We start from the raw sequence: 57,671 nt of genomic DNA, 5'->3' as shown, positions 1-57,671 counted from the left end.
GTTGCCGTTGATGATATGCAGTGCGCTGAGGCGGCCAATATCGTAATGCGGCAGCTGCACGGTGGAAAGCGGCGGTAAAAACAGATCGCCGATGCCGACCATGTTGTCGTAGCCCAGTACCGCCACATCCTGAGGAATGCGTATGCCGTGGCCGAGCAGGGTTTGGTAGACCATAAAAGCCATTCGGTCGTTGCCGCAGATCACCGAATCAAACTGCGGTTTACCCTGGCGGATATTCGCCAGCACCATCGCCGGAATGTCGCGATAGTGTTCGTCGCCGCTGGCCATATAAAGATGGGTAAAGGCGTTCGGGTCGATATTCTGCTCGCGGCAGGCCCGTTCCAGTCCGCTGCGCCGGCGGTGGCTGGCCACGCGCTGTTCGGGCAGATGCAGGCACAGCGGCTGGCGATAGCCGGCCTCCAGCAGCGCCCGGGTGCCGGCGTACTGGCCCAGTTCATCGTCGGGAATATAGCTGGCCAGCGGGGCATTGCTGCTTTCGCAGTTGGCCAGCACGCAGGGCAGGGTAAGCAGCTTTTTCGGCACCTGCACGTGGCGCAGGCCCATGGTGGTGTAGATCACCCCCGCCGGGCGGTGCGACAGCAGCAGGTTCATAATGTCATCGACATTGTCGTGCTCGAACATGTTGATCACGAAGCTGTGCCAGCCGTGGGCGCGGGCCGTTTCCTCTATCGCCAGCGCGATATCAACGGAGAAGGGCGTGGTGACCGTATCCAGCGCCAGCACGCCGATCGCATTGGGCGTGGCGCGGGCGCCGCGGACCTTTTTCGCCGACAGATCGGGCACGTAGTTGAGCTGCTTAATCGCTGCCTGAACGTGTTCCAGCGTGTCTGGCCGAAGTCGCTCGGGCGTGTTGATGGCGCGCGACACGGTCATCAGGGAGACGTTCGCCAGTTTTGCCACGTCCTTTAGTGAAGACATTGTTTTATCCCTGCGATAATCGAATTAACTCGTTGATGTTTAAAATACTACGCTATTCCCGCCGCATGCGTACCGGCTTCAGGCGGATCTGAACATAAATTTGATCCAGCTCTCATAACTGCAATGTTAACGTTAACTCGTGTGATTAACATCATATAGTGAAAGCAATCCGCATGAATAGTTCGTTTGGTTAACGTTACCATTTGCGGCATACCTTCCCTGGAGTTTGCCGTTATGAAACAACAACACTCTCATAATTATTTGATTCTTAGCGCACTTTTGTTTTTTTTCTTTGTGACATGGTCTTCATCCAGCTCGCTGCTTTCGATCTGGCTGCATCAGGAAGTCGGCCTGAAGGCGGCGGATACCGGGATTATCTTTTCGGTACTGTCGGTTTCTGCGCTGTTTGCCCAGGTCTGTTATGGCTTTATTCAGGACAAACTGGGGCTGAGAAAAAACCTGCTGTGGGTGATCACCCTGATGCTGATCCTCTCCGGCCCGGCCTATATGTTGTTTGGCTATCTGCTGAAAATTAACATTCTGCTCGGCAGTATTTTCGGCGGCTTCTTTATCGGCCTCACTTTTAACGGCGGGATTGGCGTGCTGGAAAGCTACACCGAACGCGCCGCACGCCGCGACGGCTTTGAGTTTGGCCGCGCCAGAATGTGGGGCTCGCTGGGCTGGGCGGTGGCGACTTTCTTCGCCGGTCTGCTGTTTAACCTCAATCCGCATCTGAACTTTATGGCCGCTTCCGTTTCCGGTCTGGTGTTCTTCTGGCTGCTGACCCGCCTGAAGGTTTCCCTCCCGGCGGGTACGGTAGAGCAGGGCGTTCCGGCCAGCAGGATCTCCCTCGACGATGCGCTGCGCCTGCTGACGCTGCCGCGCTTCTGGGCGCTGGTGTTCTTCGTTATCGGCACCTGTATTTACGGCGTTTACGACCAGCAGTTCCCGGTCTACTTCGCCTCGCAGTTTCCAACGCTGCGCGAAGGCAACGCCATGTTTGGCTACCTGAACTCGTTCCAGGTGTTTCTTGAAGCGGCGGGCATGTTCTGCGCCCCGTGGCTGGTTAACCGCATCGGCGCCAAGAACGGCCTGATTTTCGCCGGGATGGTGATGGCGCTGCGCATGGTCGCTTCCGGGCTGGTGGAAGGGCCGCTGCTGATCTCCATCACCAAACTGCTGCACGCGGTTGAACTGCCGATCCTGCTGGTGGCCATCTTCAAATACAACAGCCTGAATTTTGATAAGCGTTTGTCTTCCACCCTCTATCTGGTGGGCTTTGCCTGCACCAGCTCGGTGATCGGCACCGTGCTGTCGCCGCTGGCCGGATTCAGCTACGAGAAGTTCGGCTTCGCGCAGTCGTATCTGATCATGGGCATCATGGTGTTCTGCACCACCTTTATCTCCATCTTCCTTTTACGCTCGAATGGCACGCCGACCGAGCACTCTTTTCCACAGCCCAATGCGGTTTAATTCAGCAAGAGTAAACATTATGACGTCAATGTTAGAACAAGCGGAACAGACACTCGAAAAAGCCCAGGCCGAGGTGAACACGCGCTGGTATCCGCGCTATCACCTGGCGCCGCGCGCCGGGTGGATAAACGATCCTAATGGTCTGGTGTGGTTTGACGGCTGGTATCACGCGTTTTATCAGCACCATCCCTACTCCACGCAGTGGGGGCCGATGCACTGGGGGCACGCGCGCAGTAAAGACCTGGTTCACTGGGAACACCTGCCGGTGGCGCTGGCCCCTGAAGGGCCGGACGATAAAGACGGCTGCTTCTCCGGCTCTGCGGTGGTTAACGGCGATACGCTGGCGCTGATTTATACCGGGCATCGCTTTATCGGTGATGCGGGCAGCGACGACAATCTCTACCAGGTGCAGTGCCTGGCCACCAGCCGCGACGGCATTCACTTTGAGCGCCACGGCATGGTGATCGATACCCCGCCGGGTCTGCATCACTTCCGCGATCCGAAGGTGTGGCGCGAGGGGGATGACTGGTTCATGATCGTCGGCGCTCGGGTAGGCGACATCGGCCAGGTGCGGCTGTATCGCTCCGCCGATCTGCTCCAGTGGCAGGACGAAGGGATCTTCGACGAAGCGGAAGCGGGCATGGGTTATATGTGGGAGTGCCCGGACGTCTTCACCCTTAACGGCAAGCGCGTGCTGATGTTTTCACCGCAGGGCATCGCCGCCGACGGTTATCACAACCGTAACCTGTTCCAGAGCGGCTACCTGCTGGGCGACTGGCAGCCGGGGCAGCCGTTTGTTCGCGACGGTGGCTTTGTGGAAATGGACCACGGCCACGATTTTTATGCGCCGCAGAGCTTCCTCACCCCGGATGGCCGCCGGATTGTGATTGCCTGGCTGTCGATGTGGGAATCGGCGATGCCGGAGCAGCAGGACGGCTGGTCCGGGATGCTCTCCCTGCCGCGGGAGGTCAGCCTCAGCGACGATAACCGTCTGCTGATGAAGCCTGCGGCGGAAGTCACCGCCCTGCGCGGCAGCCACTATCCGATCCCGGTACAGCACCTGAAAAACCAGAAATTGCCGGTACTGGCCAGTGCCGACGCGGTGGAAGTGGAGCTTCAGTGGGAGCAGCATCCGGCAGCGGCGGAAGAGTACGGCATTGCGCTCGGTGACGGGCTGCGCGTTTACGTGGATAACCAGGCGCAGCGTCTGGTGCTGGATCGCCGCTACCCGGAATCCGGCGTTGAGGGCAGCCGCAGTATCGCGCTGCCTGCCGGCGGCATTCTCTCCCTGCGCCTGTTTATCGACCGCTCCTCCGTAGAGGTGTTCGTCAACGACGGCGAAGCCTGCCTGAGCAGCCGCATTTATCCGCGGGCTGACCAGCGCGATCTGGTGCTGTTCGCTAATAACGGCAGCGCGGTGCTAAAAGAGGGGGGATACTGGTCGCTGGATAACTAATCTCGCCTTAGCCGCAATACATTCCGTATTGCGGCCACCCTTTACTGAATTAATGCCTTTCTCAGGTAGGCATCGTTGTGCTCTGAATAACGAGGATAATAAAATGAAAGCAATAACCTTTCCTCTCCACCGTTATCGTGTAATAAAGCCGGGTAGAATGATTAACGGCAGAAACAGCATGCTATTTATGGCGACGCTGTTAAGCCTTCCGGCTATGTCTGATGAAATAAAAGATAATAGCGATAATTATATTGGCGGCTATCAAAGTTATTTTCATGATGATGTCGATACGCCAAAATCCGCGCGTGCTGCGGACGGTAAACCGGCGTCGTCGGCACCCGGTAACGCGCCGTCAGTAACAACCGCATCTAACGGTGCAACGGCATCTGCAGGAGTCTCTTCAACACCCGCCGCAGCGCCAGGCTCCGTTCCCGATAAAGGCGGCGTATTACTCAGCAACGCCAACGAGGTCAGCGTGCTGCGCCTTCGCCAGGATGAGCCGCCGGTACACTGGAACAGCGTGGGCCGTAATATGGAAGCCGGTGGCCTGCACGGCAATATCGGCACGCAGATTGAAATTGACGATGCGCGCCGCAGCAATAATGAACACAACGGCGGGAAATTTAAATACGCCACGCTACAGGCCTTTTTACGTCATGACGAAATGCCGAACTGGTATTTTGGTTTCTATAACGCCCGCGAAGACAGTTATAAAGGCCAGTTCAGCAATCAGCACTACGGCGGCACCAATACGATTAACGAAGTCTTTGTCGGGCATATTTTTGAAACCTGGCGCGGCAATATCGGTGCGGAAGTGATGGGTGGCTCGGAGTCGGCCGGCAAGCGCTGGAAAAGCCGCTTCAAGCTGTGGCAGGACCTGCGCCTCTCCGATCGCTGGAGCATTGCGGGCTACGCCTTCGGCGAGTTCCAGCCGCAGGGCACGGAGCCGGGCAACGGCGATCTGGAGAAACTGATTTTCGAAACCGAACCGGCGCTTCAGTACCGCGTGAATCCGGATCTCGGCCTGTATCTGCGGCCGTTCTATTCCTACAACCGCCAGGAGCGCGAGCAGTGGGGCGATATTATCGAACGTGAATGGAAGGTGTCCGCCGGACTGTGGAAAAACTGGTACCCGTTGTTAACCTCGCTGTACGTCGGCGTCGGCCAGAAGAAAACCACCAACGCCAGCGACAGCTACGAGCTGTTCTACGATGGCCGCTATCAGTACGTTGGTGGCACCCTCAGCTACCCGATTGTGGATGAGCTTCGCCTGTACGGCGAATTTAAAGCGAAATTCACCAAAGAGGCCGGTGCCTGGACCACGGGAGGCTACTCCTGGACGCCGTTCACCGTGGTGGGCGCGGTTTATAATTTCTGACGAGCAACGTAATCATGAAAAAATTAACCTCTGCGGCGCTGGCCGCACTGCTGCTGCTGGCGGGCGGCAATATTCCCGCTTATGCACAAATGGGTAAGGAAACGCTGGAAAATAAAAAAATTACCCACGTTGAAGACTTCTTCCCGAAAATTAAAGGTTCATTCGTAGGCGACCCGATGCCGGCTTACGATAACGGTGAATTTAATATTTTTTATCTGAATGATATTCGCGGCGGCGGCGATTTAGGCGTGCACGCCATTCATTTACTTTCCAGTGCGGATTTATATCACTATCAGAATCACTCCGAGGTTATTCCCTATGTAAATGATGTCGACAGTCCGGAACTGTTATTAGGCACCGGCTCAATGATTAAGGTCGGCGATACCTGGCACGCCTGGTATACCGCGCACAACGCGAATGTTTTCCCGGTGGAATCGATCATGCACGCCACCAGTCAGGACCGCATTCACTGGGTTAAGCACCCGCAGGACACGATGTTACCGGGCGCGAACTATCGCGGTAACGACTTCCGCGATCCGCACGTGGTGTGGGTGGAGGAGAAACAGGAGTACTGGATGCTGATCACCACCCGCAGCAACGGGCGTGGGATCATTGCCCGCTACAGTTCAAAAGATTTAAAAACCTGGCAGGATCGCGGGGTCTTCTTCGATAACGACACCATTGCCCCGGACTCCAATCTGGAGTGCCCGACGCTGGTTTATTTCAACGGGCGCTGGTACCTGAGCTTCAGCGATCAGTGGCCGCTGCGCCTGACGCAGTACCGCGTGGCGGATAACCCCGAAGGACCTTGGCACAAGCCGGATCATTACGTATTCGACGGCGCGGGGCTGTACGCCGGTAAGCTGGTGATGAAAGACGACCGGCTGTTTGTCTTCGGCTGGATCCCTACCAAAGGCGGTGAAAGCGACGCGGGCAATATCGACTGGGCGGGGAATCTGGTCGGGCATGAGCTGACCGCCGGTGCCAACGGCCAGCTGAACAGCGTGATCCCGCAGGAGCTGCAGGCGGCAATCGACGCCAACGGCGGCAGAACCCGGACGCTGGAAAGCACCGCGCAGGTTGACACCACCACGCAGTTTGGCCCGCTGCGCTCGGCGGTTTATCCGGCCTTACCGAAACGCGGTGTGCTGACCGCCAGCGTGGAGATACCCAGCGCCGGAATGGCAATGAGCTTTGGCGTGAATAATAACAACGTCGGCGAAGCTCGGCTCAACGTGGTGTTTAATAAAAGCAAAGGGAAGGTCTATTTCTTTAATTCACCGCTGGCCTCGGTTAATCAGGCTAATGCTGAGTCCTGGGTTGATATTCCAATGGGTGAAAAAGTCGAACTCAAGGTGCTGATCCAGAATTCGATGGCGGTGTTCTATATCAATAATCAAGCCGCATTCAGCACGCGAATGTATGCCATGGAAGACAAACCCTGGAGCATCAGCCTGCCGCAAAAAGATGGCATTCACGCCGAATTAAAATTTAAAGAAATGCTTTAACGGGATCTTATTATGAAAAATTATCATGCCCTGGCGGTTGTTATTGCACTGATATTACCCGGCGTCACCCATGCCAGTATGAGCCTGGCAAAAGACCGGGCGGGAAACGTGATTGCGGTCGATCCCTGGTCCTATCTTGACGAGGCCGTGATGTGGACCTCGGCGCGATCTTCAAATCCGGCCGGGGGAAAAATCCACGGCCAGCTGAAAGTGAAGTACGCCATCGAGGATAATAACTGGCGCCACAACAGCTTTCATAACGGCAGCGAATCGGCCACCTTTGTGCAGGGCGTAATGCGCCACGATGCCCTGCCGGGCTGGTATCTGGCGTTCTCCGACGGGCGCACCACCAACTATAACGGCGCCTGGGATAATCAAACCTACCTTAGCCAGGATCAGTGGACGCAGGTGATTGTCGGCCATGAATACTTCTATCAGCGGCTGCGCGTTGGCTGGGATGTGATGGGCGGCAGCGCCTCGCAGGAGGACCGCTGGCAGGCGCGTGCCAAGTTCTTTGCCGACCTGCGGGCCACGGATCGGCTGTCGTTCTTTGGCTATCTTTATCAGCAGATCGACCATCGCCGCAGCGGCGCATCGCAAAACGACCGCGATGTGCGTTCGTTCCAGATCGAGCCGGGCGTACAGTACATTATCAACAACACCACCGGCGTCTGGTTCCGCCAGGCGTTCTCCTCCGGCATTCTTGAGCGGGCGCAGTGGGGCAATATCGACAGCAAGCGCTGGACGACTTCCGCCGGCGTCTGGCACAACTGGGGCCGGCTCTCCACCACTTTTAGCGGCGGCTACGGTCACTTTAAAAAGGACAACGCGCTGCAGGATAACAGCGAGGTCTTCCAGGATACGCGCTATCGCTTTATCAAGCTGTCAGCCAACTATCCGATCACCACACGCTTCACCGTGTCGGGGGAAGTGACCGGCTCTGATATTGCGCAGAGTGGAAACTGGGTAACCAACGGTGATGCCATTACCACCGAATATAAGCTGATGCTGGATTATAATTTTTAACCCGGCGCAACCTGCCGACCGCGATTGGCAGGCCTGGCGTTTGCAAAGCCTGCGATGTGCCCGAATTTGGCGTTTCGGGCACATCAGCAGATCTCTCGCAGGCCTGGGTGTGGCGGCTTATCCGTTGCTTTCCTTCTGTTCCCCTGACGATAATATCGTACCTATACACTTCCTGGCCTGTTGGATTAATATTGGTTGTTTCGATAAATAATAGTATGTATTTTTTATTGATAGATTTTTAAGTTTATTAAAATATTTATTCGGGTGAGTGTACGTTGGGTTTAGGGTCTTCTTTTATGTTTTTCTGCGGTTATTTAAGAGTAAGTCTCAGTGGGTTCTTTTTGTTTCCCCTGGGGTATTTTATTTCCATCCGAACTGAATAATTTTCTGAAAATCAGATCCAGCTCAAACTTTCAAACTAAATGCATCGGCAGCAGGGGATGTGTATGCCGTTTGACAGTCATCGGTTTTGGTCGTTGTTAGAGTATACCCACATTAACATTGCCAGGTAAAAACTGATGTCTAACACACTGAAAATAAAGAAACTCACCCCGTTTATTATGCATGTTCCTGTCACAAAAAATATTATCGGTGACTCCACCCACAGCATTACCCACTGGGGCATGCCGGGTGTGATGATTGAAACCGAATGCGGGCTGGTGGGCTATGGCCATACCGGTACTCATGCGGATATCACTACCGACCGGCTAATCACCACTATTATCACCGACGTTTTTGGCCCGATGCTGATTGGAGAAGACCCGACCGAAGTGCGCCACCTGCACCGCAAGTTATCCCGCAGCTCAACCAATATATGGGTAGGACGCGGCGGACTGATGCAAATGGCGCTGTCGGCGATTGATATTGCACTGTGGGATCTGAAGGCCAAACACGCCGGGCAGCCGCTGTGGCAGCTGTTTGGCGGATCGAAGCAGGCGAAAGTCGCCGCCTATAACACCGACTGCGGATGGCTGGTGCGTGAAACCGCCGAACTGGTCGATGACTGTAAAAAAATGATCTTCGAAGAGGGCTTCAACGCCATCAAGATGAAGATCGGCAAGCCGGACCCGAAAGAGGATATCCGCCGGATCGAAGCCGTAAGAAACGCCATCGGTGACGATGCTCAACTGATGGTTGATGCCAATGCCAAATGGGATATCAGCACGGCCAAGCAATACGGTCCACGGCTGGCCGACTATGACATTACCTGGTTCGAAGAGCCGATGTGGCATGATGATGTCTCCAGCCACAAAGAGCTGGCAAAACATATGACCACGCCGATTGCACTGGGCGAACTGCTGTATCAGTTTGATTCCTTTAAGGAGTTCGTGCTGGCCGGTGCCGTTGACTACCTGCAGCCCGATGCCACCCGCTGCGGCGGCCTGACGGCGGTATGGGAAATTGCCGACATGGGCATGGCGTTCAACCTGCCGGTTACCCCGCATCATGGCGATATGATGCAGGCTCAGCTGCATCTGGTGATGGCACACCCGGCCTGTTCGCTGCTGGAGTATATTCCGTGGACGCTGGACTGCTTCGTTAACCCGGTGGTGGTGAAGGACGGCGTGTATCAAACGCCAGTTGAGCCGGGCGCGGGCACCACGTTACGTCCGGAAGCTTTAGAGCGATTCAGCGTCAGATAATCCGGTTTTACTATTTCAGGACTGTACCCTTTATTTCATCACTGTATCGATAATTAAAATAACATCAGCAGAGGAATGTCATGGATAAAACGTCTCCCGATCATTTGTCCGTCGCCATCAGTAAAGCGATAAAAAGAATTATCCCGATGGTGACGCTTATGTTTATTCTGGCCTATCTGGACCGGGCGAATATTGGCTTCGCTAAACAGCAGTTTCAATATGACACCGGGCTGAGCGATGCCGCCTATGCGTTTGGCGCGGGAATATTCTTTATCGGCTACGCGCTGTTTGAAGTGCCCAGTAATATTCTGCTTTATAAAGTGGGTGCCAGAATATGGCTTGGCAGGATTATGATTACATGGGGCCTGGTTTCCGCCTCAATGATGTTTGCCCATACCGAGAACGTATTTATCTTCCTGCGTTTTTTACTCGGCGTGAGCGAGGCCGGTTTCTTCCCGGGGGTAATTCTGTATCTGACGTTCTGGTTCCCGCTGCATATCCGTGCCAGGGTGACCGGTTATTTCCTGTTCGGCGCGCCGCTGGCGTTTATTATCGGTGGGCCGCTGTCGGGTGGGCTGCTGACGCTGGACGGCACGCCGTTTGCCTTTGGCCTGCACGGCTGGCAGATGATGTTCCTCGTTGAGGGGCTGCTGGCATCTATCGTCGGGGTGTGGGTGATTTTTTACCTGGACGATCGCCCGGAAAAAGCCAAATGGCTGAACGCCAGCGAGAAGAAAGCGCTGTCCGATAAGCTGGCAGCGGAGGACGAACAAAAAATTGCCCATGGGCCAAAGGGCGCACTGGCGGCGCTGTTGGATATCAAGGTGCTGTATCTGTGCCTGATCTGGTTTACCGTGCAGGTCTGCGGCTACGGAATTTACTTCTTCCTGCCGACGCAGATTGCCACGCTGATGGGCACCAAAGTGGGTCTGCTGGTGGGCTTTGTTACCGCCATTCCGCCTTTGTGCGCGGCGATTGCGGTCTATTACGTGCCGCGCCTTTCCGAGAAGCTGGGCGAGCGGCGGATCGTGGCGGCGGTGACCTTTATGCTCGGCGCGGCGGGTATTGCCATCTCCGGCTTTGCTGACAGCGTCCCGGTTATCGCCATTACCGCGCTGTGCGTGGCCGCGGCCGGGCATCTGGCGATGCAGCCATTGTACTGGACGTTCCCTTCGTCCTATCTGGGCGGCACGGCGGCGGCTTCCGGTATTGCGCTGATTAACTCGATGGGCAACCTGGGCGGTTTTGTTGCGCCGAACATCCGGGTCTGGGCGGAGCAGACGTTCCACTCCGCGCGGGCAGGGCTGTATTTCCTCGCGCTGGTGACCTTTATCGGCGGCGTGATGATCCTGCTGCTGCGCCGCATGGGGATGGATAACAAGGTAGCGGTTCCTCACTCCACGGAACCTTCGGCCGCGCTGAAATGAAAGGAGATGAAGCTGGCTGCATTTACGAAACGGGATATTCAATCGGGCAACGCGAAAGCTAAGCAGCGGACAGGGTTCGCCCCCGGTTGAAGCATCTGCAGCGCAGAATGAAAAGACGAAGTTGGCTGAATTTACGAAACGGGATATTTAATCGGGCAACGCGAAAGCTCAGCAGCAGACGGGTTTGCCCCCGGATGGAGCATCCGCAGCGCTGAACGGAGGAAGGAAGCCCGGATTCGCCAGCAGGGAAGCTGGCGAAATGGGCAGCCGTGCAGGACGCACGTCTGCGGCGGTCCGTAAGGCTGACGCGCGACGTGAAGGGACCGCGAAGCGGCGCGAGGACCAGCCCGGCCGGGGGCAAACCCCGTCAGCGCGATCGCCGAAGCCAGCAGACATCAAATAAATGCTATAAATTCCCATCCCGATCCCCATTCCCACCCGGCAGCAAAGGTAAACAACGTGAAATTATCCGACAACGGCCAGTACCTGCTCCAGCCCGAAGGCGACGTTATCACCCTGTCGGAACAGGAACTATTGGCGATCCTCTCCACCAGCAGCTGGTTTAACGAACTGCCGGACTACCTGATCGCCAAAATCGTCGAGCTGTCCAGCATCCGCAGCTACGAAGATGGCGACGTTATCCACTACCAGGGCGATTCCTCGCGCGGACTCTATGCGGTGCTCTCCGGCGCGGTAAAAGTCAGCTCCCTCGGGGCCGATGGCAAAGAGTGCGTCTTTCGCTACCTCGCGCCCGGCAGCTGGTTTGGTGAAATCGGCATGCTGGATAAATCTGCCCGAACCCACGATGCCCGCGTAATTAACAAAACCCTGCTGCTGGTGCTCTCCTCCCACGATGTGCAGACGCTGTTAAACCTCTATCCGATTTTTTATAAATTCCTCGCGCTGCTGCTGTGCCGGGTGGTCAGAAACGCCTTTACCATTCTGAACGACACCACGCTGCTCTCGGTATCGGCCCGGCTGGCAAAGCGATTAATCAGCCTTGCGGAAGCTTACGGAGAGCCGCACGAGCGGGGCATTCTGATTGGTCTGTATCTGACGCAGGATGATATGGCCACCATCATCAACACCACCCGCCAGACGATTAATAAGCGGCTGGTGGACTGGCAGAAGCTGGGTTGGATTGATGCCAGATACGGAAAAATATTAATTATGAATTCGGAAGCGTTAAAACAGCTTTATCTGGATGAATAGTTTTGCGCGGTGTGTGCCTGTCCTGCTGACGTTCGGGAATTAAAGGTGCAGTGCAATACGTTTGCCGTTAGGGAGCGTGACGTCCAGCGATAATTCACCACCGAGAGCTTTGACATAGCGTTTTAACGTAGAGAGTTTCGGATCGTTTTCTACCTTCTCCATCTTGACGATGGCCGGCTGCGTAATTCCCATGGCATCCGCTATCTGCACCTGGGATAGCTGAAGCTCTTCACGGATCTTTGCCAGCGTGTTTTCCTGGCGGATCTCATCCGCCCGCGCTGCAATGCGTTCCCGACTTTCGAGAGTTCGCTGTGCCAGCAGTTCTTCGAACGTTGCCATTATTCCTCCTCCAGACTTTGCAGATGCTTTGCATACTCTGTATCTGCCGTTTTAATCAAACGCTTGTAGAAACGCTTTTCATCTTCACCTTTTTTATCACCCGCGCATAGAACGATAGCTCGTCTGCGGGGATCAAAAGCAAAGCAGGTTCGTACAGGATGCCCTCCCACCTGCACCCTCAACTCTTTCATATTTGAGTATGATGAACCGTTGAGTGTATCAATCTGTGGTCGCCCGAGATTAGGGCCATCCTCCCGTAAGAGGGTAAGTACCGCTAAGATCTCTTCCTGTACTGCATCACTTTGCCGGGCAAACCATGCATCAAAGCGTGGCCGTGTAATTATCGTCCAAATTTGCATCACCTATAACCTTCAGGTTATACAATTATGATATAACCCGTAGGTTATAGCATCAAGTATTGTTCTTCCTTTTATTCCCCAGGTTTACAAAATCATGCATGCAGATTGAGCGTGTCAACGTAAGCGGCTGTTCCCTTGTTACATTTTCAACGTTTTTAGTTTGTAGGAAGGTGGTGCTGTGAAGTTCGGGCATGGGGTTCAGCCTCTGCTGCTGCTCGAGGGCTGTCCTCACGCCGCGTTGCGGTGCCTTCGGTTACGCCATTGCGCCGACGGATCGGCCAGGATTGAACGTCCCTGTTCAAACCCGGCCTGACGCCAACATCCCTGCTGTCGTCTCCTGGCACAATGGTTTCACCTCAGCGCTGCGGATGCCCTTGCGCAGCAGCAGAGGCTGCCCCCTTTAATCCATTCCATCGCTTTTCGGCTTTCAGACAACACAAAAGTCATAGAGCAGGCTGGCAGCGCCCCCGATCGGGCAATCCACAGCGCTGAACGGAGAGAGGAAGCCAGGATTCGGCCGCATGGACGCGGGCGAAAGTCACAGTCGGGCCAGGACGGCCCGTCTGTGGCGGTCCGACCGGCTGACGAGCGAAGTGAAGGGACCGCGAAGCGGCGCGAGGACCGCCCGGCCGGGGGCGCTGCCAGCCAGCGCTAACTCCTACCCTGTAAACAACTTAAACGACTATTCACCCACTTCCCATCCTAAATGAAAGATTTTACCTTTCATTGTTTCTTTCACAATGAAAGATTTTATAATCGTTTTGTGACATAGATTGCTTTTTTTAAATGGTTTTCGATCTACCTTCTTAGCGCTGTGAATAAGAACGTTTTATCTGTTCTCTATGCGAGGGGTTAACAATGATTGAAAGCATCACCCACGGGGCCGAATGGTTTATCGGCCTCTTCCAGAAAGGCGGGGAAGTGTTTGTCGGCATGGTGACGGGCATCCTGCCGCTGCTGATCAGCCTGCTGGTGGTTATGAACGCGCTGATTGTGTTTGTCGGCCAGCGCCGCATCGAACGGCTGGCGCAGCGCTGCGCCGGGAATCCGGTGTCCCGCTATCTGCTCCTGCCGGTAATCGGCACCTTTGTCTTCTGTAATCCGATGACGCTAAGCCTCGGCAAGTTTCTGCCGGAAAAATACAAGCCCAGCTACTACGCCTCGGCCTCCTACAGCTGCCACTCCATGAACGGCCTGTTCCCGCATATCAACCCCGGTGAACTGTTCGTTTATCTCGGCATCGCCAGCGGGCTGACCACGCTGAATCTGCCGCTGGGTCCACTCGCGGTCAGCTATCTGCTGGTCGGCATGATCATGAACTTCTTCCGTGGCTGGGTGACCGATCTGACCACCACCATCTTTGAGAAAAAAATGCGTATTCAACTGGACCGTCAGGTTCGTTTATAAGCGCGGAGTAAACGATGGCTAACACGATTGAGATTAAAAAAGGCGAGAGCGGCTGGGGCGGCCCGCTGACTCTGACCGCCACACCAGGCAAAAAAATTGTTTATATCACCGCAGGCACGCGTCCGGCGATTGTCGACCGACTGCGGGAAGTCACCGGCTGGGAAGCGGTGGACGGCTTTAAGGAAGGGGAACCGCCGGCGGAAGAGATCGGCGTGGCGGTGATCGACTGCGGCGGCACGCTGCGCTGCGGTATCTATCCGAAGCGCCGTATTCCCACGGTTAACATTCATGCCACCGGCAAATCCGGCCCGCTGGCGCAGTATATCGTTGAGGATATCTACGTTTCCGGCGTGCGTCCGGGCGATATCAACATCGTGGCTGAGAGCGTGGCGGCTCAGGCGGATGCGCTGGGTGCCGCCAGCTCGTCGGCAGCGGCGGGTTCCACAGCCTCGGCGGCGACTGCCCCGGTTTCAACATTAGCGCCGGCATCGGGTACCGCCTCGGCAACCGCGACCGGTTCAGCGCCGGCTGCTTCCGGCACGCGTGACTACGATACCAGCAAAAAAATCACCGAACAGAGCGACGGCCTGCTGGCGAAAGTCGGCATGGGCATGGGCTCGGTGGTAGCGGTGTTCTTCCAGGCGGGTCGTGAAACCATCGATACCGTGCTGAAAACTATCCTGCCGTTTATGGCATTCGTCTCGGCGCTGATCGGCATCATCATGGCCTCCGGGCTGGGGGACTTGATCGCGCACGGACTCACGCCGCTTGCTAACAGCCCGGTCGGGCTGGTGACGCTGGCGCTGATCTGCTCCTTCCCGCTGCTGTCGCCGTTCCTCGGCCCGGGTGCGGTAATTGCCCAGGTGATCGGGGTGCTGGTTGGCGTGCAGATCGGCCTTGGCAACATTCCACCGCATCTGGCTTTACCGGCGCTGTTCGCCATCAACTCGCAGGCCGCGTGTGACTTTATTCCGGTCGGCCTGTCGCTGGCCGATGCCCGCCAGGAGACGGTACGCGTCGGGGTGCCTTCGGTACTGGTTGGTCGTTTCCTGACCGGCGCACCCGCGGTGCTTCTTGCCTGGGCGGCGTCCGGGTTTATTTATCAGTAGCAGGGGAGAACGTATGAAGACCATTTACGAATCCACGTTTGTCGCCGTCGGCGCAGAGGCCATGTCGGCGCTGGAAGACAATTTCATCATCACCTTCGGCGAAGGCGCGCCGGAAGATGTCGCCGAGTACTGCTTTATCCACCGCACCGATATTAATGACGGCGGTGCGTTTGGCGCCGGGTCGGTGCTGGCTATCGGCGAGCAGCACTGGCCGGTGACGGCGGTGGGTGAGGTGGCGCGGGAAAACCTGCGCGACCTCGGGCATATCACCGTGCGTTTTGACGGCGCAGGTGAGGCCGAGTTTCCCGGCACCGTCCACGTCTCCGGCGCTGCGCCGTCGGCGATTGGCGCGGGCCAGAAGTTTCGTTTATTGAGTGAATAACCAGGAGAGAATCATGGATCAGGTTGCTGTAGTCATCGGTGGCGGTCAGACGCTGGGTGCTTACCTGTGCGAAGGGCTGGCGGAAGCCGGCTATCGTGTTGCGATTGCTGACCTTAATATTAAGAACGCCCGCCGCGTTGCGGACACCATTAACAACCGTTATGGAGAAGGGCGTGCTGCAGGTTTTGAGGCGGACGCCACCAAAGAAGCCAGTGTCGTGGCGCTGGCCGCAGCGGTGGATGAAACCTTCGGCCGTTCCGATCTGCTGTTATACAGCGCGGGCGTGGCGCGGGCGGCACCGATTACCGAGTTTGGGCTGAGCGATTTTGACTTGTCGCTGCAGGTTAATCTGGTGGGTTATTTCCTCTGCGCCAGAGAGTTTTCGAAGCTGATGATCCGCGACGGCATTAAAGGCCGCATCATCCAGATCAACTCCAAATCCGGTAAAGTGGGCAGCAAACACAACTCCGGCTACAGCGCGGCCAAATTTGGCGGCGTGGGGCTGACCCAGTCGCTGGCGCTGGACCTCGCGGAGTACGGTATTACCGTGCATTCGCTGATGCTGGGCAACCTGCTGAAGTCGCCGATGTTCCAGTCCCTTCTGCCGCAGTACGCCGAGAAGCTGGGCATCGAGCCGGAAGAGGTGGAGCAGCACTACATCGACAAGGTGCCGCTGAAGCGCGGCTGCGACTATCAGGATGTGCTGAACGTGCTGCTGTTCTACGCAAGTGATAAAGCCGCCTACTGCACCGGACAATCGGTGAATATCACCGGCGGGCAGGTAATGTTCTGATGATATACCGGCAGCTTTGGCTGCCGGTTCTGGAGGTGATTCGATGGATCCTGTTAATAGCTTAATCTGCCTGGCCGGGGTGGCCTGGCTGGGGCAAATCGCGCTGGGCTGGATGCAAATCCGCCGCTTTAACCAGGCGCTGGCCGACCTGGCCGATAACAACGGCAGTATCAGCATTGGTCGTTCTGCCGGGCGCTTTAAGCCCCGCGTCGTCGTGGTGCTGAGCCTGGATGACGATCGCCGGGTGCTCGGCAACTTTTTAATGAAGGGGCTGACGGTATTTTCCCGACCGCAGAGCGAAGGGATGCTGACCGGAAAACTGGCCAGCGAAATCCGTCCCGAGATCATGTTTCCGCGTAATAAATCCGCGCAGCAGGCGCTGGCATTAGCCATTTCAAATAAACGGTGATACCTTTCATTCTGAAAGATTAATCCTTTGCATCACGCGTTATGCCGTCCGGGGTGAAGAGGAACAGTTCAGATATTGCAAAGGACCGTTTTATGAAACCTGTACAGCGTCAGGCACACATTCTCGATTATCTTCAGGATAAGGGACGCACCACCGTGGAGGAGCTGATCGCGCACTTCAACACCACGGGAACCACTATCCGCAAGGATCTTGCCCGGCTTCAGCAGGAAGGCGCGGTGATCCGTACCTACGGCGGCGTGATGCTGAACCGCGATGAAGGCGATCAGCCTATCGACCGAAAAACGCTGATCAATATCGAGAAGAAAAAGCGCATTGCCGCGCTGGCGGCAGGGCTGATCCACGAGGGCGACTCGCTGATTTTTGACGCGGGCAGCACCGTGCTGCAGATGGTGCCGCATCTGGCACGCTTCAACAATATTACCGTGATGACCAACAGCCTCGGCATCGTCAACGAACTGGTGGAGCTGAACAACGATCAGGTGATCCTGATGCCCGGCGGTACCTACCGCAGCACCTCCGCCTCGTTTCACGGCAGCCTGGCGGAATCCGCCTTCAGCCACTTCAGCTTTGATACGCTGTTTATCGGTGCCGACGGCGTGGAGATCACCGCGGGCGTCACCACCTTTAATGAAGTCTTTGCCGTCAGCCAGGCAATGTGCCGCGCGGCGAAAAAGATTGTGCTGCTGATCGACTCCTCCAAGTTTGGCCGCCGCAGCCCGAACGTGGTGTGCAGCCTGGATGCGGTCGACGTGCTGATCACCGACAGCGACGTGGCGGATGAAACCGTCGCCCAGCTGCGGGAAAAAGGGATTCAGGTCATTATTGCTGGGGAGAATTAACCGTGCGAGACATTTTACTCAACGCGGCGCGCGAAACCATCGCCACCGAACTTCAGGAAGCCGCCAGCCTGCCCGACAGGCTGAATGACGACTTTTTGCAGGCCTGCATGATGGTGCACGGCTGCGGGGGCAAGGTGATTGTCAGCGGCATCGGCAAGTCCGGCCACATCGGCAGAAAAATCGCTGCCACTCTGGCCAGCACCGGCACCCCGGCGTTTTACGTGCATCCTGCCGAAGCGCTGCACGGCGATCTGGGGATGATTTCCGCCGGGGACGTGGTGATCCTGATCTCCTACTCCGGCCACGCCGCCGAATTCGTGCGCATTATTCCGCTGCTTAAAGCGCTGCCGGTGGGGATTATCGCCTTTACCGGTAATGCCGCGTCACCGCTGGCGCAGGCCGCCGATCGCTGGATTAATATTCACGTGGAAAAAGAGGCCTGCCCGCTGGGGCTGGCCCCGACCTCGTCAGCGGTGAATACGCTGATTATGGGCGACGCGATGGCGATTGCGCTGATGCGCGCCCGCAACTTCAGCGAGCAGGACTATGCCCGCACCCATCCGGCGGGGAGCCTGGGCGCGCGCCTGCTGTGCCTGGTGGGCGACATTATGCGTACCGGGGAGAAAATTCCCCGCGTCAGCGTGGAAGCCAGCATTACCGATGCGCTGTTTGAGCTGACCCGCACCGGGCTGGGGCTGGTGGCGGTCACGGGTGAGGACGGCGCGCTGAAGGGCGTATTTACCGACGGCGATCTGCGCCGCTGGCTGCTGAAGGGCGGGGTGATTGCGGCCCCGGTAAAAGAGGCGATGAGCACCCCCGGCTTTACGCTGTTGGCTTCGCAGCATGCCGCCGAAGCGCTGGCGCTGTTCCAGCAGCGCAAAATCTCCTCCGCGCCGGTGCTCGGCGAAGACGGCATGATTATCGGCGCGATTAACGCTCATGATATTCGTGAGGCGGGGATCTAAGCGTCCGCGCGGGCGGGGTGCGAGAGTGGGCAGCGCAGGGGGCGATGTCGGCCAGGTGCGCCAGACCGGGGAAGGGAAACGGGCCGTAGCGTTCTGCCACGGCCCGTTTAACCTCGGTGTATCCCGACCCTGCTCGTTCAGGACATTATCTTCCCAATGCTACCGTCCTGCTCCCTGCGTTTCACAAGCCGCTCAGCCCGCCTGGCGCGCCGTCTTCTGGCGCTTCTGCGCTTTCAGCGCACTCTCTTCGTCATACTTGTCACGCAGATAGTGCTCAATCTGCTCCAGGCTGCGGTTGCGGGTTTCGGGGATATATTTCAGCACGAAGATAATGCCGACAATGCCCACCGCGCCGTAAATCGCAAAGGTGCTGGCCAGCCCGAACGACGCCAGCAGCACCGGGAACGACATGGCGATGATCACGTTAGAGCACCACAGGGCAAACACCGCGCCGCCCATGCAGATGCCGCGAATTTTCGCCGGGAACATTTCGGAGAGCATCAGCCAGATCACCGGCGCGTAGGCACCCTGCATAAAGCACAGGAACAGCAGCATTGAGCCTAAGATCAGATAGCTGCGCAGCAGATTCACTTCGCCGCCGATATGCTCCGGCATAAACGCCGAGATCGCCGCCAGCAGGAACAGGCAGCAGGTGCAACCAATCTGCCCCAGCGCGGCCATTTTACGTCGCCCGATGTAGCCCAGCAGCAGAATGCCGATCATCACCATAATCACCGATACCACGCCGTTGGCGATGGTGGCGAACAGCGCGGCGTTGGTGCTCATGCCGGTGTTTTGCAGAATTACCGGGGCGTAATACATAATGCTGTTCACCGCCGTTGCCGCATGGAAGAAGGCGAAGCCCACGCCGATCAGAAACACTTTGCGCATCCACGGTACGCGCAGATCGCGCAGTGAACCTTTCTCCTGTGCCTGGGCGGTCATGGTTTCTTCGATCTCCATCATCTCCCAGTCCACGTCTTCCTTCGCCCGGGTGCGGTTCAGCACGTCGCGTGCCTCGGCAAAGCGGCCCTTCAGCGCGTACCAGCGTGGCGTGTCCGGCATATACAGCATGCCGAACCACAGCAGCACCGCAGGCAGCGTGGCGATGCCCAGCATCCAGCGCCAGGTGTGTTCGCCGCCCCAGATTTCGTTAAAGGCGAAGTTCGACATATAGGCCAGCATCTGCCCGGTCACGATCATCAGCTCGCTGATGGACACCAGCTGCCCGCGCCGGTTGGCGGGGGCAATTTCGGCCAGGTACACCGGCACCGTGGTGCCCGCGCCGCCCACGGCGAGGCCGAGAATCACCCTGGAAATCAGCATGATCTCCAGATTGGGCGCCATCGCCGTACCGAGCGCGCCAACGGCGAAGATAATCGCCAGGATCAGAATGATTTTCCGCCGCCCCAGACGATCGGCCAGGCTACCGGACACCAGCGCGCCGGTGGCCGCACCGACCAGCAGGGAGCTGGTGACCAGCCCGGTGGTAAAGGGGGTTAGCTGCAGCTCCGGCCCCATAAACAGCAAAGCACCGGAGATCACCCCGGTATCGTAACCAAACAGCAGGCCGCCGAGGGTGGCGATGGCGGTGATCACTTTCACTAAGGGTTCGGTCCGGGTTTTACTGTTAGGGCCAGATGCCGGATTTTTAGAGATGTAATGTTCCAAAATTCACACTCCGGATAAAGACTGGGCTATGTGGTGTGGTTGTTATTGGCCAGTCGGGGATTGAAATAAAGGATGTGGGTGGCCGCACGCGGCGGCCACCTGAGAGCAGGACTACTGGCTGATGGTTTGCTGCAGTGCGGCGATAGAGGAGGTGACGCCCGCTTCCACCGACATGGTGAGATCTTCCATCTCCAGAGAAACCCAGTCGTTGTAGCCCATCATGCGAACTACCGAGAAGAACTCCTTCCACCACTGCAGATCCTGGCCGCAGCCGACGGCCACGTAGTTCCACGCGCGGTTGGCGACGTCTTCCACCGGTTTGGTTTCCAGCAGGCCGTTGATGCCGACCAGGCCGCGTTCCATACGTACGTCCTTGCCGTGAACGTGATGGATCGCCGGGCCCAGGGCGCGGGCGGCAGCGATCGGGTCGGCGCCCATCCACAGCAGGTGGCTCGGGTCGAGGTTCAGGCCAACGGTTGGTCCCACGGCATCGCGCAGGCGGAACAGCGTTTCCGGGTTCCACACCAGCATTGAGCTAAAGTTTTCCAGCGCGAATTTTTCCACGCCGCACTCTTTCGCCCGGGCAACCAACCCCTGCCAGTAAGGGATCGCCACTTCATTCCACTGGTAGTCGAGGCAGTTTTTCAGCGTTGGTGGCCAGCTGACGGTATAGGTGATCCAGTTCGGAATGGTGTCCTGCGGGCTGGCCGGGGGCAGGCCGCTCATCATCACGATTTTCTTCACGCCAAAGTGGCCCGCCAGCTGTAAGGCTTTATCGGTGTCACTTTTGTGGCGCTGGCCCAGTTCGCCCGGATCGAGCGGGTTGCCGGAGACGTTCAGCGCGGCGATCTGCATGCCGCGGCTTTCCAGCGCCTGCAGAACCTGCTGGCGCTTAGCCGGGCTGGCCAGCAGTTCGTCGGTGCGCAGATGCGGGGCGGAAGACCAGCCGCCGGTGGTCATCTCCACGCCGGTCACGCCGAGTTCCAGCAGTTTATCCAGCATCGCTTCGAAGGGCAGGTGGCCCAGGCTGTCGGTACAGAATGATAATTTCATGGCGGTGCCTTACTCGTAGTTAACCCAGGTGGAGCCGTTGTCGGCGGAGCGTACACAGTTTTCAATCCAGCGAACGCCTTCCAGACCGGCGTCGATATCGGGATAGATCAGGCTGTCCAGCGTCTGGCGGTCGCCGCGCTGCTGCGCGCTGATGGCCACGGCGAATTTCAGGTAGATATTGGCCCAGGACTCGGCCAGTCCTTCGGTGTGCAGCGCGCCCAGGCGCTCGTCGGCCAGTGCGCTTTCATCGAGGTACGGCATGCCGTGGTGCATGGTCTGCGTCGGCTGGCCCTGAATTTCATACTTCAGCTCGCCCGGGTTGTAGTCGCTCCACTGCAGGCTGGCTTTGGAACCAATCACGCGGATGAACTGGCTGTCCATAGAACCGGCGTTGATGGAGGAGGCCCACATACGGCCAACCGCACCGCCTTCGTAGTGCATCAGCACCATGGCGTTATCTTCCAGCGGCGCGCGCGACGGGATAAAGCTCTGGCGGTCACACAGCAGCGATTTGATATGCAGCTCCGGCAGCACCAGCTGGGAGATGTAGAAGGTGTGGGTGGAGATGTCGCCCAGCACGAACGTTGGTCCGGCAATTTTCGGATCTACACGCCATTTCTGCGATTCGCTGAATTTGTCGGCGCTGTCGTTAGCGCTGAAGCCGTGGGTGTACTGCAGCTCGACCATGCGCACATCGCCGATTTCGCCACTGGCGATCATCGCCCGCATCTGCATCAGCAGAGGATGGCCGGAGAAGCCGTAGGTTACGCCAACAATCAGCCCTTTTTCCGCCGCCAGCGCTTTGATTTCACGCGCTTCTGCGGTGGTGAAGAACAGCGGCTTTTCGCAAATCACGTGAATACCGGCGTTCAGCGCGGCTTTGGTGATTTCATAGTGGGTGCCGTTTGGCGTGGCGATGGTCACCACTTCAATGCCGTCTTCGCGCTTCGCTTCTTCCGCCAGCAGCTGCTGGTAGGTGTCGTAGCAGCGCTCTGCCGCCACGCCGAGGTTGACGCCGAAATCGCGACCGCGTTCGGCATCGATATCGAAGGCGCAGGCCACCAGTTGATAGGCGGTGTTATCACGCAGCGCACCGCTGCGGTGCTTGTAGCCGACCTGGCTCAGGCGTCCGCCGCCGATCATGGCCCAGCGCAGAGGACGAGGGATTTTTCTTTCGCCGTTAAGCATATCTGACTCCTGAATGTTGTTTTGCACCCGGGTGCAAAAAAGGACGTTAATCGGATTTCACAGACGGTGATAAGCGGTGTTGCCGTTGCTTGTCATGTACTGCACTTTTAGAGATGGCGAAGATTAAGTCAATCGAGCTGATGCAAAATTCACCATCTGGATCACAAAAATTCAACAAATTGCACCCGGGTGCAAAAGTGGATGTTTCGAAAATACATCCACTGTGATATGTGACTTATCCGTAATTAAAACAGGTATTTAATGTGATTTACTTCGCATTTCTTTCGGCAAAGCTGGCGTAGTTCTGTTTGGTCACGACTTCGTAAGGGATCAAGTTGTAGGCTTCGGTCGGCTGTTTTTCCAGCATCGCTTTGGTCACTTTTACCGAGCCGATAGCCTGGCCTTTCGCGTCCTGGAAGATGGTTACGGCCATTTCGCCATTTTTGATAAACTGCAGTCCGTCGGGAGTGCCGTCGATACCCGCGACCACGATATTGCTGCGCTTCGCCTGGTTCAGCGCCATGATTGCCCCGATGGCCATTTCGTCGTTGTTGGCGGCAATACCGTCGATCGCCGTGCCGTTCAGCAGCCAGCTGGAGGTGACGTCAACCGCCTCGTTACGCTGCCATTTTGCACTCTGTTTTTCGATAACTTTCATATCCTTATGCTTTGCAACCACCTCTTCAACCGCGCGGGTACGCTCGCGGGCTTCTTCGGTCGAAAGCGCACCCATCAGGATGGCGACGTTGCCTTTGTAGTTCATTTTTTTCGCCAGCTCTTCCATCTGCATCCGTCCGCTCAGCGCCGAGTCGGAACCGACGTAGGCCTGCATGCCTTCCAGCTTCACTTCCGGCTTACGGTTGACAAAGATCAGCGGAATGCCGGCACGTTTGGCGGCGTCCATCGCCGGTTTCACGCCCTGGGTATCCACCGGGTTGATGATAATCGCATCTACCCCCTGGTTAATAAAATCATCCACCTGCTGGATCTGTAACGCCACGTCACCTTTGGCATCAGAGAACTGGCCGTTCATTCCCTGATTTTTTAGCTCGGCAATCATTTGCGTGCGCAGAATGGAAACGAAGTTTAGATCGAAGTTCGCCAGGGCCACGCCGACCTGATAGCTTTTGGCCTGGGCCTGGAACATAAACAGCGAACAGAACATCAACAGCAGCACTTTGATATTTTTCATTTTTTTATTCCATATCATAAGGTTGTAGGTTGATTCACACTACGAATGCAACCGGGTGCAAACAGAGGGGTACTCCGCCGGAGAAGAAATCTGCTTTCGCCAGGGAAGTGATGGAAATGTCTTCCACGGCTAAAAATTAGTCAATGACCGAAAGTGAAAATCACCGCTCTTGATCACATAAAATTAACATTTTGCACCCGATTGCATATTATTTTTTCGGTTCCTTTTCCACCACGATTAGCGTTCAATGCAGGGGGCAGATTGAGCAAACTCTGAAACGCAGGGGCTATGACCACAAAAGCAAAAATGCACCATAAAACCACCGCCAACGACGTTGCAAAGCGGGCGGGCGTCTCGAAATGGACGGTTTCACGCGCGTTTACGCCGGGGGCGTCGGTTTCCGATCGCTCGCGCGAAAAAGTGCTGGCCGCGGCCAGCGAGCTGGGCTACCGGCCAAATCTGCTGGCGCGCAGCCTGTCGAAGAAGAAAACCAATATCATTGGTGTGGTGATCGACGAGCTGAAAAACCCGCATCTGATGATGCTGCTGGACGCCGTTACCCGCCAGTTGCAGCGACGCGGCTGTATGGCGCTGACGCTGAATATCACCCCGGGGGAAAACTACACCTCGGTGATGACCATGGCCGATCAGCTGCAGGTCGACGGGATCCTGTTTCTCGGCACGCTGCTGACCGATGAGCTGATCGCCGTAGCCAACGATATGCTGCATATTCCGCTGGTGCAGGTTTGCCGCAACAACGACGCGGAAGATATCGACGTGGTCAATATCAACGGCCACCAGGCGGGCCGCGATATTGCCAGCCTGCTGATGCAGCAGGGATATCAACGCTTTGGTTACCTCCGAGGACCGGACACCCGCAATGACCATTTGCAGCGTATGCAGGGCTACAGCGGGCGGCTGCAGGAAGACGGTTTTCGTTGCGACGTGCTGCTGAGCGCCGGGCATTACGATCGGCATTCGGGCTATCGTGCCATGGCCGATTACCTGCAATCGGTACCCGCAGAGCAGCGGGTGGACGCGCTGTTTTGTGAGAACGATATCCTGGCGCTGGGCGCACTGGAAGCGCTGCGGCTGGCCGGTCATCAGGGTGACATTGCCATTGTCGGCTTTGACGATATCGATGAAGCCGCCGCAGAGGGCTGGCAGCTGACCACCTTCAGCCAGCGCATTGATTTGCTGATCGCCGAGGCGCTTAACCGCCTGATTGACGATCGGGCAACGCCGGAAGGAGAGTGGCGCAAAGGCGAAATTCGCATCCGACGTTCCCATCTGAAAAATAGCCCTAAATAGCACCGTGTGAGGAAATGCACGTTTTTATGCGTGCATTTCGTTATTGATTTATTAAAACATCAGCTTTCCGTAAATTTATCGTCTTGAATGGTTAAAGCGTCTTTCTGCCGCCTTATTACCTCAGCATATTATTATATTGCTGCAATATTCACCGAAAGTGATAATGACGGTTATTATTAATATTGGTAAGATCTTCGCCGGAATGATATGATTCGTGCAGTTTTTTAACAGGGTATATTTAGCATGGTTGGCGAGACTCGAACCGCAGCAAAAATGAAGAAAAAAATCATCATCGATGCAACCCTGAGAGTTCTGCGAAAACAAGGCATAAACCAGTGCAACCACCGCGCCGTTGCCGAAGAGGCCGGGGTTCCGCTCGGTTCGACTACCTACTATTTTAAAAGCCTTGATGACCTGCTGGAAGCAGCGATGCGGTCTTACCTTTATGATTTTAAAGCGATAACTGAAAGTTGGTTCTCAGAACATGCTGCACTGCCGCCTGCCGATATCGTGATAAAATTTCTGGTCGCTACGCTGATGGACCGGAAGCTGATCCATCACGAATATGAGATGTATGCGGCGGCGATATCCCGGCCAGCGCTCAGGCCACTCAGCCTCAGCTGGCTGCTGATTATTGAAGATATGATGCTGAAATACGTTACGGGAGATCGGCTTAAATCAAAACTGCTCTCCTTGATGATTGACTCGCTGCTGATGCGCAGCGTGCTTGAACCCGACAGTATTCTTTTTGACGAAGTGAATTTGGTTACCACCATTCATCTGCTCCTTCAGGAATGATTTTTAATTTTATCGTCACTAAAATTTGGTAATTAATACAAAAAGACATCAGCGGTGATGTCTTTTTTTGTTTTTCTTATCTATTAATTTACACGAAAACAAGTTGTACAAATGTACATGTTAAGTAAAATCGTAGCGCTTCCGGCGCTGTCACCGATCGTGCCCGGTTAATCCTGATTCTCACTGGCAAAAACTATGGGTGAATGAATGTCCGACGTAAAAACGCATGATGCGGTTCGCATCAGTCCTGCGCTGATTGTCCTGCTCTCTTTGCTGACGGCGCTCGATGCGATGGCCATCGATATGTATCTTCCCGGCATGCCGGAGATGGCCGCTGCCCTTAATACCGATGCGGGGCAGGTGCAGCTGACGCTGGCTATCTTTCTTGCCGGGCTGGCGATTGGGCAGGCGCTGTATGGTCCCCTGCTGGATCGGTTTGGCCGCAGGACACCGGTGCTGGCGGGAATGGCGCTGTTTTCCGCGGCATCATTTGGCGCTGCGGCAGCCACCTCCGTGGAGATGCTGATGGCGATGCGGTTTTTACAGGCGCTGGGCGCGTCGGCCGGGCTGGTCAGTCCGCGCGCCATCGTCTCCGATCGCTACAGCGGCGGGGAGGCGGCAAAAATATTTACTATTCTGATGCAGGTGATGATGATCGCACCGGTGCTTGCCCCGATCGTTGGTGGCTACGTGCTGGGCCTGGGCGACTGGCGGCTTATTTTTATCACGCTTGGACTGCTGGGGACGGCGGGCTTTTTCTGGTGTGCCGCATCGCTGCCTGATTCTCTGCCAGCGGCCAAACGCACGCCCCTGCATCCCCGATCGATTGCGCGCGCCTACGCAGCAGTGTTAAAAAACCGCAGCTATATGCTCTACACCCTGGCCAGCGGCGTGGCGCTCGGTTCATTGTTCAACTACATCGGCACCTCTTCTTTTATCTTTACCCATTTCTATGCGCTTTCGCCCCAGGCGTTCAGCTATATCTTTGCGCTCAATGCGCTGGTCAGCATCGCTGCCGGTTTTATTAGCGTGTGGCTGCTGAATCAGGGGATGTCTGCCAGGGCGGTGACGATAGTCGGTTTGGGGATCCATGCGGCAACGGGCCTGCTGCTGGCGATCCTGCTGGCGATGCACGCTGTTACAACGGTCGGTTTTACCGTGATACTGGCTGTGGCAATGGGATCCCTGGGCCTGATCTACGGCAATATCATGGCATTAGTGATGCAGAATGCCGGTAGTTCGGCCGGGGTGGCCGCGGCGGTGATGGGGGCGCTGCAGTATCTGCTCTCATCGCTGATTGGTTATCTTATCAGCCTGTTTCCGCAGGGGCCGTTAAGCCTGGCGGTAAGTATTCTGCTCTGCGGTCTGGTGGCGATCGCGCTCTGTATACGGGTAAGAAGGGCATAAAAACAGCCCGCGCATGAAGCGGTGCGGGCTGAAATACCGGCAGGATCAGTGGCGGAAGGTGAACGGTGAGCCGTCGCTGAAGCGGTTGAAGCGGTAGATATGAGGATTACAGGTGGTCTTTTCGCCGGTCATTAACTCCGCCAGCATCTGACCGGCCGCCGGGCCGGTCGTCAGGCCATTGCCTGAAAAACCGGTTATCACGTAAATATCGTTGCGGTTAGCGACGGCGGAAATATACGGCGTCGAGTCCGGACTGGCATCAATAATACCGGCCCATTGCTCCTTCACCGTGGTCTGTTGATACGCAGGCCAGGCGCGGCGGAGGTTTGCCAGCGCCTCCTGCGTTGCCGCGTGGTCAACCTTGCCGGACAGCATTCTGATCTCTTCAAACGGTGTAATATCCTGCGCCGACCAGCGTGACTTCATATTCAGTGAATCGAAGAAATCGCGGGTGAACGTTATTTTCAGCAGATCCGATGAATAGCGCAGGCTGGGGAAGAAATCGGTCAGGTATTTAAAGCTGGCTTTGGTCACCGGGGCGATATGCTGCATCACGCCAATCGACGTTTCACCGTTTGCCATCTGCCGCCAGACAAAATCAGGGCCGTAGCCCGCACCCGGTAAGGTGCCTTCTGCGCTGCTGATGCGCAGCATGGAAGAGTCAATCGACAGCTGCGGCAGATGATAGCCAGCATTCTCGGCGAACAGCGCTGACCACGCCCCTCCTGCCAGTACCACATTCTGGCATTTGATAAAGCCCTGTTCGGTATGGACGCCCGCAACCCGGCCCGCTACGTAGTCGATGGTGCGTGCGGCGCAGGGCGAGATAATTTTCACCCCTTCGCGCATGGCCCCTTCGGCGATGCGCGAGACGGACCAGACCGGCTCTGCGGTTCCGTCGCTGGCCTGAAACAGCATCGCTTTGTATTTGTCTCCGGACCCGGCAATCACCGCGTTCATCGCCGCGCCGGAAACGATGCGGGCATCGCACTGTGGATCCCGCGCACGCGCGTGCTTCAGCCACGCTTCGGCTTCCGCGATTTCTTCATCGGTGTGCATCATGACGTAGTTGCCCGATGCCCGGAACCCCACGTCGGTATCAAAGCGGCTGGCAAAACCTGACCAGATGCGCTTGGACTGATTGGCTAACTCATACTTGCCCAAATCCCAGTGGTTGGAATAAACCCAGCCGAATGCCCGACTGGACTGCTCTCCGGCCACCACGCCTTTCTCCAGCACCACCACGTTCAGCTTTTTTTCGTTGAGGAACAGCGCCGTGGATATCCCGGCGATACCGCCGCCAATCACCACCACGTCCGCTTCCGCCGGTAGCGCCGTCTGGGTTGAAACCGCCTGAGCGCGTGGGATCTGCAAAGCGGAAACATACCCGGGGCGGGAGGCGGTAAATACCCCCGCCGGAAAGCCCACCGCTGCACCGGCAATACCGCATCCTGCACCCATTAAAAATTTACGCCGACTGACTGACATCACTGTTCCTCGCCTCAGAATGATACGGTAGCGCCGAAATAATACGCCCGGCCCGGTTCGTTATAGGTAGAGGCCCCTTCGGCCCGGCGCTTAATTTCTTTATCAAACAGGTTGCTGATGCCGGTTTTAAGATCGAGGTTCTTCGTCATCTGATACTGCAGGTTTAAGCCCACCAGGCCATACGACCCCACGCGCGTCTGATCCAGACCGTTATTTAACTCGGTATGGTTAACGGCATATTTTCGTGGCTTCTGCGGGCCGTAGAAGGTGTAACTGACGTTCGCCGACAGGTCCTGACGGATTTTCCAGTCGAGGGTTGAGTTAATGGTGTATTCAGGAATGATCGACAGCGGATTCCCGGTGGTTTTATCCTCGGAGGTAATCATATAGGTGGCGTTGGTATTGAAATCCAGCGCATCGCTAACCGGGACGGTAACGTTGGCTTCCAGACCTTCCACCACCGCTTTGCCGGTATTTTCCCAGCGCAGAATGGCGGTGCCGGAATTCGTGGCGCCAAGGAAATCATTCCCGGCGATAATTTTGTTTTTATAGTCATTTCTGAACCACGTAATACCCGCAGCCCAGCCCTGATGATTAAATTCCAGCCCGATCTCTTTATTCACGCTGACCTCCGGTTTGAGATCGTCGTTGCCCGCCAGATAGCAGGGCTCATAGCCCACGGTCAGCGGGCAGCCATTGCCCCGGGAATAAAGCAGGTAGTCGGGGCTGGACTGGTACAGGTTTGGCGCTTTGAACGCCCGGGCAATGCCCGCTTTCAGGGTAAAGTATTCGCCCAGCGCCTGTGACAGATTCAGGCTGGGGCTGAAGTTGCTGCCAAAGCGGCTGTCGTAGTCCATGCGCAGGCCCGGGATCAGCTGGGTGGTGTCGGTGGCCTGAATATTGTCTTCGAAATAGACGCCGCTCAGGTCGGAATGCGATTTCGCATGGCTGCCGCTTGAGGCCACGCCGCTCAGTGCATCGCCGGAAATCAGCGTTTGCAGCGCTGAGTTTGGCGCATTCAGCTCTGAGCGATTCCACTCTGCGCCGAGGGTAACGGTCTGCTCCCGCAGCCAGTCAACGGGGAAGTTAATCTCGCCGTTCACCCGGTAGTTACGCAGCTGGCTGGTGATAAAACCGGCCCCATCTTTGATTGACCCCTCCGTTCGCCCGGTCAGCCCCTCATCCAGACGGCTGTTGCGCGTGCCGTCGTACTGGAATGCCAGCTTGGACTGGCCCCAGTCCCAGATGCCGTTGTGGGTGATGCCGAAATTTTGCCGATAAAGCTTATTGGTTTCCGCACCGGACTGCGCCAGTGCCTGAGTGGCTTCCGAAGCCAGACTGAATTGAGTATCCCCCGCGTAGATATTTCCCTGGCGGCTGTAGCCCGCTTCGAAATCAATGGTCTGATTATTATTCGGCTTCCAGGAAAGTACGGCGTTAATATCTTTATTGCGCACGCCTTCACGACCGGCAGGGGTTAAACCCGAACTGTTATCTGTGCCATTAATCGACGGGCTGTCGGCTTTGGTTTTATTCCAGCTGCCGTACATTCTCATGGTTAACGCTTCATCCATTAGCGGACCGCTGAGGCTGAAGTTGGTGCGGTTGGTATTCCCCTCGCTGCTGCTTTCTGGCTGATTGAGGAAGTAGCTCAACGAACCGTGCCAGGCGTTGGTTGGCCGCTTGGTGATGATGTTCACCACGCCGCCCGCCGCGCCGGAACCGTAGCGTGCGGCGGCCGGGCCGCGAATCACCTCAATACGCTCAACTTCTTCAGCCGGTACCCAGTTGCTGTCGCCGCGCGTGTCGCGTTCGCCGTCCCACGCATAGCGAATGGCATTGCGGGAGGTGACCGGATTGCCATCAATCAGAATCAGCGTGTTTTCCGGGCCCATACCGCGAATATCAATCTGGCGGTTGTTTCCTCTGGCACCGGTGCTGCTATTACCGGTGAGATTCACCCCCGGCATTTTGCGAATAATATCGGAGAGATCGTTAACCGGCGGATGTTTATTAATATCTTCTGAGGTAATAACAGAAACCCCGGGCTGCTGTTTAATCTCCTCTTCGGCGGTGACTAATAAGGTGCTTTCAGCGGGATCTTCTTTTTTTTCTTTATCTTTATCGCTGTCCGCTGAATATGCCGGAGCGACGATGCCGGATAGTGCAATCAGTATCAGCAGCCTGAGCGGCTTTATCGCAATATCAGTAGTGGTTTTCATAAGGCAAGGGCTTTTTTAAATAGGGATGCTTATGATATGCATTCTCATTAAAAGAAGTAAACAAGAAAGTGTACATATGTACAACTAATTTAACCCTGTGAGGTGAGGGGGGATAGCGGTTGACGGGTGCCGCCCCCCGCTACCGGGTGAAAAAGAGCGGAGAGCGTGCAGGTGGGAGGCGGATCGGTTTTACGAACCCCGGCGGTATCGCTACTGCCGCTGGTGATTTATTGATTCGGTAAGATTCAGGCCGTTTTTTTATAAAATCGGGAAATGACAGAACATGTATTGACGGGGTTGAGTGCAATGATGGAGTCAGGTTAAATAATCATTTTGGGTTATTTAATATCAGTACAAAAAATGTGAATTAATATGTGATATTTCAATTTTTTTAATATCTGTGTGTCTTTATGATTAACTTTAATTAGCATTTCTTCGTCATAATTTTTTCTTATAGATTGGCTTAACCTTATGTAATTATGGTCTTTTTGGATGGGTGTTGAATGGCTTGTATTGGCGTGGTTGATTTCAGCTCGATCGCTTGCAGAGCACGCCAGCCGGGCCTTGAGCGAAATCTTGGTGTGAAATTCGGGCGCAATCCGGCCGGGCGATATAGGTTTTTCAGCGACTAAAGGGGTGAAACTTTTTTGTTGTGCGCTTGAAAAGCGGTGATATAGTCGTTGACGCACAATATTACCTCACTGGCTATTCATATAACTCTTAATTAGCTCCAGTGACATCCCACAGTCAGAAGGATTTAGTAATGAAAGGTTTTAACTCTCTGGAGTCGTTTCTAACCTCCGTCCAGCAGCGCGACCCTAATCAACCGGAATACCTGCAGGCGGTACGTGAAGTCTTTACCTCTCTGTGGCCGTTTCTGGAACAGAACCCGCAGTATCAGGAGCAGGGATTGCTGGAACGTTTGGTGGAACCAGAGCGAGCCATTCAGTTTCGCGTAGCCTGGACCGACGACCGTGGCCAGGTACAGGTGAACCGCGCATGGCGCGTACAGTTCAGCTCTGCCATTGGTCCTTATAAAGGCGGTATGCGTTTCCATCCTTCTGTAAACCTGTCCATTCTGAAGTTCCTCGGCTTTGAACAAACCTTTAAAAACGCACTGACCACGCTGCCAATGGGCGGGGGCAAGGGCGGCTCTGACTTCAATCCGAAAGGCAAAAGCAACGCGGAAGTGATGCGCTTCTGCCAGGCGCTGATGACCGAACTGTATCGCCACCTGGGTCCGGACACCGACGTGCCGGCGGGCGATATCGGCGTGGGCGGCCGTGAAGTAGGCTTTATGTCCGGGATGATGAAAAAACTGTCCAACAACACCAGCTGCGTGTTCACCGGTAAAGGCCTGACCTTCGGCGGCAGCCTGATCCGCCCTGAAGCCACTGGTTACGGCCTGGTGTACTTCACCGATGCGATGCTGAAGCGTCACGGTCTGGGCTTTGAAGGCAGCCGCGTTTCCGTGTCCGGTGCCGGTAACGTGGCACAGTACGCCATTGAGAAGGCGCTGGAGCTGGGTGCTCGTGTGATCACCGCTTCCGACTCCGGTGGTACCGTGGTGGATGAAGAAGGCTTCACCACCGAGAAGCTGGCCCATCTGGCCGAGATCAAAAACGTGCGTTACGGCACCGTGGAAGATTACGCCCGCGAACGCAACCTGGTTTACCTCGCCGGCCAGCAGCCGTGGAGCGTGCCGGTGGATATCGCGCTGCCGTGCGCCACGCAGAACGAACTGGATCTGCCTGCCGCTAAGCAGCTGATTGCCAACGGCGTGAAGGCCGTTGCCGAAGGCGCGAATATGCCAACCACGATTGCGGCAACCGATGCCTTCCTGGATGCGGGCGTACTGTTCGCACCGGGCAAAGCGGCTAACGCCGGTGGCGTGGCAACGTCAGGTCTGGAGATGGCGCAGAACGCCGCGCGTCTGAGCTGGAAGGCTGAGAAAGTGGATATCCGCCTGCAGCACATCATGCTGGATATTCACCACGCCTGCGTTGAGCACGGCGGGGAAGGCAAGCAGACTCACTACGTTCACGGTGCGAACATCGCGGGCTTCGTGAAAGTGGCCGACGCCATGCTGGCGCAGGGCGTACTGTAAGCGAATACGCCGCCAGACGGTGGGCACAGCGCTCACCGTAGGCGGCACCAGCAGACGGCATCAGTAGAGACGCCGTCTGCTGCAAAAAAGGCTCTGCCGGTTATCCGGCAGAGCCTTTTTTATGATGCAGCCTGTCGCCACGCGCGTGATTATCTTCAGCGGCAGCGAACACGGCTGGTCCGCAGAGGCGATCACACCGCCTCTGACTCGACCTGCGCTTTGCGCTGCTTCACCCGCCAGACCCACTCCAGCAGAATAAACCACAGCGGCATGCTACACAGCGCCGTCAGCGTATCGGCATCAAACACCATCACCACCAGTGAGAACAGGAAGAATAGCAGCGTCAGCCAGCTCATGGCGATGCCCGCCGGCATCTTGAAGGTGGAGCGCTGGTGCAGGTCCGGGCGACGTTTGCGGTACACCAGATAGGCAATCAGGATCATCGCCCAGCTGTAGATCACCAGAATGGCCGCCAGCGTGGACACCACGGTGAACAGCGTCATTACGTCCGGCACCAGGAACAGCAGCAGCGTACCAATCAGCATACAGAAGCAGGTAAACAGCAGGCTGTGTACCGGAATCGAGGTGGTGCGCGACAGAATGCGGAACTGCCAGTGGGCGTGATCGTCCACCGACAGCCCGTAGAGCATGCGTGTACTGGAGTAAACGCCGCTGTTGGCGGAGGACATCGCCGAGGTCAGGGCGACAAAATTGATAATCGCCGCCGCTGCCGGAAGCCCAGCTTTATCAAACAGGGTGACGAACGGGCTGGTATCCGGCGCAATATGCTGCCAGGAGGTGACGGCGATAATCACCACCATCGACAGCACGTAGAAAATAATAATGCGCATCGGAATGGCTTTAATCGCCTTCGGCAGCACCCGCTCCGGCGAGCGGGTTTCGGCGCTCATAGTGCCCAGCAGCTCAATCCCGGTGTAGGAGAAGATAGCGATCTGGAACCCGGCGAAGAAGCCGACGATGCCGTGTGGCATAAACACCTGCGGATTGGTGACGTTGCTCAGCGACGCCTGCACGCCGTCCGGCGAGGTCCAGCCGCTGGCGATCATCCAGCCGCCGGTAACGATTAGCGCCACGATGGCGATCACCTTGATAATCGCAAACCAGAACTCGGCCTCGCCGAACATTTTCACCGATAGCAGGTTGAGCAGGCACAGCAGCGCCAGCGTCGACAGCGCCGGTATCCACGGCGACAGCGCCGGCAGCCAGTACTGCACGTAGCCGCCGCAGACCACCACATCGGCGATGCAGGTCACCACCCAGCTCAGCCAGTAGGACCAGCCGAGGTAGAAGCTGGCTTTCGGGCCCAGATAGTCGGCCACGAAGTCGGCAAACGAGCGATAGTCCAGCCGGGTCAGCAGCAGCTCACCCATCGCCCGCATGGTCATATACATAAAGAATCCGACCACCACATAGGTGATCAGGATGGAGGTTCCCGAAACGGCAATGGTTTTACCGGCCCCCATAAACAGCCCGGTTCCGATGGCACCGCCGAGGGCGATCAGCTGGATATGGCGGGAACTCAGGCCCCGGTGCAGATTTTGCTGCGCATCCGCTTGGTCAGACATGGCATCCTCTCAATATTTTTTGCAGGCAAAGCAATCCCGTCCCGATGAAAACGGGTTTCAGGCGTACTACGCGACGAGAAAACGGACAGCGCCGTATGGCCTTCACTCAGGCCAGAACCGCTGGCGGGAGGTGAGCGAGTGGCCTAATGCTGGCCGTGGGGGATAACAATGTCAACACAGAATAGTTCGTAATTATTCACTTTTTGATCACATTCAAGTTTCTGAAAAACAGAGGAAAAAATTATTTTATGCATTTTGTGTGAATAAAATATGCATAAAATTACTTTGCCTATGGCAGTTAAAAAGCTAACTATTTATTCATCCTTTCCTGCCGTTTTTTCCGGAAAAATAATCCACGGTCAGAATAAACATGCGTCGCGCTAATTCTGGATGAACGGCCGGTCATCCAGTCGATCGCCGCTGCATAACGCGCTTTCACCGAAGATATCCCTGAAATTACCGAACTGGCTGAAATCATTATCAATCCTGTGGGTTTGTTCGCCGATACATCGGGGAATTTTCTGTCGATCGGTGCTAGCTCTGGCGGAAAAGTGTCAGGTACACTCTTTGCGCACATCAATCTTCCAGGGAGAGGTCAACCCGCTATGCAACATGCCAATACCCTACAACAGCTTGGCAAGGTGGTCGGTGCCGACGGTCTGATTACCGACAGCTATCAGAAAGCGTACTACTGCAAAGGATTTCGCGTGGGCCACGGTGACGCGCTGGCCGTGGTGCTGCCTGCAACGCTGATTCAGCTCTGGCAGGCGCTTAAAGTCTGCCAGCAAAACGACGTGATTATTCTGATGCAGGCGTCCAATACCGGCGTGACCGGCGGATCGACCCCGCACGGAGACGATTACGATCGCCCGGTGGTCATTATCAGCACCCGCAAAATCAAAGGGGTGCAGGTGATCGATAATGCGCAGCAGATCGTGGCGTTTCCCGGCAGCACGCTGACCGAACTGGAAGAGAGCCTGAAGCCGTACGGCAAAGAACCGCACTCGGTGATCGGTTCCTCCTGCATTGGTGCCTCCGTCGTGGGCGGCATCTGCAACAACTCCGGCGGATCGCTATTGCAGCGCGGCCCGGCGTTTACCGAAAAATCTCTGTTTGCCCGCATTACCGACGACGGTCGGCTGGAGCTGGTGAACCATCTGGGTATCGATCTGGGCACCGAGCCGGAGCAGATGATTGCCCGGCTGGAATCCGGCGATTACGCAACCGGCACCGCCACCGACTGGGAAGGGAAAATCTGGGCCGACGACTACGCCTCGGTGATTAAGGACGTGGATGCCGTGACGCCGACGCGCTTTAACGGCAATCCGCAGTATCTGCACGACAGCGCGGGCTGCGCCGGAAAGGTGATTGTCTTCGCCGTGCGCCTGGCCACCTTTGACGCCACGCCGCAGGAAGACACCTTCTATATCGGCACCAACGATGAGCAGGTACTGCTGGAGCTGCGCCGCTATCTGATTGAAAGCCTTGAACAGCTACCGATTCAGGCGGAATACATTCATCGTAATGCCTTCCGCCTGACGCTGCGCTATGCCCGCCATATGCTGCTGTCGATTAAGCGTCTGGGGCCGTCGGCGCTGCCGGGGCTGATGCAGAAAAAGGCCCGCTGGGATGCGCGGGTGAAGCAGCTGAAGCTGCTGCCGGCTAACACCATCGATAAGCTGATCCAGCTCGGTAACCGGCTGACGCCGTCGACTATCTCACCGCGCCTGCTGTCGTGGCATCGCCGCTACGAGCACCATCTGATGATCAAGGTGGCGCACGAAGAAGCCGCCGCGATGAACCGCCTGCTGACCGCGTTCTTTGCCGAGCGCAACGGCGACTGGTTCCACTGTACGGAAGCGGAGCAGGGCGATGCGTTCCTGGTGCGTTTCGGCGTCGGCGCCTGCACCGTGTTTTACTGCGACTACTACGGCATTAACACCGACCGTCGGCTGATCGCCTTCGACGTGGCGCTGCGGCGTAACGACGAGCAGTGGATGATCCAGCTGCCGCCGGAACTTCAGGCGCAGGTGCTGGAAGGATCCTGCTGCGGCCACTTCTTCTGCCTGGTCAATCATCAGGACTACATTCTGAAGCCCGGCGTGGACGGTGCGGCCTTTAAGGACGCAGTGCTGGAATACCTCGATCGGCGCGGCGCGAAGTACCCGGCGGAGCACAATATCGGCCATCTGTATCATGCCTCCAGCGAGCACGAGCAGCATTTCCATCAGCTTGACCCGACCAACAGCTGCAATCCGGGCATTGGCAAAACCAGCAAGAAAAAGCACTGGGCATAACATTTACCCGCGCGGGCGGGACAACAAGGACAGCGTGAATGACCACCGATTTAGTCATTGGTATCGATCTTGGCACCTCAAACAGCCTGCTGTGCCTGTGGCGCAACGGGCGTTCAGAACTGGTGGCGAACCGGTTTGGCGACGTTCTGACGCCCTCGGTCGTCGGCGTGGACGATGCGGGCAATATGCTGGTGGGCCAGCCCGCAAAGGCGCGTCTGCAGTCGCATCCTCACCTGACCGCCGCCAGCTTTAAGCGCCATATGGGCAGCGAAACCACGATTAAGCTTGGCGCGCAGAGCTTCCGCGCCGAGGAACTGTCGGCGATCCTGCTGCGTCAGCTGAAAGAGGATGCGGAGAACGCGCTGGGCCAGCCGGTCTCCTGCGCGGTGATCACCGTTCCGGCCTATTTCAACGACGTGCAGCGCCGGGCGGTGAAAACCGCCGGTGAGCTGGCGGGGCTGGAGGTCAAAAGGCTGCTGAACGAACCGACCGCCGCCTCGCTGGCCTTCGGCCTGCTGCATAACCAGCAGCAGAAGTACCTGACCTTTGACCTCGGCGGCGGCACCTTTGATGTGTCGATTATCGATATGTTCGACGGCGTGGTGGAAGTGCGCTCCAGCAGCGGCGACGTGTTCCTCGGCGGCGATGATTTTAACGCGGCGATCCTGCGCTGGATGCAGCAGCAGTTCCCGGAGCTTAACCAGGCGGAAGGGGAACTTTATGCCAGCCTCAGCCAGCTGGCCGAACGCCTGAAGTGCGATCTCACCCAGTCCTCTCCCGCCACCGCCGAGCTGGAATGGCAGGGGCAACGCTGGCAGTGGGCGCTGAGCGAGGCGAAGTTTGCTGAGATTTCCAGCGAGCTGATTGCCCGCATCCAGCGGCCTGTCAGTCAGGCGCTGCAGGATGCCCGTTTTACCCTTGACCAGTTGGATCACGTGCTGCTGGTGGGCGGCGCCACGCGTATGCCGCTGATCCGTCAGACCGTGGCCCGCCTGTTTGGCCGCTTTCCGCGCCACGATCTGCACCCTGACCAGGCGGTCGCGCTGGGCGCAGGCGTGCAGGCCGGAATGGTGATGGAGGACAGCGCGGTGGAGGACGTGATCCTCACCGACGTGATGCCCTATTCGCTGGGCGTGGCGACCCTGCGCGAGCAGTATGGCCGCCCGGAAGCGGGTTTCTTCCTGCCGCTGATTGAGCGCAACACCTTCCTGCCGGTCAGCATGGAGAAAACGCTGTGTACCGCCGTTGACAATCAGACCGTGGTAGAAATTGAGATCTACCAAGGGGAAGGGCGACGGGTTAAGGACAATATTCTGCTCGGCGAGATTAAACTCGAGGTGCCGCCGCGCAAGGCGGGGGAAGTCAGCATCGACGTGCGCTTTACCTATACGCTGGACGGCATTCTGGAAGTGGAGTGCCGCACGTCGGCATCGGACACTACCAGCCGACTGGTGATTGAAAACGTGCCGGGCCAGATGAGCGCGGAGGCGATCCAGCAAAGTCTGGAGCGGTTGGCTTCGCTGAAGCAGCATCCGCGCGATCGGCCGGAAAACCGCCGGGTGCTGACGCGCTGCAACGAGCTTTATCGCTTCCTGCTGGGCGAAGAACGCCAGCAGATTGATGCCGCGCTGTCGGCCTTTGAACAGCTGCTGGAAACCCAGGACGTGCGTCAGATTGCCGATTTCCGTCAGCATCTGGAGCAGATGCTGTCCCGCTACGATAACTGGACCCAGTGAGATGAACGAATGGAGCGTACTGGGGATCGATCCGACCCGCGACGAGAGCGAGATCCGCCGAGCCTACGTGCGACAGCTGAAGCAGCATCGCCCCGATCGCGATCCTGAAGGTTATCAGCGGCTGCGTGAGGCATGGGAGCAGGCGAAACGGTATGCCGCCAGCGAGTCGGGAGAGCTGGCTGGTTTTGGCTTTCAGGTTCAGCCTGGGGAAACGGGCTTAACGCTGGTGCTGAATGATGATGGCGTGGAGTTCAGCGGAAATGGCGACGATGCTGCGCGTGATGGAACGGAAATCACCGACGAGGACGCGGAAGATATCCCTCAACCACCGCCCGCCTACAGCATAAAAGAAATCAACCAGCTGGCGGATCGGCTGTTGGCATCGGAGCGTGGGATGGCACAGCTGGAGGAAACCTGGCAGCGGGTGGCGGCTAACGGCTCGCTGTTGCAGCAGCAGCAGTTTCATCAGCAGCTGGCGCAGGCGCTGGTTGACCGGCCGGGGCTGACCGACGAGCGGTTGATGCATCTTTCGGACGTACTCGGCTGGGGGCTGGATGGCTACGATGACGCCAGCGTGCTGTCGGGCCGGGTGGTCTGGCAGCTCAACCGCGCCGCTCGCCGAACGGAAGTGGGGGCGAGCTGGCAGGCGCTGCTGCATTCCGCCGGGGATTCCTGGCGTAAAAAACGGATGGTGGCGCTGATTACCGGCAGCGAGGAGACATTGCCGCTCTGGGCCAGGCTGATCCCCAATTTCCTCGCCGACATGAATAAACAGGTGAGCGAGCTGTGCTCCCGCTATCCCGAGCTGGCCGAACGCATCAACCCGATGGTGTGGCAGTACAGTCAGGAAGTCCCCCTTCGGGGAACGCCCTTTGAGGAAACGCGCATTGCCCTGAGCTGGGCCGGTATTTATCTGCTGCTGTTCTGGGGCGTGGTCATCAACCGCAGCGCGGTCGAGGCCCATCCCACATGGCCGGTGCTGACGCTCAGCGGCGTGCTGATCCTGTTCTATCTCTACGGACACAACCTGGTTTTCCAGACGCTGCGGCGCTGGCAGATTGCGCTGAGTGTCTGGCTGCTGGTTGAAGGCATACTCTCGGCCCTGGTGGTTGCCCTCTTTTTGGTGCTGATGCATTTTGGCCTGCCCAAGCTGTTGGGGAACCGGGCAGGGCTGGCGGGCCTGTTTGAAATCATGCTGGCGCTGATTGTGCTCAGCGGGGTGTGGCGCATCCGCGAGCGCGGCGTTCCCGTTATCTGCCTGCCGGGTAAGCTGGTCAACTGGCTGCTGGCCGCGCCGTGGAACGCACCGCGTGCGATACCGTCACGCCTGCTGGCGGTAATCATTGGCCTGATCGCCTATTTCGGCGGCTGCGCCGTTATGTATGAATTTTTCAAGCTGGCCAATAACGTTCTGGAGCACTATCTATGACTGCGCTGGTATTACTGCCTGGACTGATGTGCGATGCCGGGCTGTGGCAGGGATTGCTGCCGCAGCTGGAGGCGGCAGGCCCGGTGACCTTTGGCAATCTGTCGCAGGGTGAATCCGTTGAGGAGATGGCCACGAGCGTGCTGGAGCGCTGCCCGCCGGAGTTCGTGCTGGTGGGGTTTTCGATGGGCGGCTTCGTAGCGCGCGAGATTATCCGCCGGGTACCGCATCGCGTGCGTGGACTGGTGCTGATCGCCACCTCCAGTGCGGCAGACAGCCCGCTGCAGGCGGATTTTAAGGCCGCGGTGGCCGAGACGCTACAGCGCGCCAGCGGTCAGTTTCGTGGCCTGGGCCACCGGGCGATTAAACTGTCGCTGAGCCAGCGCCACGAGGACGACCCGCAGTTGGTGCAGCAGATCCTCGATATGAGCCTGCGGCTGGGGCGGGAAACTTATATTCGCCAACTGCTGATGGCGCGCAACAGCGACAGCCATCTGCTGGGCGATATTCGCTGCCCGACGCTGGTGGTGGCCGCCGCTGACGATCGCATGCGCAGCCTGGCGGAGTCGCGGGCGCTGTGTGAGGCAATCCCCCATGCGGAATTCCGGCTGGTGGAGGATTCCGGCCATATGCTGCCGCTGGAACAGCCGCAGCGGCTGGCGGCCATCCTGACCGAGTGGCTGAACAGGTGTGTCATCCACCGATAAACAGTTACCAAAAAAAGGCGGCAGCGTCGCCGGGAACGCTGGATTAGCCGCGTAAATCCAATACAATCACTGGCGGCATGGAGTGCCTGGGCTGATTGAGGAAAACAAGTCGTGGTGAATCCGGGATGGTTGGAATGAAAAAGTGGTTATTGATGCTGATTGCCCCGATATTCGCCTTTCAGGCGATGGCGGCAGAGCATAATGCCGATCCGCACAGTACCAGCGTGGCCTTCTACAGCTGGTATCTGACGGCGCTGAGCAAAGAAGAAAGCCCGATTGATGAGCACGATCCGCTGCTGAATGAGTACGTGACCCAGAGGCTGCTGCAGAAAATAAACCTGCTGATCAAAAGCCCGGAAGGCATGGATGATGATTACTTCTTGCAGGATCAGGACTACAGCGACGGCTGGGTGAATAACGTTATCGTCAGTGATTTTACTCTGAACGGCAATCGCGCCTTTGGCGACGTGACACTCGGGCGCGATCCGACCGACCAACAGCACCTGCTGGTGACGCTGGTACACGAGCACGACGGCTGGAAGATCGATGACGTCCAGCAGGAACCGGACGCCGGTACCGCGCAGCCGCCAGCCGGTTAATCTTATCGGGTAAAGCGGCTCAGCTGCTGATGCAGCTGCGCCAACAGCGCATAGCGGCGGCGGTACTCGGCGCGTTTTTTACTGGCGATCTCTGCCAGCGGCTTCTGCGGCAGGCTGAGCGGCAGCTGGTACAAATAGCGCGATATCGCCGTGGCGCTTACCGACTGCCAGAACTCATCATAACAGGCGTGAAACAGCGCTCGCTTTTTCAGGCGATAGCGCAGGCAGTGGAACACATGGCCGCCATCACGCACCGCATAAATCTGCGTAATACCCATCGCCGCAGCAAGCTGCATCAGCGCTTCCAGCAGTATTCTTTTGGGGAACAGACCGTAGCAGGCTTTCGTCGCGTGACGAATAAATTCGTGCGGCGTCTCGCGGTGCGCGCCCTGCAGGCCACCTATGACCAGTTGCGGTTTGCCATTGCGCTCGGTCACGGCAAACGTCAGCACCCCCAGCAGAGTGCCATCGCAGTGGAGTAGTAAATTCACTTCCCCTTCGCGCTCGCAGCGACCGTTGCATATCATAGTCAGGGTTATCGCTTCGCCGTCTTTGCCGCTGAAGCAGGCCAGCTCAAAGCCTGAAGCGGACAGCATCCCCTTGCGAAGATCGTCACGTTTAAGCTGCGCGACAAAGCGATAATGCTGATGTATTGCCGCCACGCGCTGGCTGACCGACAGCCCAAGGTGCAGGTACGGGCGGTGGATTTTTCCCGGCAGTGTGGGCTGCTGCGGCAGAATTTTCTGCAGCGTCTCGCAGGTGGCGATCTGGTGCAGGTGCCGCCCGCTGCTGACGGGCGTAAGCATCGAGCGCAGGAAAAATTTGGCGCGCCACGACGGCGAGAGCCACAGTTTATTCGGCGCCAGCTGGCCGCCCATCAGGGCCGAAAATAAGGCAAAACCGCTGTTCGAACGTGGGGTGAGAAGAAGTTCCGACATGGCAGAGGATCCCTTTCCGCTGGATGAGGCGGTATTTGAGCACGCCTTAGATAAATAAATCATTAATGAGTGTGTGCCTTTCGCACGGTTTGCCGCGCATTTCGTGCGGGTGTAATCCGCACTGTTCGATGCGGGCTGAACAACGTAAACTGGTGGTCGATTTTTAAGCGAGGAGGCGAAAATGGAAGGCGTACCGGAAACGTTCTGCTACGAGCAGGATCGTGCCAGCTTTCGCCATCTTCCCGGCGTGCAGGGCGTGGAGCTGTATCGCGCGCACATCACCCACTATGCCTTTGAGCCGCACACCCACGAGGCGTTCGGCATCGGCACTATAGACAGCGGCGCCGAGCGGTTTCGCTATCGCGGTGAACAGCATCTGGCCCCGGTCGACTCGCTGGTGTTAATGAACCCGGACGAATTGCATACCGGCGAGTCGGCCTGCGAAGGTGGCTGGCAGTACCGAATGATTTACCTGGAACCGCAGCGGCTGGCCGCGCTGACCGGCGAATCCGGCTGGTGGTTTGACCGCGCGGTGCGCCATCATCCTCAGCACGCGCGTGAAGTTTCACAGATCCTCGCCGGGCTGTGGCAGACGGACGACGCGCTGGCGATCGATGGCCTACTGCTGTCGCTGTGTGACGTGCTGCGCCCCCATGCCCGCAACGTTCGCCCGGAAGAAATGCCGACCCGCCATCGTTTCGATCGGGTGCGCGACTACCTGCGCGAAAATCTGGCCGAGCGGATTACCCTCAGCGATCTCTCCGCGCTGATGTCGCTCAGCCCGTATCATTTCCAGCGCCAGTTTAAGGCGCAGTATCATGTGACCCCGCATCAGATGCTGATGGCCTTCCGCCTCTATCAGGCCCGCCAGCTGTTGATTGGCGGTTTGCCTCCGGCGGAGGTTGCCGCCGCCGTCGGCCTGACCGATCAGGCGCATCTGACCCGCAGCTTTGCCGGACGCTACGGCATCACGCCCGCTCGCTACCAGAAACAGGTTCGCCAGAGCCGCTAGCGCAATTTGCTACAATCCCCTGATGCCATTCCCCGCCATACTGCAGCATTGCTGTTGTGTACCTTCTGGAGTGAACGATGTTAGCGGGAATTTTATTTGCCCTCGGAGCGGGGCTGATGTGGGGATTGATCTTTGTCGGGCCGCTGCTGGTGCCGGACTATCCGGGAACGCTGCAGTCAATGGGCCGCTATCTGGCCTTCGGGCTGATTGCGCTGCCGCTGGCCTGGCAGGATCGCCAACGCCTGCGCGGGCTGACGGGTAACGACTGGCGGGAAGCGTTTAAGCTGACGCTGGTGGGGAATCTGCTTTACTACGCCTTTCTGGCTACGGCCATCCAGCGCACCGGCGCACCGGTTTCCACGATGATTATCGGTACGCTGCCGGTGGTGATTGCCGTCTGCGCCAACCTGTTTTACGGCGGCGATGATGGCCGCCTCAGCTGGCGAAGCCTGGCTCCGGCGCTGCTGCTGATCGTCTGCGGGCTGGCCTGCGTGAACGTGGCTGAAATTCGCGGAGCCGGGCAGCAGCTCGATCCGTGGCGCTACTTCAGCGGCATCGCGCTGGCGCTGGCGGCCGTCATCTGCTGGACGTGGTATCCGCTGCGCAACTCGCGCTGGCTGCGCCAGCATCCAACGCTGCGGCCCGGCACCTGGGCGACCGCGCAGGGCATCGCTACGCTGCCACTGGCGCTGCTGGGCTATCTGCTGGTGATGGGGCAGCTTCATCTGACGCAGCCACAGTTTACCCTGCCGTTTGGCCCCAAGCCCGGCATCTTTATTGCGCTGATGCTGGCCATCGGCCTGTTCTGTTCATGGCTGGGCACGCTGTGCTGGAACGAAGCCAGCCAGCGCCTCCCTGCGGTGCTGCTCGGGCCGCTAATCGTTTTTGAAACGCTGGCGGGGCTGGCCTACACCTTTGCCCTGCGCCAGCAGTGGCCGCCGCTGCTAACGTTCTGCGGCATTTTCTGCCTGATCGGCGGGGTGGTGGTGGCGATGAGGATCAAGCCGCAACCGCGGATTGTGCCGCTGAACGAAGAGATATCAGACAGCACGCCGCATCAGCGATAAAGAAAACATTAGCGCCGACCGTATATCCTTTGCCCGGTCGGTGGCTAATGTTAAAGAGTGATAAATAATTGCTGCTGTCAGTCAGTTACTGGCCATCACAAGTACAAGGATAATGATAAACGCTGCGGCTGATATTCAGCAGGCGGCAGCTGCGGCGGGTTCCCACGTTGTGGGTATCCTGCAGAAAGGTGACCGCTTTGCGTTTATCCCCGGTGGTGAAGAAGTTCTTCACAATACTCTGAAGCAGTTCTTTATCGGAAGAGATCAGCTGCAGTTCGCGCGACAGGCTGTGCAGGGATTCTTCTAATTCTTTGATTTTTCTTCCATGTTCTGAATTTAATCCTGCATACTTCTTTTTCCAACTGTAAAATGTGGCTTCAGAAATACCCAGGTTTTCACAAATCTGTTTCACCTTAATACCGTCTTCTGAATCTTTAATTGCTCTGCTGATTTGTTCTGCCGTATATCGTGACTTTCTCATAAATGCTATTACCTTTCTTAACTATTATATGGCGATAATAACTGGAGTTAATTCTTGCTGAGGTAGTTCGGCTATTTTATATCAGTATTTAACGATATGCGATTAGGAATATTCCTGTGGAATTAAAAATAATTTCTTAATCGGTTTATTGCGTCAGGATTATTTTTTAAGCCAGCGGTAATTTCGCGAAGTTTTAACAAAGCAGTAAACGAAGGGGAGTGAAGTCGGGTGGGGGCAAATCTGCCCGATGAGTCCGGCTCATCGGGCCGGAAAATCAGGGCATCGGCCAGTCCGGGGGGGTCTGGCTCATGACGTTGATAAACACGTCTTTAGTGATATGCCAGAAGTTGTATAAATTTTCCATGCTCAGGGTCATCCCCAGCAGACCGGTGACGAACCAGCAGGACATGCCAATGCCGATGCCGGTAAAGACGAACGCCATGGCGTTGCGGCTGGCTTTACGGCACTGCACGTTGAACGTGCTGGCGATAAACATCATTACCGCGCTCAGCAGTTCCCATCTCATCAGCATAACGCTGGCAGTAATTGTACCCATGTTTAACTCCACGATGATCGGTCCTGACAGACTGGAAGCGGCATCACCGTAAGCGGAACAAGAGCTGCCAGGTAGGCTCTTTCCGAACTGACGTAAGGTCAAGGAAGTGTGACGACGGTCACATTATATCATCGGTTTTTAAAAGTTGAACGAAATTTACGCACGATAAGGCGGTTTTTTCCCGTGGGGTAGGCAGCCTGTGTTTCTGCGGCCTGGCGGTTTTTTATTAGCGAAAAAGAATGAAATTTATCACGGTGATTAAATTTAGCCGTTGAAAAAAGCGTTTTCACTTTGCAGAAGGGCAGTGTATCAGCTAAGGCCGTGCGGTAAAATTAGATCCATTTATTACTGGAGTTTTATTGCTTTCATTTTTCCGATGTCATATTCATGACAACACTGATTAATGAGTCTTACAGGAAGTTTGTTTTTTCATTATTTGCCTAAGCGTGTTTTTCTAAATTCAGATAACTTGCGGGATTAGTCTTATTCCAACTGGTATGGTGAGTGGGGTAATTTATTGAAAATACATAATTTATTGTTCTTGAAATCTTGCAAATAACTCTGCATTACAAAGGTTTAAGAGGAATCTTAATCCTTAAAAGTTGTACAAGACCTCAATGCTATGTAGGATTTTCATCACCAATGATACGACTCCCTATTTTCCTGAATCCGAATTCGGGTGGGGATTCGTTCACCCTGAAAATTTAAATAAATAATAAGCCCAACAATACACCTGTACGGATAAGTAAAATAATAAAGGAGTTGCCGTGTTATTTTGTTGCTTTTCCAGGTTGAAATGCCGCCCACACCAGCGGAAAAAAGCGGTCGCGTTATTACTCACATTCAGCACCCTGCCATCGCTGGCGGCGGCGCAGAATTATGACGCCCTGATCGTGGCCGCCCGCGAAGGAAACAATGCGCCTGCACTGCGCTTCTTCGACGGCGAAGCCGAACGACGAACGCTGAGCGCGAGTGAAATCGCTGACTGGCTGCAGATTGCCAGCTGGGCCGGGGAGGATCGCCAGGTGGTCGCCGTCTGGCAGCGCTACGACCGGCAGGTGACGCTGCCAGTGCGCGGCCTGCAGGCGGTGGCCGGATCGCTGCGCAATCTGCACCAGTGGCAGCCTTCGCTGGCCGTCTGGCAGCGGGCGCTGGCGCGCGAGCCGGGTAATGACGATCTGCACAGCGGTTATCTGATGACCCTGGCCGATGCCGGCAGCAGTGCGCAGGCCCTGCCGCTGGCGCAGCAGCGTGTGGCGCAGGCTGCCACCGCGCGTCGCTGGCTCGATCTCTCCTATGTTCAGTTTGCCGCCGGGCACAAAGAGGATGCGCTGCAGTCCGCCAGCCAGGCCGAATCGCGCTTCGCCGGCGATCGGCAGATTGAGCAAAACTACCTCAACGCGCTCTCCCTCAACCGGGTCAGCGGCCCGGCGCTGCTCCAGGCCGCGCACGCAAATCCTGACGCGGTGCAGCTGCGCAGGCTACAGCGCGATGCCGCGGCGGAAAAGGTGCGCATCGCCTTTGCGCCCAGCCGCTCGGAAGCGGAGCGGTTTACCGTCGCCGATCGGGCGCTGGCCGACTATCAGCCGCTGCTGGCGGCATGGCAGAACGACCCCGCCGCCCACACCGACTATAGGCAGGCGCGCATCGACCGATTAGGCGCGCTGGTTGCCCGCAGCCGCATGCAGGAAGCGGTCGATGAATATCAGCGGCTGACGGCAGAAGGGGCGGTGATCCCGACCTACGCCCGCCGCTGGGTGGCGGCCGCCTTTCTGTGGCTGCGCCAGCCGGATCGCGCGGTGGCCATCTATCGGTCGCTGTCGCCGGAAACTACGGCTGCCCCGCTCAGCCGCACCGAACAGAGCGACCTGTTCTACGCGCTGGCCGAGGATGAGCAGCCCGATGCCGCACGTCGGCAGAGCGATCGGTTCGTCGCCTCCAGCCCCTATCTGCTCAATATTTTCGGCTCGCCGGAACGGGTGCCTAACGACGACTGGCTGGATGCGCGGCAGCTGCAGGTTCAGTCAGCCCTGCTGCATGACGACCTGCCTGCGGCGCAGCAGCAGGCCGAACATCTGGCGCGCACTGCACCGGGCAATCAGGGTTTACAGATTGATGTGGCCAGCCTGTGGCTGACCCGCGGCTGGCCACGCCGGGCGGAAGCCGAGCTGAAGCGTGTGGAAAGCATGGAGCCGCGCAGCCTGGGGCTGGAAACGCAGCAGGGGCTGACCGCGCTGGAACTGCAGGAGTGGCGGCAGGCCGACCTGCTGGCGGATGACGTGATTAAGCGCCAGCCGGAAAGCCGTAGCACGCAGCGTCTCGATCGTCTGCGCGATGTGCATCGCTACGCCGAGCTGCGCGTGCAGGGCGAACACGGCATCAACTCCGACAGCCCGGTCAGCGGCGCCAACGACGTCTCCCTCGACGCGCTGCTCTACAGTCCGCCCGTCGACGAGAACTGGCGGATCTTCACCGGCCTGTCGTTTGCCGACAGCGAGTTCAGCGAAGGACGGGGGATCAACCGCAGCGTACGCGGCGGTGTGGAATACCGCACGCGCGACAACTGGGCGGAAGCGGAGCTGAACGGCCAGCGCTACGGCAGCGGGCAGAAAATCGGTGCGCGGCTGTCGGGCTGGCACGATTTTAACGACGACTGGCGCATCGGCGGCAGCGCGGAGCGGCTGATGCGCGAGGCGCCGCTGCAGGCGCTGCGCAACGGCATCACCGTCAACGGCGGTAATCTTTGGGCGCGCTGGCGGCAGAGCGAACGCCGCGAATGGCAGGTTTCCGTGGCGCCGTCCTGGTTCTCGGACGGCAACAATCGCGTGGAGTGGTCTTTAGACGGCTCCGAGCGGCTGACCTCCGGCGCGCGCTATACCCTCGACTTCACGCCGAATATCAGCGGCAGCCACAACAGTAAAACGGATACGCCGTACTACAGCCCGTCGCGGGATCTGGCGGTGGTGCCCGCGCTGAGCCTCGATCACCTGATGTATCGCCACTATCAGACCGAGTGGAGCCAGCAGGTTGAGCTGGGTGCCGGTGCTTACTGGCAGCAGGGGCAGGGCAGCGGCGCGGTGACCACGGTTAGCTACGGCCAGCGGGTGCGCTGGAACGACGTGCTGGATACCGGCGTCAAGCTGACGTGGGATAAACGCCCGTATGACGGCGTCCGCGAGAAAAACCTTTCCGTTTCATTTGATATGAACTACCGATTCTGAGGATCAGACGATGCGTTTGTTCATGCTTCTTTTACTGTTGCCTGTCACGCTGCTGCTAAACGGATGCAGCCAGGCCGAGCGCCCGCGCTTTCTCTCTCCCGCTGACCGCCCGCTGTCAGCCGCTGAAAAGCCGTGGCCGAAAAATCATTTTATCGTTCTCGCGTATCACGACGTCGAGGATGAGTCCGCCGATCAGCGCTATCTGTCGGTGCGCAGCAGCGCGCTGAACGATCAGTTCGCCTGGCTGCGGGAAAACGGCTATCACCCGGTGTCGGTGGATGAGATCCTCACCGCCAAAGCCGGGGGTAAACCGCTGCCGGAGAAGGCGGTGCTGCTCAGCTTCGACGATGGCTACAGCAGTTTTTATCGCCGTGTCTGGCCGCTGTTGCAGGCTTACCGCTGGCACGCGGTGCTGGCCCCGGTGGGCAGTTGGATCGATACCCCAGCCGGGCAGCCGGTGAACTTTGGCGGGCTGATGACGCCGCGCGACCGCTTTACCACCTGGCAACAGATTGGCGAAATGTCCCGCTCCGGGCTGGTTGAAATCGGCGCGCACACTTACGCCCAGCACGAGGGCGAGGTGTCCAACCCGCAGGGCAACAGCGAGCCGTATGCGGTGAATCGCCGCTATGACACGAAGCAGCAGCGTTACGAAACCGGGGCCGAGTACCGTCAGCGGGTCAACGCCGACGTGGAGAAAATCACCCAGCGTATTACCGATGCCACCGGTAAAGCGCCGCGCGTCTGGGTCTGGCCTTACGGTGCCGCCGGCGGTGAAGCGCTGAGCATCGTGCGCCAGCACGGCTATCAGATGGCGATGACGCTGGATGACGGACTGGCTTCCGTGGATGCGCTGGACAACGTGCCGCGCCTGCTGATTTCCAACAACCCCAGCCTGGAAAGCTTCGCCCAGCGGGTGGTTGAGGTGCAGGAAACCAGCGAAATGCGGGTGATGCATGTCGATCTCGACTACATCTACGATGCCGACCCTAAGCAGCAGGCGCGCAATTTAGACAAGCTAATCCAGCGCGTGGCCGATTCCGGGGCGAACACGGTCTTCTTACAGGCCTTCGCCGATCCGGACGGTGACGGGTTGGTGCACGAACTCTACTTCCCCAACCGCTGGCTGCCGGTACGTGAGGATCTGTTTAACCGCGTCGCCTGGCAGATCGCCACTCGTACCAGCGCCGAGGTATATGCCTGGATGCCGGTGCTGGCCTTCGATCTGGATAAATCACTGCCGCGCGTGGAGAAAATCGATCTGAAGACCGGGCAGACCCGGGTGGATCCGCAGCAGTATCAGCGCCTGTCGCCGTACAGCGCGGTGGCCCGCGACCGCATCCGCGAGATCTACCAGGATCTGGCCAGCCACGCGGTGTTCAGCGGCATCATCTACCACGATGACGCGGTGCTTGCCGACGATGAGGACGCCGGTCTGGATGCCCTGCACGCCTATCAGGCTGCCGGATTCCCGGCCTCGATTGCCGAGATACGCCGCGATCCCGCCACCTTCCAGCGCTGGACGCGCTTCAAGAGCCGCACGCTGATCGACTTTACCCGCCAGCTGACCGCCGACGTGCGCGCCATTCGCGGGCCGCAGGTGAAAACCGCGCGCAATATCTTTGCACTGCCGATCCTGGAGCCGCAGAGCGAAGCGTGGTTTGCGCAGAATCTTGACGATTTCCTGCAGGCCTATGACTGGGTTGCGCCGATGGCGATGCCGCTGATGGAAAAAGTGCCGATGCCGGAGAGCAACGCCTGGCTGGACAAGCTGGTGACCGAAGTGGGTCGTCGCCCCGGCGCGCTGAAGAAGACCGTCTTTGAGCTGCAGTCGCGCGACTGGCGTCAGCCGGAACAGCACGGCGCTATCCCGGCGGCACAGCTGGCGAGCTGGATGAAACAGCTGCAAACCAGCGGCGCGCAGAGCTTCGGCTACTACCCGGATGATTTCCTGAACGACAGCCCCGCGCTGAACGACATCCGTCCCGTGTTTTCATCAACCTGGTATCCGCTGCCATGATCGATCGTATTCTTGCCTTTCTGATGCTCTGCCTGGTGCTGAGCATACCGTTCGGTATTACGGTGATTTATACCGGTGAAGTGATGCTGAACTTTGTTTTCTTCTGGCCGCTGTTTATGTCCGGCATCTGGATGACCGGCGGGCTCTATTTCTGGTTTTATCGTGAACGCCACTGGAAGTGGGGGAAAGACGTTGCCGCCCCCGAGCTGGAAGGGAACCCGCTGATTTCAATTATTGTTCCCTGCTACAACGAAGAGGCCAACGCCGGGGAGACGCTGCTGGCCGCGCTGGGTCAGCGCTACGGCAATATTGAAGTGATCGCCGTTAACGACGGTTCCAAAGACAACACCGGCGCCGTGCTGGACGCGATGGCCGCCAGCCACCCTAAGCTGCGGGTGATCCATCTGGCCGCCAACCAGGGCAAGGCGATTGCCCTGCAGACCGGGGCCGCCGCCGCGCGCAGCGACTTCCTGGTGTGCATCGACGGCGATGCGCTGCTGGATAAGGACGCCGCCGCCTGGCTGGTGGCACCGCTGCTGAATAATCCGCGCGTAGGGGCGGTAACCGGTAATCCGCGCATCCGCACCCGCTCCACGCTGATTGGGCGGATTCAGGTGGGCGAGTTCTCCTCAATCATCGGTCTGATCAAGCGCACGCAGCGCGTTTACGGCCAGGTGTTTACCGTCTCCGGCGTGGTCGCCGCATTCCGCCGCCGCGCGCTGGCGGAAATCGGCTACTGGAGCCCGGACATGATCACCGAGGATATTGATATCAGCTGGAAGCTGCAGCTGCGTCACTGGTCGGTGTTCTTTGAACCTCGCGCGCTGTGCTGGATCCTGATGCCGGAAACGCTTAAAGGCCTGTGGCGTCAGCGGCTGCGCTGGGCACAGGGCGGTGCTGAGGTGTTCCTGAAAAATCTGCGCCACATCTGGTCCTGGGAATATCGCCGGATGTGGACGCTCTTCTTTGAGTTCAGCCTGTCAACCATCTGGGCCTTCACCTATGCGGTGAGCGTCATTCTGTTCCTGCTGGGGCTGGTGATGCCAATCCCGGACAGCATCCGCGTTTACGACCTGTTCCCGCCGCAGTTTACCGGCATGGTGCTGGCGGTGACTTGCCTGCTGCAGTTCAGCGTCAGCCTGCTGATTGAACGTCGCTACGAGCCGCGCCTGGCCGCTTCTCTGTTCTGGGTCATCTGGTATCCGCTGGTCTACTGGATGCTGAGTCTGTTCACCACGCTGGTGGCGTTCCCGAAAGTGATGCTGCGCTCCAGAAAGCAGCGCGCCCGCTGGGAAAGCCCCGATCGCGGCATTGAAAAAGGATAATCACTATGGCTAATCCGTTGATTTTCACCCCGCGCGGCTGGGTGCCGCGCATTATCGATTTCGTCCTGACGCTGTTTGGCTGGGGCGGCTTTATCTGGCTGTTTACCACCGGGCTGCTGAAAGTCCTGCAAACCATGCCGTTCAGCGGCCCGCGTCCGCTGGTTTCCGGGCTGAGCACGCTGACGCTGTATATCGGCATCGGGCTGTTTAATGCCCTGCTGCTGATCGGCTGGGCCAAGTATAACCAGCTGCGTTTCCGTACCGAGCGGCGTCGGCGCAGGCCGGGGCTGGAGCCGGTAGAGGTGGCGCGCAGCTTTGACATCAGCCAGCGGGACGTCAGCCTGCTGAGCGGCAGCGACAGGCTGCGCGTTTATCACGATAACGACGGGCATATTACGCAGGTAGAAGCCCTGCGGGAACCGGCCTGAGGGCCGCTTGCAGGGAGGGACTAACATGAATATTCACCGGGATGGCAGCCCGCCTGCCGCCGCGCCGTCGCGCACGCTGCCGACGCTGCGTAAATCGTTCCACCGCATCCATCTGATTATTGCCGCGGTTGCCCTGATGGCCGGGCTGCTCTCCCTACTGGCGATGGCGCTGGAAAAGCCCCATCAGGGCGGGCAGTTGCCCTTCTATTTGTGGCCACTGCTGCTGCTTCTCAGCGTGGCGCTGCTGGTGAGTGGGCTGATAGCCAGCTTCCTGACCCGGCGGCTGAATGCGGAGCTGGACCGCTGGCATCAGCACCTGACGCGTGAGAACGATACCCTTGCGCATCAGGCGCTGCACGACACGCTCACCGGCTTACCCAACCGTGCGGCGTTTACCTATCAGCTGGAAAGACGCTGGTTGGATCCCCGCGAGCGCCAGCGCGTTGCCGTGCTGTTTATCGACGGGAATCGCTTCAAAGAGGTCAACGATCGCTACGGCCATGCCGCGGGCGACAGAGTGCTAAGGGTGGTCGCCCAGCGTCTGCGGGCGCGGCTGCGCAAGGACGATCTGGTCGCGAGGCTGGGCGGCGATGAATTTGCCATTCTGCTGACCGCTATCGATCGTGAAGAGCAGGCGGCGCAGGTGGCGCGAGATATTACCGCCGAGATGCGGCAGCCGGTGGAGCTGGATGACGGGACGCGGATCCCGCAGACGCTGAGTATTGGCGTTGCCTTAGGCAAGCATCATCAGAGCACCGAGGTGCTGCTTGCCCAGGCGGACAGCGCGATGTATCAGATTAAGCAGCGTGGCGGCGGCTGGTTCCTGTCCCCGTCGTTCTGGGAGCTGACCCCCGGGGTGCCACCGGAGAGGGAAGTGGCGCCGTGCTGACCCGGGCGGGTCAGTTGCAGACGGTACTGACTTTACTACTGCTGCGCGCGAAGCCGTTCATGGCAAAGTCGCTACAGTCGAAGTTCCAGCTGCCGCGCTGGAGCGCCTGGCGACGCATGGTGTGGCGGTAGGCCGTCGGCGTCTGTGAAAACTGGCGACGGAACACGCGGGAGAAAGTCTGCTGCGAGTCGTAGCCATACTGCATGGCGATATCAAACACCGGGCGTTGGGTTTTCCGCAGCTCTTCGGCCGCCAGCGTCAGGCGGCGTTCGCGAATATAGCCCCCCAGCGTTTGCTTGGTCACGGTGCGGAACATGCGCTGCAGGTGCCATTTCGAATAGCCCGATTTGGCCGCCACTTCATCAATCGACAGCGTTTTATCAAGATTGCTTTCGATCCAGTCGGTAAGGGTGCGGATGATGTCATCATGCATACATTTTTCTCCCTGGTTCTGCGTCAAATCTGGCCGTCATAACAACTGACGTATCAGAAACGGATGGGCACGATGGAACACGCATCTCGCCCTTTCAATGGAGGCTGAGTATAATTCCTCAAGTTAACTTGAGGTAAAGAGCTAAATGAAAAAAAGCGGCAACTCCCCCAACAAGCGCGAACTGACCCCCGGCGACGTGGCGCAGCGCTGCGGCGTCGCGGTGTCGGCGCTGCATTTCTATGAAAGTAAAGGTTTAATCAGCAGCCACCGCAACGCGGGGAATCAGCGGCGCTACACGCGTGACGTGCTACGCCGGGTGGCGATTATCAAAATTGCCCAGCGCATCGGCATTCCGCTGGCGACGATCGGCGACAATTTAATGCAGTTTCCGCCGGGGAAACGCATGTCGCCGAGAGAGTGGGCGGTGCTGTCGCAGCAGTGGCGCGACGAGCTGGATAGCCGCATCGAAATGCTCACCCACCTGCGTGACGATCTGGATGGCTGCATCGGCTGCGGCTGCCTCTCGATGGAAGACTGCCCGCTGCGCAACCCGAATGACCGCCTGAGCGAGCAGGGGACCGGGGCGATCCTGCTGGATGTGAAAAGCAGCTGAGCCAAACCTATACTTCAGGTTTGGCTTTGGCAGGAGGGAACATGATCACCGTACATCATCTGAACAACTCCCGTTCGCAGCGCGTACTGTGGCTGCTGGAAGAGCTGGACGTGCCTTATCAGATCAAGCTTTACCAGCGCGAGCCGAGCATGCTGGCCCCCGAGGCGCTGAAAAAAATCCATCCGCTGGGGAAATCTCCGGTGATTACCGACGGCAACCGGGTGATTGCTGAGTCCGGCGCGATTCTGGAATACCTTGAATCTCGCTATGACGACGAAGAAAGACTGACACTGATTGAGGAAGAAGAGCAGCTGCAATCGCGCTACTGGCTGCACTACGCCGAAGGATCGCTGATGCCGCTGCTGGTGATGAAGTTGATTTTCAGCCGGATGGGCCAGGCACCGGTGCCCTGGCTGCTCAGGCCGCTTGGCAGCGCTTTTGGCAAAGGGGTGCAAAAAGCGTATCTGAACAGGCAGCTGGCTACCCACCGGCAGTTTATTGAGCAGCACCTGGCGCAGCACGACTGGTTTGCCGGTAGCCGCTTCAGCATTGCCGACGTGCAGATGAGCTTTCCGCTGCTGGCGCTGACCGCGCGCGGTGGCGCCGCTGGCAGCCCGGCGATTCAGAACTGGCTGGAAAAAATCCAGCATCGCGGAGCCTGGCAGCGGGCGTTGCAGAAGGGCGGTGAAATCACGCTTTCCTGACCGATTTTTTGCAGCGGGCGCGCGCTCATAAGAAAGCGCTATTTCTGCCGTACGGCATATCCCGATAAAGTTTCTCTCAATCCGGGATTCACGTTGAATTACCGGGTTGCGGGTTTTGGAATAAATAAAGATAACCGTTAACAGGTGTTGAAAACGGACCGTTAAACGCTGGATAATCGTTTGCCTTTTAATTAAGCATCTAAATTACGCGGTTTTAAACACGGAAAAGAAACGCCTTTCTTTTTATCGTGAATATTGCACCGGAGACGCAAACGTTTACGTGCGTTTGTTTCACGGTGCCGCGCAGCAATAGTTCATAAGAAATTTCAGGGGATTACTATGTCGACTCCTTCTAAACCGGCCGGTGGTACGTTAGACACCTGGTTCAAAATATCCGCGCGCGGTAGCAGCGTGCGGACCGAAGTTCTGGCCGGTCTGACCACCTTTCTGGCAATGGTTTATTCGGTGATTGTGGTGCCGAGCATGCTGGGCAAAGCCGGCTTCTCACCGACGGCGGTCTTTGTTGCCACCTGTCTGGTGGCCGGATTTGGTTCACTGCTGATGGGGCTGTGGGCAAATCTGCCAATGGCCATCGGCTGCGCCATCTCCCTGACGGCGTTCACCGCCTTCAGTCTGGTGCTGGGCCAGCACATCAGCGTGCCGGTCGCGCTGGGCGCGGTGTTCCTGATGGGTATCCTGTTTACCGTGATCTCGGCAACCGGCATCCGCGCCTGGATCCTGCGTAATTTACCGATGGGCGTGGCGCACGGTACCGGCGTGGGTATCGGTCTGTTCCTGCTGCTGATTGCCGCCGACGGCGTGGGCCTGGTGGTGAAAAACCCGGCGCCGGGCCTGCCGGTGGCGCTGGGTAACTTCGTCTCCTTCCCGGTAATCATGTCGCTGCTGGGTCTGGCGGTGATTTTTGGTCTGGAAAAACGCCGCGTTCCCGGCGGCATTCTGCTGACTATCATCGGTATCTCGGTGATTGGGCTGATCTTCGACCCATCGGTGAAGTACCAGGGGCTGTTTGCCATGCCAAGCCTGAGCGATGCCCAGGGTAACTCGCTGGTGTTCAGCCTGGATATTCTCGGCGCGTTGCAGCCTGCGGTGCTGCCAAGCGTACTGGCGCTGGTGATGACGGCGGTATTTGATGCCACCGGCACCATTCGCGCAGTGGCCGGTCAGGCGAACCTGCTGGATAAGAACAATCAGATTATCGACGGCGGCAAAGCGCTGACCAGCGACTCGGTGAGCAGCATCTTCTCCGGCCTGGTGGGTGCAGCGCCTGCGGCGGTGTATATCGAATCGGCGGCCGGTACGGCGGCGGGCGGTAAAACCGGCCTGACGGCGGTGGTGGTTGGCGTGCTGTTCCTGCTGATCCTGTTCCTGTCGCCGCTGGCGTATCTGGTACCTGGCTATGCGACGGCACCGGCGCTGATGTACGTCGGTCTGCTGATGCTGAGCAACGTCTCGAAAATCGACTTCGATGATTTCGTGGATGCGATGTCCGGCCTGCTGGCGGCGGTATTTATCGTCCTGACCTGCAACATTGTAACCGGCATTATGATCGGCTTTGGCTCGCTGGTGATTGGCCGCATCGTGGCCGGTGAATGGCGCAAGCTGAATATCGGTACCGTGGTTATCGCGGTGATACTGGTTGCCTTCTACGCGGGCGGCTGGGCGATTTAATCCTGTCCCGGGGCCGAAATCTTCGGCCCCACCTTCAGATGTCACTGAATTTCCCTCCCTGCGCACATCCTGTTTTTCATCAGTTTATTTATTTGCTTTACTATAACCAGTGTCTAACGGCGCTGCCGGATAGGGCTTTGCCCTTGCCTTGCAGGCGTTCACCTGCACACCACTGGAAGATAAATAAAGGAAAACATGGAAATCTTCTTTACCATCCTGATCCTGATGCTGGTCGTTTCGCTGTCTGGCGTCGCCGCACGCATGATCCCATTTCAAATTCCCCTGCCGCTGGTTCAAATCGCCGTGGGCGCACTGCTCGCCTGGCCGACGTTTGGATTGCATGTTGATTTCGACCCGGAGCTGTTCTTAGTGCTGTTTATCCCGCCGCTGCTGTTTGCCGACGGCTGGAAAACCCCCACCAGTGAGTTTTTGCACCACGGGCGCGAGATTATCGGCCTGGCGCTGGTGCTGGTGTTAATTACCGTGGTGGGGATTGGCTATCTGATTTACTGGCTGGTGCCGGGTATCCCGCTAATCCCGGCGTTTGCCCTTGCGGCCGTGCTGTCGCCGACCGATGCCGTGGCGCTGTCCGGTATCGTCGGGGAGGGGCGCATCCCGAAAAAGATTATGGCGATCCTGCAGGGCGAAGCGTTAATGAACGACGCGTCGGGCCTGGTGTCGCTGAAGTTTGCCGTCGCCGTGGCAATGGGCACCATGGTGTTTACCGTCTCCGGCGCGTCGCTGGAATTCCTCAAGGTGGCGATTGGCGGCCTGCTGGCGGGTATCGCTATCTGCTGGCTGTATGGTAAATCCCTGCGCCTG

Annotated in this window: 49 protein-coding genes (2 of these 49 only partly in view); 35 read left to right on the top strand and 14 right to left on the bottom strand. The window is 57.6% G+C overall.

The window, feature by feature from the left end; translation table 11 throughout:
• Positions 1-939, bottom strand: partial view of a LacI family DNA-binding transcriptional regulator gene (locus EC836_RS08230; protein WP_123331914.1) — the 5' portion only. Its footprint begins 57 nt before the window's first position; only the first 939 of its 996 coding nucleotides appear in the window; its start codon is at positions 937-939; its stop codon lies beyond the left edge, outside the window.
• Positions 940-1,173: 234 nt separating this feature from the next.
• Here EC836_RS08230 and EC836_RS08225 point away from each other — a divergent pair, with 234 nt between their 5' ends.
• The 8 genes from EC836_RS08225 to EC836_RS08190 all read left to right on the top strand — a co-directional run bounded on the left by EC836_RS08225 (position 1,174) and on the right by EC836_RS08190 (position 12,062).
• A complete protein-coding gene (locus EC836_RS08225) occupies positions 1,174-2,412 on the top strand; it encodes an MFS transporter (RefSeq protein WP_123331912.1) in 1,239 nt (412 codons plus the stop codon).
• Positions 2,413-2,431: 19 nt separating this feature from the next.
• Positions 2,432-3,868 (top strand): glycoside hydrolase family 32 protein, encoded by a 1,437-nt coding sequence (locus EC836_RS08220; RefSeq protein WP_123331910.1) that lies wholly within the window; start codon positions 2,432-2,434, stop codon positions 3,866-3,868.
• 187 nt (positions 3,869-4,055) lie between these two features.
• Positions 4,056-5,246, top strand: a complete 1,191-nt coding sequence (locus EC836_RS08215; protein WP_233599179.1) for an OmpG porin family protein — start codon at positions 4,056-4,058, stop codon at positions 5,244-5,246.
• 14 nt (positions 5,247-5,260) lie between these two features.
• Entirely contained in the window at positions 5,261-6,754 is a 1,494-nt protein-coding gene (locus EC836_RS08210) for a glycoside hydrolase family 32 protein (protein WP_123331906.1), read from the top strand.
• Positions 6,755-6,766: 12 nt separating this feature from the next.
• Positions 6,767-7,780: an OmpG porin family protein gene (locus EC836_RS08205; protein WP_123331904.1), complete on the top strand. Its 1,014-nt coding sequence runs from the start codon at positions 6,767-6,769 to the stop codon at positions 7,778-7,780.
• Between the two features lie 518 nt (positions 7,781-8,298).
• A complete protein-coding gene (locus EC836_RS08200; protein ID WP_233599177.1) occupies positions 8,299-9,423 on the top strand; it encodes a mandelate racemase/muconate lactonizing enzyme family protein in 1,125 nt (374 codons plus the stop codon).
• Positions 9,424-9,503: 80 nt separating this feature from the next.
• Complete coding sequence (locus tag EC836_RS08195) at positions 9,504-10,850, top strand: MFS transporter (RefSeq protein WP_123331902.1); 1,347 nt, start codon at positions 9,504-9,506, stop codon at positions 10,848-10,850.
• 459 nt (positions 10,851-11,309) lie between these two features.
• A complete protein-coding gene (locus tag EC836_RS08190) occupies positions 11,310-12,062 on the top strand; it encodes a Crp/Fnr family transcriptional regulator (protein WP_233599175.1) in 753 nt (250 codons plus the stop codon).
• A gap of 39 nt (positions 12,063-12,101) precedes the next feature.
• Here EC836_RS08190 and EC836_RS08185 read toward each other — a convergent pair whose 3' ends face one another.
• Entirely contained in the window at positions 12,102-12,401 is a 300-nt protein-coding gene (locus EC836_RS08185) for a helix-turn-helix domain-containing protein (protein ID WP_123331899.1), read from the bottom strand.
• The gene (locus EC836_RS08180; protein ID WP_123332162.1) at positions 12,401-12,754 is read right to left on the bottom strand and encodes a type II toxin-antitoxin system RelE/ParE family toxin; all 354 of its coding nucleotides are present in this window, start codon (positions 12,752-12,754) and stop codon (positions 12,401-12,403) included. The genes EC836_RS08185 and EC836_RS08180 overlap by 1 nt, the downstream gene beginning before the upstream one ends.
• 864 nt (positions 12,755-13,618) lie before the next feature.
• On the opposite strand from EC836_RS08180, the gene EC836_RS08175 reads away from it, so the two are divergent.
• The 7 genes from EC836_RS08175 (at position 13,619) to EC836_RS08145 (ending at position 18,685) form a co-directional block, all read left to right on the top strand.
• Entirely contained in the window at positions 13,619-14,167 is a 549-nt protein-coding gene (locus tag EC836_RS08175; protein ID WP_123331897.1) for a PTS glucitol/sorbitol transporter subunit IIC, read from the top strand.
• Between the two features lie 14 nt (positions 14,168-14,181).
• Positions 14,182-15,276 (top strand): PTS glucitol/sorbitol transporter subunit IIB, encoded by a 1,095-nt coding sequence (locus EC836_RS08170; RefSeq protein ID WP_123331895.1) that lies wholly within the window; start codon positions 14,182-14,184, stop codon positions 15,274-15,276.
• A 13-nt stretch (positions 15,277-15,289) separates the two neighbouring features.
• Positions 15,290-15,658, top strand: a complete 369-nt coding sequence (locus tag EC836_RS08165; protein WP_123331893.1) for a PTS glucitol/sorbitol transporter subunit IIA — start codon at positions 15,290-15,292, stop codon at positions 15,656-15,658.
• A 13-nt stretch (positions 15,659-15,671) separates the two neighbouring features.
• Positions 15,672-16,451 carry a sorbitol-6-phosphate dehydrogenase gene (gene srlD, locus EC836_RS08160; RefSeq protein WP_123331891.1) on the top strand — a complete coding sequence of 260 codons (780 nt, stop codon included), beginning with the start codon at positions 15,672-15,674 and terminating at the stop codon, positions 16,449-16,451.
• 43 nt (positions 16,452-16,494) lie between these two features.
• Positions 16,495-16,860, top strand: coding sequence for a transcriptional regulator GutM (gene gutM, locus EC836_RS08155; protein WP_123331889.1), 366 nt, complete (start codon positions 16,495-16,497; stop codon positions 16,858-16,860).
• Between the two features lie 92 nt (positions 16,861-16,952).
• The gene (locus tag EC836_RS08150; protein WP_123331887.1) at positions 16,953-17,720 is read left to right on the top strand and encodes a DNA-binding transcriptional repressor; all 768 of its coding nucleotides are present in this window, start codon (positions 16,953-16,955) and stop codon (positions 17,718-17,720) included.
• A 2-nt stretch (positions 17,721-17,722) separates the two neighbouring features.
• Positions 17,723-18,685, top strand: coding sequence for a KpsF/GutQ family sugar-phosphate isomerase (locus EC836_RS08145; protein ID WP_123331885.1), 963 nt, complete (start codon positions 17,723-17,725; stop codon positions 18,683-18,685).
• 192 nt (positions 18,686-18,877) lie between these two features.
• On the opposite strand, the gene EC836_RS08140 is transcribed toward EC836_RS08145, so the two are convergent.
• From EC836_RS08140 to EC836_RS08125, 4 genes are all read right to left on the bottom strand, one after another.
• Positions 18,878-20,359: a sugar porter family MFS transporter gene (locus EC836_RS08140; protein WP_370347175.1), complete on the bottom strand. Its 1,482-nt coding sequence runs from the start codon at positions 20,357-20,359 to the stop codon at positions 18,878-18,880.
• A gap of 108 nt (positions 20,360-20,467) precedes the next feature.
• Entirely contained in the window at positions 20,468-21,409 is a 942-nt protein-coding gene (locus tag EC836_RS08135) for a sugar phosphate isomerase/epimerase (RefSeq protein WP_123331882.1), read from the bottom strand.
• 9 nt (positions 21,410-21,418) lie between these two features.
• A complete protein-coding gene (locus EC836_RS08130; protein WP_123331880.1) occupies positions 21,419-22,597 on the bottom strand; it encodes a Gfo/Idh/MocA family protein in 1,179 nt (392 codons plus the stop codon).
• Between the two features lie 268 nt (positions 22,598-22,865).
• On the bottom strand, positions 22,866-23,789 hold the full coding sequence (locus EC836_RS08125) for a substrate-binding domain-containing protein (RefSeq protein WP_123331878.1): 924 nt from the start codon (positions 23,787-23,789) through the stop codon (positions 22,866-22,868).
• 288 nt (positions 23,790-24,077) lie between these two features.
• Here EC836_RS08125 and EC836_RS08120 point away from each other — a divergent pair, with 288 nt between their 5' ends.
• The 3 genes from EC836_RS08120 to EC836_RS08110 all read left to right on the top strand — a co-directional run bounded on the left by EC836_RS08120 (position 24,078) and on the right by EC836_RS08110 (position 27,305).
• Complete coding sequence (locus EC836_RS08120) at positions 24,078-25,100, top strand: LacI family DNA-binding transcriptional regulator (RefSeq protein WP_370347074.1); 1,023 nt, start codon at positions 24,078-24,080, stop codon at positions 25,098-25,100.
• Between the two features lie 243 nt (positions 25,101-25,343).
• Positions 25,344-25,898 carry a TetR/AcrR family transcriptional regulator gene (locus EC836_RS08115; RefSeq protein WP_123331876.1) on the top strand — a complete coding sequence of 185 codons (555 nt, stop codon included), beginning with the start codon at positions 25,344-25,346 and terminating at the stop codon, positions 25,896-25,898.
• A 207-nt stretch (positions 25,899-26,105) separates the two neighbouring features.
• Entirely contained in the window at positions 26,106-27,305 is a 1,200-nt protein-coding gene (locus EC836_RS08110) for a multidrug effflux MFS transporter (RefSeq protein ID WP_123331874.1), read from the top strand.
• Positions 27,306-27,350: 45 nt separating this feature from the next.
• Here EC836_RS08110 and EC836_RS08105 read toward each other — a convergent pair whose 3' ends face one another.
• Together EC836_RS08105 and EC836_RS08100 are read right to left on the bottom strand one after the other, a co-directional pair.
• A complete protein-coding gene (locus EC836_RS08105; protein WP_123331872.1) occupies positions 27,351-28,793 on the bottom strand; it encodes an FAD-binding oxidoreductase in 1,443 nt (480 codons plus the stop codon).
• A gap of 14 nt (positions 28,794-28,807) precedes the next feature.
• Positions 28,808-31,015: a TonB-dependent siderophore receptor gene (locus EC836_RS08100; RefSeq protein ID WP_123331870.1), complete on the bottom strand. Its 2,208-nt coding sequence runs from the start codon at positions 31,013-31,015 to the stop codon at positions 28,808-28,810.
• 763 nt (positions 31,016-31,778) lie between these two features.
• Between EC836_RS08100 and gdhA the strand changes: the two genes are divergently transcribed.
• Positions 31,779-33,122, top strand: coding sequence for an NADP-specific glutamate dehydrogenase (gdhA, locus tag EC836_RS08095; RefSeq protein ID WP_105592224.1), 1,344 nt, complete (start codon positions 31,779-31,781; stop codon positions 33,120-33,122).
• 191 nt (positions 33,123-33,313) lie between these two features.
• Here the strand turns inward: gdhA and EC836_RS08090 are convergent, their stop codons facing one another.
• Positions 33,314-34,708, bottom strand: a complete 1,395-nt coding sequence (locus EC836_RS08090) for an amino acid permease (RefSeq protein WP_123331868.1) — start codon at positions 34,706-34,708, stop codon at positions 33,314-33,316.
• Positions 34,709-35,313: 605 nt separating this feature from the next.
• Here EC836_RS08090 and dld point away from each other — a divergent pair.
• The 5 genes from dld to EC836_RS08065 all read left to right on the top strand — a co-directional run bounded on the left by dld (position 35,314) and on the right by EC836_RS08065 (position 41,473).
• Positions 35,314-37,005, top strand: a complete 1,692-nt coding sequence (gene dld / locus EC836_RS08085; RefSeq protein WP_123331865.1) for a D-lactate dehydrogenase — start codon at positions 35,314-35,316, stop codon at positions 37,003-37,005.
• Between the two features lie 38 nt (positions 37,006-37,043).
• Entirely contained in the window at positions 37,044-38,741 is a 1,698-nt protein-coding gene (locus EC836_RS08080; protein WP_123331863.1) for an Hsp70 family protein, read from the top strand.
• Between the two features lies 1 nt (position 38,742).
• Positions 38,743-40,170, top strand: coding sequence for a J domain-containing protein (locus tag EC836_RS08075; protein WP_123331861.1), 1,428 nt, complete (start codon positions 38,743-38,745; stop codon positions 40,168-40,170).
• Positions 40,167-40,874: an alpha/beta fold hydrolase gene (locus EC836_RS08070; protein ID WP_123331859.1), complete on the top strand. Its 708-nt coding sequence runs from the start codon at positions 40,167-40,169 to the stop codon at positions 40,872-40,874. Before EC836_RS08075 ends, EC836_RS08070 begins: the two co-directional genes overlap by 4 nt.
• Before the next feature lie 134 nt (positions 40,875-41,008).
• Positions 41,009-41,473: a DUF3828 domain-containing protein gene (locus EC836_RS08065; RefSeq protein ID WP_123331857.1), complete on the top strand. Its 465-nt coding sequence runs from the start codon at positions 41,009-41,011 to the stop codon at positions 41,471-41,473.
• 2 nt (positions 41,474-41,475) lie between these two features.
• On the opposite strand, the gene EC836_RS08060 is transcribed toward EC836_RS08065, so the two are convergent.
• Positions 41,476-42,411, bottom strand: coding sequence for a VirK/YbjX family protein (locus EC836_RS08060; RefSeq protein ID WP_123331855.1), 936 nt, complete (start codon positions 42,409-42,411; stop codon positions 41,476-41,478).
• Positions 42,412-42,592: 181 nt separating this feature from the next.
• Here EC836_RS08060 and EC836_RS08055 point away from each other — a divergent pair, with 181 nt between their 5' ends.
• Positions 42,593-43,423 carry an AraC family transcriptional regulator gene (locus tag EC836_RS08055; RefSeq protein ID WP_123331853.1) on the top strand — a complete coding sequence of 277 codons (831 nt, stop codon included), beginning with the start codon at positions 42,593-42,595 and terminating at the stop codon, positions 43,421-43,423.
• 77 nt (positions 43,424-43,500) lie between these two features.
• Positions 43,501-44,490, top strand: a complete 990-nt coding sequence (locus EC836_RS08050; protein WP_123331851.1) for a DMT family transporter — start codon at positions 43,501-43,503, stop codon at positions 44,488-44,490.
• Between the two features lie 85 nt (positions 44,491-44,575).
• On the opposite strand, the gene EC836_RS08045 is transcribed toward EC836_RS08050, so the two are convergent.
• Both EC836_RS08045 and EC836_RS08040 read right to left on the bottom strand, forming a co-directional pair.
• Positions 44,576-44,971, bottom strand: coding sequence for a transposase (locus tag EC836_RS08045; protein WP_123331849.1), 396 nt, complete (start codon positions 44,969-44,971; stop codon positions 44,576-44,578).
• A gap of 274 nt (positions 44,972-45,245) precedes the next feature.
• Entirely contained in the window at positions 45,246-45,527 is a 282-nt protein-coding gene (locus tag EC836_RS08040; RefSeq protein ID WP_123331848.1) for a YjcB family protein, read from the bottom strand.
• A gap of 767 nt (positions 45,528-46,294) precedes the next feature.
• On the opposite strand from EC836_RS08040, the gene pgaA reads away from it, so the two are divergent.
• Genes pgaA through EC836_RS08015 form a run of 5 tightly spaced genes read left to right on the top strand, consistent with a single transcriptional unit; the run spans position 46,295 to position 53,410 of the window.
• Positions 46,295-48,748 (top strand): poly-beta-1,6 N-acetyl-D-glucosamine export porin PgaA, encoded by a 2,454-nt coding sequence (gene pgaA, locus EC836_RS08035; RefSeq protein WP_233599173.1) that lies wholly within the window; start codon positions 46,295-46,297, stop codon positions 48,746-48,748.
• Between the two features lie 10 nt (positions 48,749-48,758).
• Positions 48,759-50,768, top strand: a complete 2,010-nt coding sequence (gene pgaB / locus EC836_RS08030; protein WP_123331844.1) for a poly-beta-1,6-N-acetyl-D-glucosamine N-deacetylase PgaB — start codon at positions 48,759-48,761, stop codon at positions 50,766-50,768.
• Positions 50,765-52,093, top strand: coding sequence for a poly-beta-1,6-N-acetyl-D-glucosamine synthase (gene pgaC, locus EC836_RS08025; RefSeq protein WP_123331842.1), 1,329 nt, complete (start codon positions 50,765-50,767; stop codon positions 52,091-52,093). The genes pgaB and pgaC overlap by 4 nt, the downstream gene beginning before the upstream one ends.
• A 5-nt stretch (positions 52,094-52,098) precedes the next feature.
• Complete coding sequence (pgaD, locus tag EC836_RS08020) at positions 52,099-52,521, top strand: poly-beta-1,6-N-acetyl-D-glucosamine biosynthesis protein PgaD (RefSeq protein ID WP_123331840.1); 423 nt, start codon at positions 52,099-52,101, stop codon at positions 52,519-52,521.
• Between the two features lie 25 nt (positions 52,522-52,546).
• On the top strand, positions 52,547-53,410 hold the full coding sequence (locus EC836_RS08015; RefSeq protein ID WP_123331839.1) for a GGDEF domain-containing protein: 864 nt from the start codon (positions 52,547-52,549) through the stop codon (positions 53,408-53,410).
• A 10-nt stretch (positions 53,411-53,420) separates the two neighbouring features.
• Here the strand turns inward: EC836_RS08015 and soxS are convergent, their stop codons facing one another.
• Positions 53,421-53,843, bottom strand: coding sequence for a superoxide response transcriptional regulator SoxS (gene soxS / locus EC836_RS08010; RefSeq protein WP_123331837.1), 423 nt, complete (start codon positions 53,841-53,843; stop codon positions 53,421-53,423).
• A 145-nt stretch (positions 53,844-53,988) separates the two neighbouring features.
• Between soxS and soxR the strand changes: the two genes are divergently transcribed.
• The 4 genes from soxR to EC836_RS07990 all read left to right on the top strand — a co-directional run.
• Positions 53,989-54,456, top strand: coding sequence for a redox-sensitive transcriptional activator SoxR (gene soxR, locus EC836_RS08005; RefSeq protein WP_123331835.1), 468 nt, complete (start codon positions 53,989-53,991; stop codon positions 54,454-54,456).
• Positions 54,457-54,497: 41 nt separating this feature from the next.
• Positions 54,498-55,160, top strand: coding sequence for a glutathione S-transferase family protein (locus tag EC836_RS08000; RefSeq protein ID WP_123331833.1), 663 nt, complete (start codon positions 54,498-54,500; stop codon positions 55,158-55,160).
• Positions 55,161-55,499: 339 nt separating this feature from the next.
• Positions 55,500-56,849, top strand: a complete 1,350-nt coding sequence (locus tag EC836_RS07995) for an NCS2 family permease (RefSeq protein WP_123331831.1) — start codon at positions 55,500-55,502, stop codon at positions 56,847-56,849.
• A gap of 195 nt (positions 56,850-57,044) precedes the next feature.
• Positions 57,045-57,671 carry the 5' portion of a Na+/H+ antiporter gene (locus EC836_RS07990; protein WP_123331829.1) on the top strand. 1,023 nt of this gene lie beyond the right edge of the window, so only the first 627 of its 1,650 coding nucleotides appear in the window; the start codon lies at positions 57,045-57,047; its stop codon lies off the right edge, out of view.

Origin of the sequence: Erwinia sp. JUb26 (genome assembly GCF_003751505.1) — a bacterium.
Taxonomy (GTDB): Bacteria; Pseudomonadota; Gammaproteobacteria; order Enterobacterales; family Enterobacteriaceae; genus Erwinia.
Note: the sequence above shows the minus strand (reverse complement) of the source record. Positions and strands in the feature narration are given on the sequence as shown.

Bases quoted from the DNA above. Each gene is read 5' to 3' on its own strand.
- EC836_RS08100 (WP_123331870.1), bottom strand. From the start codon at position 31,015: ATGAAAACCACTACTGATATTGCGATAAAGCCGCTCAGGCTGCTGATA.
- EC836_RS08115 (WP_123331876.1), top strand. From the start codon at position 25,344: ATGGTTGGCGAGACTCGAACCGCAGCAAAAATGAAGAAAAAAATCATC.
- EC836_RS08040 (WP_123331848.1), bottom strand. From the start codon at position 45,527: ATGGGTACAATTACTGCCAGCGTTATGCTGATGAGATGGGAACTGCTG.
- EC836_RS08110 (WP_123331874.1), top strand. From the start codon at position 26,106: ATGTCCGACGTAAAAACGCATGATGCGGTTCGCATCAGTCCTGCGCTG.
- EC836_RS08170 (WP_123331895.1), top strand. From the start codon at position 14,182: ATGGCTAACACGATTGAGATTAAAAAAGGCGAGAGCGGCTGGGGCGGC.
- EC836_RS08125 (WP_123331878.1), bottom strand. From the start codon at position 23,789: ATGAAAAATATCAAAGTGCTGCTGTTGATGTTCTGTTCGCTGTTTATG.
- EC836_RS08065 (WP_123331857.1), top strand. From the start codon at position 41,009: ATGAAAAAGTGGTTATTGATGCTGATTGCCCCGATATTCGCCTTTCAG.
- EC836_RS08135 (WP_123331882.1), bottom strand. From the start codon at position 21,409: ATGAAATTATCATTCTGTACCGACAGCCTGGGCCACCTGCCCTTCGAA.
- EC836_RS08150 (WP_123331887.1), top strand. From the start codon at position 16,953: ATGAAACCTGTACAGCGTCAGGCACACATTCTCGATTATCTTCAGGAT.
- EC836_RS08000 (WP_123331833.1), top strand. From the start codon at position 54,498: ATGATCACCGTACATCATCTGAACAACTCCCGTTCGCAGCGCGTACTG.
- EC836_RS08060 (WP_123331855.1), bottom strand. From the start codon at position 42,411: ATGTCGGAACTTCTTCTCACCCCACGTTCGAACAGCGGTTTTGCCTTA.
- dld (WP_123331865.1), top strand. From the start codon at position 35,314: ATGCAACATGCCAATACCCTACAACAGCTTGGCAAGGTGGTCGGTGCC.
- EC836_RS08130 (WP_123331880.1), bottom strand. From the start codon at position 22,597: ATGCTTAACGGCGAAAGAAAAATCCCTCGTCCTCTGCGCTGGGCCATG.
- EC836_RS08075 (WP_123331861.1), top strand. From the start codon at position 38,743: ATGAACGAATGGAGCGTACTGGGGATCGATCCGACCCGCGACGAGAGC.
- EC836_RS08080 (WP_123331863.1), top strand. From the start codon at position 37,044: ATGACCACCGATTTAGTCATTGGTATCGATCTTGGCACCTCAAACAGC.
- EC836_RS07995 (WP_123331831.1), top strand. From the start codon at position 55,500: ATGTCGACTCCTTCTAAACCGGCCGGTGGTACGTTAGACACCTGGTTC.
- EC836_RS08070 (WP_123331859.1), top strand. From the start codon at position 40,167: ATGACTGCGCTGGTATTACTGCCTGGACTGATGTGCGATGCCGGGCTG.
- EC836_RS08185 (WP_123331899.1), bottom strand. From the start codon at position 12,401: ATGGCAACGTTCGAAGAACTGCTGGCACAGCGAACTCTCGAAAGTCGG.
- EC836_RS08205 (WP_123331904.1), top strand. From the start codon at position 6,767: ATGAAAAATTATCATGCCCTGGCGGTTGTTATTGCACTGATATTACCC.
- gutM (WP_123331889.1), top strand. From the start codon at position 16,495: ATGGATCCTGTTAATAGCTTAATCTGCCTGGCCGGGGTGGCCTGGCTG.
- EC836_RS08215 (WP_233599179.1), top strand. From the start codon at position 4,056: ATGGCGACGCTGTTAAGCCTTCCGGCTATGTCTGATGAAATAAAAGAT.
- soxR (WP_123331835.1), top strand. From the start codon at position 53,989: ATGAAAAAAAGCGGCAACTCCCCCAACAAGCGCGAACTGACCCCCGGC.
- soxS (WP_123331837.1), bottom strand. From the start codon at position 53,843: ATGCATGATGACATCATCCGCACCCTTACCGACTGGATCGAAAGCAAT.
- EC836_RS08165 (WP_123331893.1), top strand. From the start codon at position 15,290: ATGAAGACCATTTACGAATCCACGTTTGTCGCCGTCGGCGCAGAGGCC.
- EC836_RS08175 (WP_123331897.1), top strand. From the start codon at position 13,619: ATGATTGAAAGCATCACCCACGGGGCCGAATGGTTTATCGGCCTCTTC.
- EC836_RS08225 (WP_123331912.1), top strand. From the start codon at position 1,174: ATGAAACAACAACACTCTCATAATTATTTGATTCTTAGCGCACTTTTG.
- pgaD (WP_123331840.1), top strand. From the start codon at position 52,099: ATGGCTAATCCGTTGATTTTCACCCCGCGCGGCTGGGTGCCGCGCATT.
- srlD (WP_123331891.1), top strand. From the start codon at position 15,672: ATGGATCAGGTTGCTGTAGTCATCGGTGGCGGTCAGACGCTGGGTGCT.
- pgaC (WP_123331842.1), top strand. From the start codon at position 50,765: ATGATCGATCGTATTCTTGCCTTTCTGATGCTCTGCCTGGTGCTGAGC.
- EC836_RS08200 (WP_233599177.1), top strand. From the start codon at position 8,299: ATGTCTAACACACTGAAAATAAAGAAACTCACCCCGTTTATTATGCAT.
- EC836_RS08090 (WP_123331868.1), bottom strand. From the start codon at position 34,708: ATGTCTGACCAAGCGGATGCGCAGCAAAATCTGCACCGGGGCCTGAGT.
- EC836_RS08015 (WP_123331839.1), top strand. From the start codon at position 52,547: ATGAATATTCACCGGGATGGCAGCCCGCCTGCCGCCGCGCCGTCGCGC.
- EC836_RS08120 (WP_370347074.1), top strand. From the start codon at position 24,078: ATGACCACAAAAGCAAAAATGCACCATAAAACCACCGCCAACGACGTT.
- EC836_RS08105 (WP_123331872.1), bottom strand. From the start codon at position 28,793: ATGTCAGTCAGTCGGCGTAAATTTTTAATGGGTGCAGGATGCGGTATT.
- EC836_RS08045 (WP_123331849.1), bottom strand. From the start codon at position 44,971: ATGAGAAAGTCACGATATACGGCAGAACAAATCAGCAGAGCAATTAAA.
- gdhA (WP_105592224.1), top strand. From the start codon at position 31,779: ATGAAAGGTTTTAACTCTCTGGAGTCGTTTCTAACCTCCGTCCAGCAG.
- EC836_RS08195 (WP_123331902.1), top strand. From the start codon at position 9,504: ATGGATAAAACGTCTCCCGATCATTTGTCCGTCGCCATCAGTAAAGCG.
- pgaB (WP_123331844.1), top strand. From the start codon at position 48,759: ATGCGTTTGTTCATGCTTCTTTTACTGTTGCCTGTCACGCTGCTGCTA.
- EC836_RS08050 (WP_123331851.1), top strand. From the start codon at position 43,501: ATGTTAGCGGGAATTTTATTTGCCCTCGGAGCGGGGCTGATGTGGGGA.
- EC836_RS08210 (WP_123331906.1), top strand. From the start codon at position 5,261: ATGAAAAAATTAACCTCTGCGGCGCTGGCCGCACTGCTGCTGCTGGCG.
- EC836_RS08220 (WP_123331910.1), top strand. From the start codon at position 2,432: ATGACGTCAATGTTAGAACAAGCGGAACAGACACTCGAAAAAGCCCAG.
- EC836_RS08055 (WP_123331853.1), top strand. From the start codon at position 42,593: ATGGAAGGCGTACCGGAAACGTTCTGCTACGAGCAGGATCGTGCCAGC.